This is a genomic window from Streptomyces sp. NBC_00775, from assembly GCF_036347135.1.
In the GTDB taxonomy this organism is placed as follows: domain Bacteria; phylum Actinomycetota; class Actinomycetes; order Streptomycetales; family Streptomycetaceae; genus Streptomyces; species Streptomyces lutosisoli.
Genome location: NZ_CP108938.1, coordinates 682,962 through 738,566, shown reverse-complemented (window position 1 = coordinate 738,566; position 55,605 = coordinate 682,962). Strand labels below are relative to the sequence as shown.

Annotated in this window: 55 protein-coding genes (2 of these 55 running past the window's edge); 29 read left to right on the top strand and 26 right to left on the bottom strand. The window is 70.8% G+C overall.

All coding sequences use genetic code 11. The annotated features are described in order from the left end of the window. A protein-coding gene (locus OIC96_RS03515) for a hypothetical protein (RefSeq protein ID WP_330309355.1) crosses the window boundary here: on the bottom strand, window positions 1–399 show its 5' portion. The gene continues 1,332 nt to the left of window position 1, outside the view; 399 of the gene's 1,731 nt are visible here — the first part of the coding sequence; the start codon lies at window positions 397–399; its stop codon lies off the left edge, out of view. A gap of 25 nt (window positions 400–424) precedes the next feature. Here OIC96_RS03515 and OIC96_RS03510 point away from each other — a divergent pair, with 25 nt between their 5' ends. Next, window positions 425–853, top strand: a complete 429-nt coding sequence (locus OIC96_RS03510) for a hypothetical protein (protein ID WP_330309356.1) — start codon at window positions 425–427, stop codon at window positions 851–853. Window positions 854–888: 35 nt separating this feature from the next. Here the strand turns inward: OIC96_RS03510 and OIC96_RS03505 are convergent, their stop codons facing one another. Next, window positions 889–2,523 carry an amidohydrolase gene (locus tag OIC96_RS03505; RefSeq protein ID WP_330309357.1) on the bottom strand — a complete coding sequence of 545 codons (1,635 nt, stop codon included), beginning with the start codon at window positions 2,521–2,523 and terminating at the stop codon, window positions 889–891. 11 nt (window positions 2,524–2,534) lie between these two features. Continuing rightward, the gene (locus OIC96_RS03500) at window positions 2,535–4,028 is read right to left on the bottom strand and encodes an APC family permease (RefSeq protein WP_330309358.1); all 1,494 of its coding nucleotides are present in this window, start codon (window positions 4,026–4,028) and stop codon (window positions 2,535–2,537) included. A gap of 142 nt (window positions 4,029–4,170) precedes the next feature. Here OIC96_RS03500 and OIC96_RS03495 point away from each other — a divergent pair, with 142 nt between their 5' ends. Beyond that, the gene (locus tag OIC96_RS03495; protein WP_330309359.1) at window positions 4,171–4,905 is read left to right on the top strand and encodes a TetR/AcrR family transcriptional regulator; all 735 of its coding nucleotides are present in this window, start codon (window positions 4,171–4,173) and stop codon (window positions 4,903–4,905) included. 130 nt (window positions 4,906–5,035) lie between these two features. Then, window positions 5,036–5,497: a pyridoxamine 5'-phosphate oxidase family protein gene (locus OIC96_RS03490; protein WP_330309360.1), complete on the top strand. Its 462-nt coding sequence runs from the start codon at window positions 5,036–5,038 to the stop codon at window positions 5,495–5,497. Between the two features lie 37 nt (window positions 5,498–5,534). Here the strand turns inward: OIC96_RS03490 and OIC96_RS03485 are convergent, their stop codons facing one another. Continuing rightward, complete coding sequence (locus OIC96_RS03485) at window positions 5,535–5,858, bottom strand: DUF4235 domain-containing protein (RefSeq protein WP_330309361.1); 324 nt, start codon at window positions 5,856–5,858, stop codon at window positions 5,535–5,537. 634 nt (window positions 5,859–6,492) lie between these two features. On the opposite strand from OIC96_RS03485, the gene OIC96_RS03475 reads away from it, so the two are divergent. Then, complete coding sequence (locus OIC96_RS03475) at window positions 6,493–7,182, top strand: DUF4386 family protein (protein ID WP_330309363.1); 690 nt, start codon at window positions 6,493–6,495, stop codon at window positions 7,180–7,182. 64 nt (window positions 7,183–7,246) lie between these two features. Here the strand turns inward: OIC96_RS03475 and OIC96_RS03470 are convergent, their stop codons facing one another. Further along, window positions 7,247–7,690 carry a nitroreductase family deazaflavin-dependent oxidoreductase gene (locus OIC96_RS03470; protein WP_330309364.1) on the bottom strand — a complete coding sequence of 148 codons (444 nt, stop codon included), beginning with the start codon at window positions 7,688–7,690 and terminating at the stop codon, window positions 7,247–7,249. A gap of 164 nt (window positions 7,691–7,854) precedes the next feature. Here OIC96_RS03470 and OIC96_RS03465 point away from each other — a divergent pair, with 164 nt between their 5' ends. From OIC96_RS03465 to OIC96_RS49800, 3 genes are all read left to right on the top strand, one after another. Continuing rightward, window positions 7,855–8,307: a nuclear transport factor 2 family protein gene (locus tag OIC96_RS03465; protein ID WP_330309365.1), complete on the top strand. Its 453-nt coding sequence runs from the start codon at window positions 7,855–7,857 to the stop codon at window positions 8,305–8,307. A gap of 147 nt (window positions 8,308–8,454) precedes the next feature. After that, window positions 8,455–11,121, top strand: a complete 2,667-nt coding sequence (locus OIC96_RS03460) for an NACHT domain-containing protein (protein ID WP_330309366.1) — start codon at window positions 8,455–8,457, stop codon at window positions 11,119–11,121. Between the two features lie 63 nt (window positions 11,122–11,184). Beyond that, window positions 11,185–11,523, top strand: a complete 339-nt coding sequence (locus tag OIC96_RS49800; protein ID WP_406502301.1) for an IS3 family transposase — start codon at window positions 11,185–11,187, stop codon at window positions 11,521–11,523. Here the strand turns inward: OIC96_RS49800 and OIC96_RS03450 are convergent. Together OIC96_RS03450 and OIC96_RS03445 are read right to left on the bottom strand one after the other, a co-directional pair. Continuing rightward, window positions 11,415–11,876, bottom strand: a complete 462-nt coding sequence (locus OIC96_RS03450; protein WP_330309367.1) for a carboxymuconolactone decarboxylase family protein — start codon at window positions 11,874–11,876, stop codon at window positions 11,415–11,417. The genes OIC96_RS49800 and OIC96_RS03450 overlap by 109 nt on opposite strands. A 133-nt stretch (window positions 11,877–12,009) precedes the next feature. Continuing rightward, a complete protein-coding gene (locus OIC96_RS03445) occupies window positions 12,010–12,642 on the bottom strand; it encodes a LysE family transporter (RefSeq protein WP_330309368.1) in 633 nt (210 codons plus the stop codon). A 403-nt stretch (window positions 12,643–13,045) separates the two neighbouring features. Between OIC96_RS03445 and OIC96_RS03440 the strand changes: the two genes are divergently transcribed. Together OIC96_RS03440 and OIC96_RS03435 are read left to right on the top strand one after the other, a co-directional pair. Continuing rightward, window positions 13,046–14,263 carry a cytochrome P450 gene (locus tag OIC96_RS03440; RefSeq protein WP_330309369.1) on the top strand — a complete coding sequence of 406 codons (1,218 nt, stop codon included), beginning with the start codon at window positions 13,046–13,048 and terminating at the stop codon, window positions 14,261–14,263. A gap of 18 nt (window positions 14,264–14,281) precedes the next feature. Further along, complete coding sequence (locus OIC96_RS03435) at window positions 14,282–14,476, top strand: ferredoxin (RefSeq protein ID WP_330310398.1); 195 nt, start codon at window positions 14,282–14,284, stop codon at window positions 14,474–14,476. 59 nt (window positions 14,477–14,535) lie between these two features. Here OIC96_RS03435 and OIC96_RS03430 read toward each other — a convergent pair whose 3' ends face one another. After that, on the bottom strand, window positions 14,536–15,138 hold the full coding sequence (locus OIC96_RS03430; protein ID WP_330309370.1) for a TetR/AcrR family transcriptional regulator: 603 nt from the start codon (window positions 15,136–15,138) through the stop codon (window positions 14,536–14,538). 105 nt (window positions 15,139–15,243) lie between these two features. On the opposite strand from OIC96_RS03430, the gene OIC96_RS03425 reads away from it, so the two are divergent. Together OIC96_RS03425 and OIC96_RS03420 are read left to right on the top strand one after the other, a co-directional pair. Further along, window positions 15,244–15,702 (top strand): nuclear transport factor 2 family protein, encoded by a 459-nt coding sequence (locus tag OIC96_RS03425; protein ID WP_330309371.1) that lies wholly within the window; start codon window positions 15,244–15,246, stop codon window positions 15,700–15,702. Window positions 15,703–15,731: 29 nt separating this feature from the next. After that, the gene (locus OIC96_RS03420) at window positions 15,732–16,265 is read left to right on the top strand and encodes a flavoprotein (protein ID WP_330309372.1); all 534 of its coding nucleotides are present in this window, start codon (window positions 15,732–15,734) and stop codon (window positions 16,263–16,265) included. 21 nt (window positions 16,266–16,286) lie between these two features. Here OIC96_RS03420 and OIC96_RS03415 read toward each other — a convergent pair whose 3' ends face one another. Continuing rightward, window positions 16,287–18,029 (bottom strand): phospholipid carrier-dependent glycosyltransferase, encoded by a 1,743-nt coding sequence (locus tag OIC96_RS03415; RefSeq protein WP_406502210.1) that lies wholly within the window; start codon window positions 18,027–18,029, stop codon window positions 16,287–16,289. 137 nt (window positions 18,030–18,166) lie between these two features. Beyond that, a complete protein-coding gene (locus tag OIC96_RS03410) occupies window positions 18,167–18,634 on the bottom strand; it encodes a DUF5990 family protein (protein ID WP_330309373.1) in 468 nt (155 codons plus the stop codon). A 219-nt stretch (window positions 18,635–18,853) separates the two neighbouring features. On the opposite strand from OIC96_RS03410, the gene OIC96_RS03405 reads away from it, so the two are divergent. From OIC96_RS03405 to OIC96_RS03390, 4 genes are all read left to right on the top strand, one after another. After that, complete coding sequence (locus OIC96_RS03405) at window positions 18,854–19,789, top strand: ABC transporter ATP-binding protein (RefSeq protein WP_330309374.1); 936 nt, start codon at window positions 18,854–18,856, stop codon at window positions 19,787–19,789. After that, complete coding sequence (locus OIC96_RS03400; protein WP_330309375.1) at window positions 19,786–20,634, top strand: ABC transporter permease; 849 nt, start codon at window positions 19,786–19,788, stop codon at window positions 20,632–20,634. Before OIC96_RS03405 ends, OIC96_RS03400 begins: the two co-directional genes overlap by 4 nt. Before the next feature lie 212 nt (window positions 20,635–20,846). After that, window positions 20,847–22,205: a sensor histidine kinase gene (locus tag OIC96_RS03395; RefSeq protein ID WP_330309376.1), complete on the top strand. Its 1,359-nt coding sequence runs from the start codon at window positions 20,847–20,849 to the stop codon at window positions 22,203–22,205. Next, the gene (locus tag OIC96_RS03390; protein ID WP_330309377.1) at window positions 22,202–22,879 is read left to right on the top strand and encodes a response regulator transcription factor; all 678 of its coding nucleotides are present in this window, start codon (window positions 22,202–22,204) and stop codon (window positions 22,877–22,879) included. The genes OIC96_RS03395 and OIC96_RS03390 overlap by 4 nt, the downstream gene beginning before the upstream one ends. Window positions 22,880–22,918: 39 nt before the next feature. Here the strand turns inward: OIC96_RS03390 and OIC96_RS03385 are convergent, their stop codons facing one another. Continuing rightward, entirely contained in the window at window positions 22,919–23,392 is a 474-nt protein-coding gene (locus tag OIC96_RS03385) for a carboxymuconolactone decarboxylase family protein (RefSeq protein WP_330309378.1), read from the bottom strand. A gap of 178 nt (window positions 23,393–23,570) precedes the next feature. On the opposite strand from OIC96_RS03385, the gene OIC96_RS03380 reads away from it, so the two are divergent. Then, window positions 23,571–24,098 carry a GNAT family N-acetyltransferase gene (locus tag OIC96_RS03380; protein ID WP_330309379.1) on the top strand — a complete coding sequence of 176 codons (528 nt, stop codon included), beginning with the start codon at window positions 23,571–23,573 and terminating at the stop codon, window positions 24,096–24,098. Between the two features lie 155 nt (window positions 24,099–24,253). Here OIC96_RS03380 and OIC96_RS03375 read toward each other — a convergent pair whose 3' ends face one another. Then, entirely contained in the window at window positions 24,254–25,150 is an 897-nt protein-coding gene (locus tag OIC96_RS03375) for an endo alpha-1,4 polygalactosaminidase (protein WP_330309380.1), read from the bottom strand. A gap of 279 nt (window positions 25,151–25,429) precedes the next feature. Here OIC96_RS03375 and OIC96_RS03370 point away from each other — a divergent pair, with 279 nt between their 5' ends. After that, the gene (locus tag OIC96_RS03370) at window positions 25,430–26,341 is read left to right on the top strand and encodes an alpha/beta fold hydrolase (RefSeq protein ID WP_330309381.1); all 912 of its coding nucleotides are present in this window, start codon (window positions 25,430–25,432) and stop codon (window positions 26,339–26,341) included. Window positions 26,342–26,345: 4 nt separating this feature from the next. Here OIC96_RS03370 and OIC96_RS03365 read toward each other — a convergent pair whose 3' ends face one another. Then, the gene (locus tag OIC96_RS03365; RefSeq protein WP_330309382.1) at window positions 26,346–27,161 is read right to left on the bottom strand and encodes a phytanoyl-CoA dioxygenase family protein; all 816 of its coding nucleotides are present in this window, start codon (window positions 27,159–27,161) and stop codon (window positions 26,346–26,348) included. Window positions 27,162–27,224: 63 nt separating this feature from the next. Between OIC96_RS03365 and OIC96_RS03360 the strand changes: the two genes are divergently transcribed. Then, window positions 27,225–28,166 carry a helix-turn-helix domain-containing protein gene (locus OIC96_RS03360; protein ID WP_330309383.1) on the top strand — a complete coding sequence of 314 codons (942 nt, stop codon included), beginning with the start codon at window positions 27,225–27,227 and terminating at the stop codon, window positions 28,164–28,166. Window positions 28,167–28,293: 127 nt separating this feature from the next. On the opposite strand, the gene OIC96_RS03355 is transcribed toward OIC96_RS03360, so the two are convergent. Beyond that, complete coding sequence (locus OIC96_RS03355; RefSeq protein WP_330309384.1) at window positions 28,294–30,669, bottom strand: SpoIIE family protein phosphatase; 2,376 nt, start codon at window positions 30,667–30,669, stop codon at window positions 28,294–28,296. Between the two features lie 256 nt (window positions 30,670–30,925). On the opposite strand from OIC96_RS03355, the gene OIC96_RS03350 reads away from it, so the two are divergent. Further along, entirely contained in the window at window positions 30,926–34,021 is a 3,096-nt protein-coding gene (locus tag OIC96_RS03350; RefSeq protein WP_330309385.1) for a glycoside hydrolase family 2 TIM barrel-domain containing protein, read from the top strand. On the opposite strand, the gene qcrB is transcribed toward OIC96_RS03350, so the two are convergent. Continuing rightward, window positions 33,932–35,479 (bottom strand): cytochrome bc1 complex cytochrome b subunit, encoded by a 1,548-nt coding sequence (gene qcrB, locus OIC96_RS03345; RefSeq protein WP_330309386.1) that lies wholly within the window; start codon window positions 35,477–35,479, stop codon window positions 33,932–33,934. The two genes, OIC96_RS03350 and qcrB, sit on opposite strands and share 90 nt — an antisense overlap. Next, a complete protein-coding gene (gene sigJ, locus OIC96_RS03340) occupies window positions 35,476–36,432 on the bottom strand; it encodes an RNA polymerase sigma factor SigJ (RefSeq protein ID WP_330309387.1) in 957 nt (318 codons plus the stop codon). Before sigJ ends, qcrB begins: the two co-directional genes overlap by 4 nt. A 174-nt stretch (window positions 36,433–36,606) precedes the next feature. Here sigJ and OIC96_RS03335 point away from each other — a divergent pair, with 174 nt between their 5' ends. Together OIC96_RS03335 and OIC96_RS03330 are read left to right on the top strand one after the other, a co-directional pair. Then, window positions 36,607–38,220 carry a DHA2 family efflux MFS transporter permease subunit gene (locus OIC96_RS03335; protein ID WP_330309388.1) on the top strand — a complete coding sequence of 538 codons (1,614 nt, stop codon included), beginning with the start codon at window positions 36,607–36,609 and terminating at the stop codon, window positions 38,218–38,220. Then, a complete protein-coding gene (locus OIC96_RS03330; RefSeq protein ID WP_330309389.1) occupies window positions 38,217–38,825 on the top strand; it encodes a hemerythrin domain-containing protein in 609 nt (202 codons plus the stop codon). Before OIC96_RS03335 ends, OIC96_RS03330 begins: the two co-directional genes overlap by 4 nt. A gap of 15 nt (window positions 38,826–38,840) precedes the next feature. Here the strand turns inward: OIC96_RS03330 and OIC96_RS03325 are convergent, their stop codons facing one another. Together OIC96_RS03325 and OIC96_RS03320 are read right to left on the bottom strand one after the other, a co-directional pair. Beyond that, a complete protein-coding gene (locus OIC96_RS03325) occupies window positions 38,841–39,299 on the bottom strand; it encodes an SRPBCC family protein (RefSeq protein ID WP_327434080.1) in 459 nt (152 codons plus the stop codon). Beyond that, window positions 39,296–39,607, bottom strand: a complete 312-nt coding sequence (locus tag OIC96_RS03320; protein ID WP_330309390.1) for an ArsR/SmtB family transcription factor — start codon at window positions 39,605–39,607, stop codon at window positions 39,296–39,298. Before OIC96_RS03320 ends, OIC96_RS03325 begins: the two co-directional genes overlap by 4 nt. A gap of 128 nt (window positions 39,608–39,735) precedes the next feature. Between OIC96_RS03320 and OIC96_RS03315 the strand changes: the two genes are divergently transcribed. The 6 genes from OIC96_RS03315 (at window position 39,736) to OIC96_RS03290 (ending at window position 45,230) form a co-directional block, all read left to right on the top strand. Beyond that, window positions 39,736–40,152: an SRPBCC family protein gene (locus tag OIC96_RS03315; RefSeq protein ID WP_330309391.1), complete on the top strand. Its 417-nt coding sequence runs from the start codon at window positions 39,736–39,738 to the stop codon at window positions 40,150–40,152. An 89-nt stretch (window positions 40,153–40,241) separates the two neighbouring features. Beyond that, window positions 40,242–40,814, top strand: a complete 573-nt coding sequence (locus OIC96_RS03310) for a TIGR03086 family metal-binding protein (RefSeq protein ID WP_330309392.1) — start codon at window positions 40,242–40,244, stop codon at window positions 40,812–40,814. 182 nt (window positions 40,815–40,996) lie between these two features. Next, complete coding sequence (locus OIC96_RS03305) at window positions 40,997–41,242, top strand: hypothetical protein (protein ID WP_330309393.1); 246 nt, start codon at window positions 40,997–40,999, stop codon at window positions 41,240–41,242. A 3-nt stretch (window positions 41,243–41,245) separates the two neighbouring features. After that, complete coding sequence (locus OIC96_RS03300; protein ID WP_075028158.1) at window positions 41,246–41,623, top strand: toxin Doc; 378 nt, start codon at window positions 41,246–41,248, stop codon at window positions 41,621–41,623. A 159-nt stretch (window positions 41,624–41,782) separates the two neighbouring features. Continuing rightward, on the top strand, window positions 41,783–42,805 hold the full coding sequence (locus OIC96_RS03295; RefSeq protein WP_330309394.1) for a pyridoxal-phosphate dependent enzyme: 1,023 nt from the start codon (window positions 41,783–41,785) through the stop codon (window positions 42,803–42,805). 532 nt (window positions 42,806–43,337) lie between these two features. After that, entirely contained in the window at window positions 43,338–45,230 is a 1,893-nt protein-coding gene (locus OIC96_RS03290; protein WP_330309395.1) for an RICIN domain-containing protein, read from the top strand. Between the two features lie 2 nt (window positions 45,231–45,232). Here the strand turns inward: OIC96_RS03290 and OIC96_RS03285 are convergent, their stop codons facing one another. Both OIC96_RS03285 and OIC96_RS03280 read right to left on the bottom strand, forming a co-directional pair. Then, the gene (locus OIC96_RS03285; protein WP_330309396.1) at window positions 45,233–46,210 is read right to left on the bottom strand and encodes a 2-hydroxyacid dehydrogenase; all 978 of its coding nucleotides are present in this window, start codon (window positions 46,208–46,210) and stop codon (window positions 45,233–45,235) included. After that, window positions 46,207–47,376: a lactate 2-monooxygenase gene (locus OIC96_RS03280; protein WP_330309397.1), complete on the bottom strand. Its 1,170-nt coding sequence runs from the start codon at window positions 47,374–47,376 to the stop codon at window positions 46,207–46,209. Before OIC96_RS03280 ends, OIC96_RS03285 begins: the two co-directional genes overlap by 4 nt. Window positions 47,377–47,489: 113 nt before the next feature. Between OIC96_RS03280 and OIC96_RS03275 the strand changes: the two genes are divergently transcribed. Continuing rightward, entirely contained in the window at window positions 47,490–48,692 is a 1,203-nt protein-coding gene (locus OIC96_RS03275; protein WP_330309398.1) for a PucR family transcriptional regulator, read from the top strand. A 270-nt stretch (window positions 48,693–48,962) separates the two neighbouring features. On the opposite strand, the gene OIC96_RS03270 is transcribed toward OIC96_RS03275, so the two are convergent. The 5 genes from OIC96_RS03270 to OIC96_RS03250 form a co-directional block, all read right to left on the bottom strand. Further along, on the bottom strand, window positions 48,963–49,643 hold the full coding sequence (locus tag OIC96_RS03270) for a cyclase family protein (RefSeq protein ID WP_330309399.1): 681 nt from the start codon (window positions 49,641–49,643) through the stop codon (window positions 48,963–48,965). Beyond that, the gene (locus OIC96_RS03265) at window positions 49,643–51,238 is read right to left on the bottom strand and encodes a purine-cytosine permease family protein (RefSeq protein ID WP_330309400.1); all 1,596 of its coding nucleotides are present in this window, start codon (window positions 51,236–51,238) and stop codon (window positions 49,643–49,645) included. The genes OIC96_RS03270 and OIC96_RS03265 overlap by 1 nt, the downstream gene beginning before the upstream one ends. Window positions 51,239–51,488: 250 nt before the next feature. Beyond that, on the bottom strand, window positions 51,489–51,938 hold the full coding sequence (locus OIC96_RS03260; RefSeq protein WP_330309401.1) for a TIGR03668 family PPOX class F420-dependent oxidoreductase: 450 nt from the start codon (window positions 51,936–51,938) through the stop codon (window positions 51,489–51,491). 33 nt (window positions 51,939–51,971) lie between these two features. Further along, the gene (locus OIC96_RS03255) at window positions 51,972–52,799 is read right to left on the bottom strand and encodes an LLM class F420-dependent oxidoreductase (RefSeq protein WP_330309402.1); all 828 of its coding nucleotides are present in this window, start codon (window positions 52,797–52,799) and stop codon (window positions 51,972–51,974) included. A gap of 53 nt (window positions 52,800–52,852) precedes the next feature. Beyond that, a complete protein-coding gene (locus tag OIC96_RS03250; protein ID WP_330309403.1) occupies window positions 52,853–53,434 on the bottom strand; it encodes a hypothetical protein in 582 nt (193 codons plus the stop codon). Window positions 53,435–53,743: 309 nt separating this feature from the next. Between OIC96_RS03250 and OIC96_RS03245 the strand changes: the two genes are divergently transcribed. Next, the gene (locus tag OIC96_RS03245; RefSeq protein WP_330309404.1) at window positions 53,744–54,178 is read left to right on the top strand and encodes a protease inhibitor; all 435 of its coding nucleotides are present in this window, start codon (window positions 53,744–53,746) and stop codon (window positions 54,176–54,178) included. A gap of 607 nt (window positions 54,179–54,785) precedes the next feature. Here OIC96_RS03245 and OIC96_RS03240 read toward each other — a convergent pair. Next, window positions 54,786–55,605, bottom strand: partial view of a Ppx/GppA phosphatase family protein gene (locus tag OIC96_RS03240; protein ID WP_330309405.1) — the 3' portion only. The gene runs 191 nt beyond the window's last position; the window shows 820 of its 1,011 coding nt (coding positions 192–1,011); its start codon lies beyond the right edge, outside the window — the gene reads right to left on this strand; its stop codon occupies window positions 54,786–54,788.

Genomic DNA, 55,605 nt, shown 5'->3' with positions numbered 1-55,605 from the left:
CCGCCAGGCCCCTTCCAGCATCGTGCAGGTCAGCCGGCAGATCTCGATATCGGTGCTGACCTGGGGGAAGGCTGCTTCGATGACGCGCAGGCCGGCGTCGAGGTGCCTCAGCCTGGCGTATCCCGCCTCGTCGGGCGGGAGGAACGCGGGCTGCGCCAGATGGACGGCTCCCTCCACATGCAGCGTGGTGCCGGCGTGCGGGGATCCGAGTGCGTTCAGCCGCTGTTGAGCGGCGTTCTGGAACCTTCGGTGCTCCTGCGTACTCCCATGGACGCGTTCCACGAAGAGGCGGGCCAGGGCGTTCCCCGCCTCTGTGGGCTGGACCTGGGCGCTTGGCTGCGCCGGGATCAAGCTGTCGGCGGACGCCTTCGAAGCGGCATCTACGACTCGAGATTTCACGCCGGTCTCCCAACAAGCTGTGGTCATGACAATGGAGCGATCGGCCGTGGTTGCTGGCCGGTCGCGTCTTGAAGCCGAGAAAGTGGAGCGGATCGCCTATCTGACCTTCGAGGACGAACCGCCCCGGGCCCGCTCGGTTCCCGAGCGCTGCGAGCCGCTCGTCCATGCCGGATTCATGCTCTCCGGCTCAGCTGTGTTGATCAGGAAGCGCTCGGCCTGTCAGTCGAGGGCCAGGGAGATTCTGGGTGTACTCCAGATGTCTGCTGACGGGCATGTCGAAGGGGAGGTCGAACGTGACGTCCTGAGGCATGCGCTTCCTTCCGGGAGACGGCGAGACAGAATCCCCCCGCCCTGCGAACGGGTGGCCGACATGGCCACCCGTGCACTCGAACTCAGCTTCTATGGCCGAAAATTGAACCGTGAAGCGCTACGAGGCTTCCCAGAGCGTAAATGATCTACGCGTGACCTCACCGTGACGTCCGTTACTGCCTACGCCTCTTGGGCTGCGTATACTCGCGCGCCCCCCACATACGTCTGCGCGACCCGCGTGTCGCCGATCGCCTCAGCCGCCCCGTCGAACGGATCGCGGTCGAGCACCACGAGATCGGCCAGCGCGCCGGCCCGCACCTCGCCCGTGTCGTCGAGGTGGTTCACATACGCCGAGCCCGCCGTGTACGCCACCAACGCCTCGGCCAGTCCGATGCGTTCGGCGGGCAGGAACACCGGCGTGTCGCCGGCGTCGGGGGTGACACGGTTGACCGCGACATGGATGCCCTGCAGCGGATCGGGACTGCTGACCGGCCAGTCGCTGCCCGCCGCGAGCCGTGCCCCGGAGCGCAGCAGCGCACCGAACGGGTACTGCCAGGCGGTGCGTTCGGGCCCGAGGAACGGGATGGTCAGCTCGTCCATCTGCGGCTCGTGCGCGGCCCACAGCGGCTGGATGTTGGCCGTGGCGCCGAGGTGCGCGAAACGGGGCACGTCGTCGGGGTGTACGACCTGGAGGTGCGCCAGGTGCGGACGCGTGTCGCTCGGCCCGTTCGCCTTCCGTGCCGCCTCGACGGCGTCCAGGGCGTCGCGTACGGCCCGGTCGCCCAGCGCGTGGAAGTGGCACTGGAAGCCGAGAGCGTCCAACTCGGTCACATACGCGGGCAGTCGGGCCGGGTCGATGAAGCTGGTGCCCCGATTGGCGGTAGCGCAGCCGCACTTGTCCAAGTAGGGGTCGAGGAGGGAGGCGGTGCCGTTCTCGGCCACTCCGTCCAGCATGAGCTTGACACTGGTGGCCCGGAACCGGCCGTGACTCAACGCGGCGCGTCGCTCCACGAGTTCGGGGATCTGCTCGGCCCCGCGTGCGCGGTCCCACCACAGGGCGCCCACGACCCGCGCGGTCAGCGAACCGTCGCGGGCCGCCGTCAGATACGCCTCGGACGGATCGGGCATGCCCAGGAACGTCCCGACGAGCGCGTCCTGCCAGGCGGTGATGCCGAGCGCGTGCAGATGCCGCTGGGCGTGCAGCAGTGCGGCGAGCCGGTCCGCGGAGGTGGCCGGAGGGGTGATCCGGCCGACGTACTGCATGGCTCCTTCCTGCAGCATGCCGGTGGGCTCGCCCGACGCGTCCCGCTCGAACCGACCGTCGGCCGGGTCGGGTGTGTCCCGGGTGACGCCCGCCAGCTCCAGGGCACGGCTGTTGACCCAGGCGCCGTGGTGGTCGCGGTTGGGCAGATACACCGGCCGGTCCGGTACGACCGCGTCCAGCAGTTCCTTCGTCGGCGTACCGCCCTCGAAGGCCTCCATGGACCAGCCGCCGCCCGTGATCCACTCCCGGTCGGGGTGCGCGTCGGCGTACGCGCGGACGGCGGCGAGTGTGTCCTTGGCCGTCCTGGCCCCGGTCAGGTCGCACTGGGTGAGCTCCAGGCCCGCCGGGACCGGGTGGACGTGCGCGTCCTGGAACCCCGGCAGGAGCAGCCGCCCGGCCAGGTCGACCACTTCGGTCCCGGGGCCGGCCAGGTCGTGGACCTCGGCGTTCCCGACCGCGGTGATCCGGTCGCCGGTGACGGCGACGGCCGTCGCGGTGCGGCCCGCCGGGGTGAGGACCGGGCCGCCGGTGAAGAGGAGGTCTGCGTGCATGTTCTGTTTCCTTAGTTGGGTGTGGCCAGCAACTGGGGCGCGTCGGCGTCGGTGCCGTGTCCCGTACGGAAGTACGGGGACTTGCGGACCCACTTCGCCCACGCGGCGGCCACAAAACCGGAGAAGATCATCAAAGCGGGTGTGAGCAGCAGGAACCACCCGTTGTCCGCGCTGACTTCGAAGTGGTCGGTGGAGGTGTAGAAGGACCAGGCGAGGTAGCCGCCCAGCGCGAGCAGCGACGTGGCGCTCAAGGAGGGGAGGACCACGGCCCGTATCCCTTGCCGCCAGTCCTCGCGGAGCAGCCCCCGGAAGCGGACGGCGGCCGCCAGAGCGGTGAGCGCGTAGGACAGGGCCACGACGATCCCGACCGCGTTGACCGTCGCCATGATCATGTCGGCGAGCCGGGGGATCACCAGAGCGAGGGCGGCCACCACCGTCGCCATCGCGCCGATCAGCAGTGTCCCGATCGCCGGAGTCCCGTACCGGGCGCTGACCCTCGACCACACGGGCCCGAGCGTACGGTCCCGGCTCATCGCGAACATCCCGCGGGCCGTCGGGATCACCCCCGCCTGGAGCGAGGCGACGGCCGAGAACATCAGGGCCACCAGCGGCAGCGCGGCCAGCGGCTGCGAGGCCAGCCGGTCGCCGAAGAACGCCAGACCCTGGGCGCCGTGCCCGGCCAACTCCTCCTCGGACAGCACACGTTGGAAGGCGATGGAGCCGAGCAGGAACAGCCCCAGCATGGTCACCAGCGTGATGGTCCCGGCGCGCGAGGCGTCCCGGGGGTCGCGCACCTCCTCGTTCACGGTGAACGCCGCCTCGAAGCCCCAGTAACAGAACACCGACAGCAGCAGCCCCTGTGCCAGCGCCGACGCCGAGGGGATCGCGAAGGGGTCGAACCAGCTCAGGCTGAAGGGGTGCGGCCCGGTGACGATGCCGTATCCGCAAAAGCCCAGCAGGACGACGTACTCGAAGACCAGCAGCCCGCTCTGCAGCCGTGCGGCGGTCTTGACCCCGGTGATCGCGGTGAGCGTGACGGCGACGAGGACCAGGATGCCCACGGCGGTGGTCTGGGCGGTGGAATCCGGGTCGAGCGCGAGGCCCGCCACCTGGTGCAGCCCCGCCTCACCGGCGAGCTGGATCATCGCCGAACCGGTCACCGCCGTGGTGTACGCGAGGAACGCCACCGTCGCCACGATGCTCACCCAGCCGACCAGGAAACCCAGCCAGGGAGTGAGCGAACGGCCCACCCACACATAGCCGTTGCCCGCGTTCGGCTCCACCCGGTTCAGCCGGGAGTAGGCGCCCGCGATCCCGAGGATCGGCAGAAAGGCCAGCAGCATGATCGCGGGCAGATGCAGCCCGACCACCCCGGCCGTGACCCCGAGACCGATGCCGATGCTGGTGGTCGCCGCCGTGCTCGAAGCGGCGATCGCGACGCCGTCGGCGACGCCGAGGGTCTTGCGCAGGGAAGGGGGATCCACACCGTACGGCTTCTGCGTCATGGCCTGCTCCGATCGCACCCGGGGCCTGATTCCGGCCCGATGACCGGAAATGAAACTGCCCGGGGCCTTAACACGTCAACGCTGTTGTCATAAGGTCTCCCGCACCGGAGGCAGCGCCCCTCAGGAACCGGTGGGAGAGCCCATGACGTCCACGAATGACCGAGTCGTGCCGCCCGCCGCCCGGCGGCGCAGGCGCCCCACCAAGACCGGCGTGGTGCTCTCCGAGGAGCTGATCGTCGAGACGGCGCTGCGGCTGCTCAAGGAGCACGGCGCCGACGCCCTCACCGTGCGCCGCCTCGGCCTCGCCCTCGGCGCCGACCCGAGCGCCCTGTACCGGTATTTCCGCGACACCGACGACCTGCTGCTCGCCATCGCCGACGAACTCATCGGCCGGAACCTGCGCACCTGGCACCCCACCGGGGACTGGCGCGCCGACCTGCGGGACCTGGGGCTGCGGATGCACGCCGGGTCGCTCGCGCACCCACAGGCCGCCGTGCTCAGCTCCTACCGGGTGACGGGCCGGGTCCACGAGATCGAGGCCGTGGAGATGATCATCGGCGTGCTGCGCGGCGCCGGCTTCCCCGACCCCGAGGCCGTCCGGATCTACCACGCGTTCGTCGACCAGGCGCTGGCCTTCGCGGCGCTCGACGCGGCCGGCCTCGCCCTCCCGCAGGCCGCCCGCGAGGCGGAGGCGGGCGTCTGGCGGGCGACATACGCCCGGCTGCCCGCCGACAGGTACCCGAACATCGCGGCGACGGCCCGCCACCTGGTGGCGGACATGCGGCGCAGCGGCTATCCGGTGGCACTGGACATGCTGCTGACCGCGGCGGCGGCCCGGTTGGAGGAGATCCGGGAGCAGGAGAACGTGAGTGCGTAGACGAGATCGCGGAGCAGAGGAACGCGTAGAGGCTCACGCCGAGAACACCCGGCGCGTCACACTGAAGGGCGCTCCTACGTCATCCCTAGTAGACCTGTCCGTACGACGGCCACCAGGAGGCTGCCCGCCGATGAACCCGCCCGCCCGCACCCCGAAGCAGCGCAAGCAGGACACCCTCGACCGGCTGGAGAACGACGAGGACGCCTGGGTGTCCACGGCCGACGGCGACGGGGGACCGCCGTATCTGATCCCGCTGTCCTTCCTCTGGGACGGCACGACCCTGCTGTTCGCCACCCCGGCCGCCAGTCCGACCGGCCGGAACCTGCGGACGACGGGGAGGACACGCCTGGGCATCGGCCCGACCCGCGACGTGGTCATGGTCGAGGGGACCGTCGAGACGCTGGAGGCCGCCGAGCTGGCGGACGGGGTGGGCGACGCCTTCGCCGCGAAGACCGGCTTCGACCCGCGTCAACTCACCACCGCCTACCTCTACTTCCGCGTCATCCCGCGGCGCGTGCAGGCCTGGCGCGAGGCCGACGAGATCTCCGGACGGGACCTCATGCGCGACGGCGAGTGGCTCGTGACCGACTGAGTTTCGCCGTACGGGGGTGCCCGGGAGCGCGGATTCCTCAGTCCCCGCCGTCCCGGGCGCCCTTGTCCGAGATCGGCCACACACCCGTGGAGCGCTCGGCGGCCTTCGCGCTCGTACGGTCCGCCGCGCTGCGGGCGACGGCGAAGATCGCGCCCTGGAGAGCGGCAGCCAGCAGTACCTCGCCCCAGCCGCGGTCCCGGTCGAGCGCGTCCGGCGCGTCCTCCTCGTGACGTATCGCCTTCCATGTCTGCTGGAAGGCGAGTCCGGCGAGGGCACCGCTCGCCCAGCTCAGCGCGAGGCCGAGAGGCTTGTGGGTGAGGGGGAGCTTGAGCTTCTTGCTCTGCTTGTTCTTCTTGGACACCTGGTCTCCTTCGCCTCTCCGGTCAAGGATGTAAGGCTGCCCGCCCAACTGTCCCCGATTCCCGCTGTCTTCACGCCGTGAGACAGGCCAGCACCGCCAGTACCCGCCGATTGTGTTCCTCGCCCGTCGCGAGGCCCAGCTTCGCCATGATCGAGCCGACGTGAGTCTCCACGGTGCGCTCGGTGAGCCACAGCCGCCGGGCAGCAGGCGCGAGCGGTCGACGCTCACATAGGCGTAGGTGTCACTGAGCATGATCAGCGGCGGTACCAGGCCGATGAGCGTGAGCAGGAAGCCGACGGGGTTGGTGGGGCGGCGGCCGGAGACGAACAGGCCCAGCCCGGTGGAGAAGGCCCCCGCCACAGCCGCGCCGACGACCGTGAGAACGTCTCCGACGGCGGGGCCGGGGTCGAGGAACAGCAGCGCGCAGCCCCCTGCGGCCACGATCGCCGTCGACGACGCGGTGACCAGGGAGAGTCGGCGAGGCCAGGCCATGCGCTCACGGTAGGACCGGAGGGCGGGCGTCGGTATCCGTACTGACACGCAGGATCTCCCAGTGCCAGCCCTGATGTGCCACCAACTCCTGGCGCGCGACAGTGCGGTGACGCCCCATCACGTCACACGTCGGGAGACCGCCATGACCGCCCACACCACCACCCCCGAGCGCCCCACGTACACCCTGCCCTCGCCCCGCCTGCGGCCGTTCGCCACGGGCGCCCTCGTCGCGGTCGTCATCGGACAGGTGATGAACTTCCTGCTGACCTGGCTGGCGCCGGGCGGTGATCCCAGCAACGGCAACTCCTACGACAAGGTCGCCGACAACCGTGGCTCCTTCTGGGCGCTCTACGCCTACGGTGGCGTGGGCATCGCCGTGTTCACGGTCGGGCTCGCGATCGCCGTCTGCGTCCTGGTGCGTGAACGCGGCGCCGTACTCGCCCGGATCGGCGCCGCGGTGGCGGTGCTCTCGGGCGCGTTCCTCGCCGCGGGACTCGCCGCGATCGCCGTCGTCTACTCGTACGCGACCGACACCGCGGCCCTGGACGAGACGGCCGGACGCGCTTTCGTGCACTACGTCAACGACCACGACGGCCGTGTCATGGGCCTGGTCGGCCCCGGCGCACTGGCCACCATCCTGGCGACACTGCTCATCGCCGTGGCTTTGCTGCGCTCGCGGGTGATCCCGTGGTGGATCTCCGCCCTGTTCCTCGTCGGCGGACCGCTGGGCTTCGTCTTCGCGTCGGGGACCTCGGGAGCGGTGGCGGCGCTGCCGGGCGCGGTGTCGGCGATCCTCATCGCCGGACAGGCGTGGCGGCAGACGGCCGCCTGACCAGGGGGAGTGGCCCGTACCGGCGCGGGGGGGCCGGTACGGGCCACAGCCGTGTGCGCGCCCGTCAGCCGGTCGGCTCCAGCACGAAGACGGGGATCTCCCGGTCGGTCTTCGTCTGGTAGTCGGCGTACGGGGGATACGCGGCGACCGCGCGCTCCCACCACTGGGCCTTCTCGTCACCGGTGATCTCGCGGGCCGTGAACTCCCGCCGCTCGGGGCCGTCCTGGAGCTCCACGCGGGGATCGGACTTGACGTTGTGGTACCAGACCGGGTGCTTGGGGGCGCCGCCCAGCGAGGCGACCGCCGCATAGCTTCCGTCGTGCTCGACGCGCATCAACGGGGTCTTGCGGATCTTGCCGCTCTTGGCGCCCCGGGTCGTGAGAATGATGACGGGGAGACCCGTGTCCATCAATGTCGTGCCCTTGGTGCCACCGGAGCTCTCGTACAGCTCCACCTGCTCCCGCACCCACTGCGTCGGGCTGGGTTCGTACTCGCCCTGAAGAGGCATGACTTCCGTCCCATCGTCGCGTCGTACCGATGTTGTCCCGGCACGATTCAACACCAGTGCGGACGCGAATCTTCCGCACCATTACCTCGCGTGTAATCGCGTCCGGCCCACGTGTGCGGCACGGTGGAGCCGTTCCCGCACCGAGACGACAAAGGGGCCGCTCCATGTCCGTAGTCACCGACCACGCCTCGACGACACGTGCCGTGGTCGAGGAGTTGTTACGCCGGATGGGGGAGGGCGATCCCCCACGGATCGCCGAGCTGTACGCGGAGCGGGGCGACTGGAAACTGAGCTGGCCGGAGGACGAGCACGGGCGCGCGGACACACCGTGGATCCGCCACCGGTCCACGCGGGCCGACATCGCGGACCACTACCGCGCACTGGCCGAGCATCATGTGCCAGGCCGGGCGGCCACCGAGATCGAACGGATCCTTGTCGACGGCGCCGAGGCGGTCGTACTCGGCGAGATCCGCCAGACGGCCGGGGCGACCGGACGCGCCTATCGCGCCCGGTTCGCCCTGCACCTCACGGTCGAGAACGGCCTGGTCGTACGGCACCACGTGTACGAGGACAGCCTCGCCGTGGCCCGTGCCTTCGAGCCCGATCCCGAGTCCTAGTACTCCAGCAGGGAGGCGGTGAAGGCCTGTTGGAGACGTTGACAGGCCCAGGCGGCCCGCCACCACAGGCTGCAACTTGTCACTCGTACGTGGGGCGAAGCCACTGTTCGGGCGCACTTCCCCTTCCTGCCGCTGGAAAATCCGGCCATGCGGACTGGTTGGCGGACACGACGGGTCGGCGTGCTCTATCTCCTACTGTCGATCGGCGGCATGGCCGGGGCGTTGGGCATGGCCGTCCGTTTCGACCTGCGGGTGGCCGAAACGGTGGCGGCTCTGCTTCCGTCCCTGGGCGGCATGTACTTGTCCTGGGCGACGTTCGGGGCCGATCGGCGGGAGGCGGCCGAGGGTTTCGGCGTGGCAGGGGTCGCCGACCGGCTGGCGGTGGCCGTGCGGCGCCAGTGGGAGTCCGAGGCCCGGGTGCGGCGGCTGAACGACCCCTATCCGCTGCCGGTCTCCTGGCAGGCGGCCGACGCGCGGTTCGGAGAGTCGTGGTCCCTACTGCGGGAGATGGCCAGGCACTGGCCGGACGGACGGTCGGCTCCTCGCTCCGCCGAGGTCACCGAGTCTGCCGGCCTGGCCGGGACCGGCGGGGAGATCGCCGAGGTGTTCCTGGAGCGTGTGCCGACACGCCGCCTCGTGGTCCTGGGCGGACCGGGCAGCGGGAAGACGATGCTGCTGATCCGCCTGTTGCTGGCCCTGGTCGCCGAACGGGCGGAGGGCGGCTCCGTTCCGGTGCTGTTCCCTCTGGCTTCGTGGAATCCTGCGGAACAGACGCTGGAATCCTGGATGGCGGAACAGCTCGCGCGTGACTACAGCGGTCTGGGCGACCCGGGAACGGGGCCCGCCGATCGCACCGGGCGGGTCAGCCACGCCCGGGCACTGCTGGAGCACCGGCTGATCCTGCCGATCCTGGACGGATTCGACGAGATCCCGGCACCGTACCGCGCCGTGGCGCTGGACGCGATCAACGCCGCCCTGCCGCCGGGGCAGCCGCTGGTGCTGTCCAGCCGGGTGACGGAGTACGGGGACACGCTGTCCCCGGCCCACGGGGTACCGGTCAAGCTCAGTGGCGCCGCCGCTGTGGAACTACACCCCTTGAGAGCGCCGGACATCGCCGACTACCTGGAGCGGGACGCCGGCGGCCAGGACGCGGCGGCCGCCCGCTGGGAGCCGGTGATCCGCCTGCTCGGCACCGATGCCCCGGTGGCACGCGCGCTGACCACACCGTTGATGCTCTTCCTGGCCCGGACGGTGTACAACCCCCGGCCGGAAGAACGAGCCGGCGTCCTCCCCAAGCCTGCGGACCTGTGCGATCCGACCCGCTTCCCCGACGCCGCGGCCGTCCGGGCCCATCTCTTCGACGCGTACGTGCCCGCCGCCTACCGGCCCCATCCCCGCTACCCGTGCCGCTGGTCCCCCCAGCAGGCCGAGCGCGCCCTGCGGTATCTGGCGCGACACCTGCAGCACACCCTGGGCGGTACCACCGACCTGGTCTGGTGGCAGTTGCGCCGCGCGTTGCCGTCGCGCGTGGCCCAGGTGGTGACGGGGACTGTCCTCGGTGTCGTGGCCTGGGCCGCCGCCACCGTGGTGGGCAGACTCACGGCACTGCTCGCCGGTCTCGACTCCGGGTGGCTGACCGGCCCGCCCGCAGCCATCGTCGCGGGCCTGGCCGGAGGGATCGCGGGCGGCATCGGCTGTGGCCTTGTCGCAGGCGTGACCGGGGGCATCGCCGAGGGGCTGACCCACGTGTTCACCACCGGGCAGCCGGAATGGCTGGCGACCACGACGGCCAACGGTCTCGCCTACGGCTTCGCCGGCGGAATCGTTGGTGCGCTGTCCAGCAGACTCGCGGTCCGGCAGCCCGGGACGGCCTCGGGGCACCGGCAAGGCTGGGCCTGGGACTGGCGCATGTGCGCCCTCGGTTTCACCACCGGAGCCACCCTCTGGTTCCCGTACCGCCTCAACTACGGCCCGATGGCCGCGGCCGTCGGTGCCCTCGCCAACGGAACGGTCTACGCACTGGCCGGCGGAGCCACCGGCGCCCGGGCAAGCAGCCTGTCCGCACACCGCCCGCGCGCCATCCCGACCGTCCGCACGCGGTGGGCCTGGGACTGGCGGGGTTTCTCGACGGGCCTCGCCAGCGGCTCCGGCATCGGCGTCACCCACTGGGCCGTCCTCAGGATCCAGTCGCTCCTCACCGGCATGCCCTCCTACACCATCGCCACCATGCTCTCCTTCTCATGCGCCATCGGGCTCGCCGTCGGAATCGCCCATGGCCTCACGGGCAAACCGGCCGATCTCGCCACCTCGGTAGGACCGGTCGCCCTCCTGGAGCAGGACCGAAGGATCTTCCGCAGACTGTGGATCGTCGTCGGCCTCGCGATCGGCGCCGCGTTCCTTCTCTGCTACGGCCTCGAATATGGCGCGCAGGGCGGGCTCTCCTACGGTCTGGGCCGCGGGACCACGGACGGGCAGGCGATCTCGATGGGCCCGCCCCACATCCTCGACCGCTCCCTGGCCTACGGACTCACCGTCGGCCTCGCCGCGGCGCTCAGTCACAACGCCTGGTGGTGCTACACCCTCACCCGCCACCACCTGGCGACGCGCCGACAGCTTCCCCGGGACCTGACCGCCTTCCTCATCGACGCCCATGAACGACGCGGCGTATTGCGCCAAGTAGGAGCAGTCCACCAGTTCCGCCACATCGACCTGCAGCACCATCTCGCCGCCGCAGGGCCCTCTCAGGAGTCCGGAGACCCGCTCCCGCGACTGCCCCGGCCACGGATCCCGCTGTCGCCGACACGCAGACGCTGAGCGGATGACGCTTCCGGCCGCGCCGGCCCAGGCCCGGAACCCGGTGGAGGCCGAGCGGCCCGGATACGTCACGTGCACCAGGACTCGGACGGCGCCTACGGCGTCCCGCAGATCACCGCCGAACTCCGCGACGACGGCCGGGCGGTGAACCACCAGCGCGTCGCCCGCGTCGTGCGGACCATCGGGCTCACCGGAGTGCGCCTGCGCCGCAGGCATCGGACGACGGTCCCGGCCCCGTCCGTCAGCCCGAGTTCCAGCCCTGGTCCCGGGCCGACTCCGAGCAGGCGCCCGGCTCACCCCCAGGTGGCCCCCGCCGGCTCCTTGATCGTCGCGTTGAGACGGTTGAAGAAGTTCGTCGTCGCGATCCAGAGGATGAGCGCGGCGAGTTGCTGCTCGTCGTAGTGGTCCGCGACCTCGTCCCACAGCTCGTCGGAGACCGCGTCGCCGGAACGATCGTTCAGCCGGGTCATCTCCTCGGCCAGCGCCAGCGCGGCCCGTTCGGCGTCCGAGTAGTACGGCGCCTCGCGCCAGGCCGCGACGGACCACAGGCGCTCGTCCGTCACACCCGCCTTCTTCCCGCCCCGGCCACCGGCGTCGACACAGGCGCTGCACCCGTTGATCTGGCTGGCCCGCAGATGCACGAGCTCCAGGGTCTGCTGGGGGACACCGCCCTTGGAGGTGGCCTTGTACAGACCCTGGATGGCCTCCATGGCGCCAGGAAGGATCATCGCCGGGTTCTTCATCCGTGCCTGCATGACGTTCTCCTCAAGAGTTCGCTGCGCTTGCTGCGCTGTCATTGCACTGACGGAGCCCGGCGGGGGAATGTGACAGGCCCGGCGAAGAAAGTTCGAGGAAAGATGGCAGGGGGCCTCTCCGCCCTCGTCACCCTCATTGCGGGCCCATCAGCATCCGTACGGCCAGCGCCGTGATCACGACGCTCGACGCGAGCGCCGTCATCAGTCGTCCCCGACGCCCCGTCAGGGTCCGGCCGAGCAGCGCGCCGCCCCCGGCGAGCAGGAGTTGCCAGCTCGCGGACGCGGCGAACGCGGCGAGGACGAACACGCCTTGCTCCAGGGGGCGCACCGCCTCGGCGGTACGGCTGCCGAGCACCAGCGCCGCGAAGTAGATCACCGTGGTGGGGTTGAGCAGGGTGATCCCCAGCAGTGCCAGATAGGCGCGCGCCGGGCGAGGCGGATCCTCGCCGGAGCGGGCGGTGAGCCGTCGCCCGCGGTACTGGCGGCACGCGGTGACCGCGCCGCGGATCGCCAGCGCGGCCAGCACCAGTCCCGACGCCAAGCGCAGCGGGAGCAGTATCGGCTGCAGCACGGCCGCGAGCGCGGAACCGCCGAGCGCGGCGACCAGGGCGTAGAGCCCGTCGGCGGTCGCCACGCCCAGCGCGGCGCATGCGCCGATCCGCAGGGATGTACGAGCGGTGAGGGAGACGAGGTAGGTCGCGACCGCTCCGACGGGCATGGCGATGCCATAGCCCGCGAGAAGCCCCGCGACGAGCGCGGCGGTCACGACCGGCGAAGCGTAGGCCTCCGCGGTCGGCCGGGCTGCTGCTGGACCCGCACCGGACGAGCGGCGGCGGAGGTCGGCGGCAGGAAGGCTTCGATCGTGGACATGGGCAGATCCTGGGGCCACCGGATCTGCCCACGCAAGCCAATTACCCAGGGGCCGCTCCGGAAGAGATCAGGCCATGCGTGCGTCCCCGGGACCGTGACACGGACGGGAAACCCGAGGAGAGCGGCGTCGGTCCCCGCACGCTTCGGCCAGATCACGCGTCCGGCGCATCTGGCCGAACTTCGCGTGGCCGTGTAGATGCCCGGGGCATCTAATGAAGATCGGCAAGAGGGAACCATCGCTTTGCGAGGTCACCATGACAGAACCCCCCATGACAGAACCCCCCATGACAGAACCCGCCATGACAGAGCCCGCCGCGACAGACCATGTCACGACAGGGCCGATCGCCTTCCCCCAGGACCGTACGTGTCCCTACCACCCGCCCACCGCCTACGATCCGTTGCGCGAGGCGCGCCCGCTCTCGCGGATCTCCCTGTTCGACGGGCGCGGCGTGTGGGTGGTCACCGGCCACACCACCGCCCGTGAACTCCTCTCCGACCCGCGGTTGTCGTCGGACCGCACCCGGCCCGCGTTCCCGTCGCCCACGGAGCGGTTCGCCGCGGCCCGCAACCGCCGTGTCGCGCTGCTCGGCCTCGACGACCCCGAGCACCACACCCAACGCCGCATGCTGGTCCCGAGCTTCACCCTCAAACGGACCGCCGCGCTGCGCCCGCGCATCCAGGAGACCGTCGACCGGCTCCTCGACCGGATGGCGGCGCAGGGCCCGCCGGCCGAGCTGGTCAACGCCTTCGCGCTGCCCGTGCCCTCCATGGTGATCTGCGCCCTGCTCGGCGTCCCGTACACCGACCACGACTTCTTCGAGGAACAGTCCCGCAGACTGCTGCGCGGTCCTGCCGCGGCCGACATCGAGAACGCACGCGACCAACTGGACACGTACTTCGAGTCGTTGATCGACCGCAAGCAGAAGGATCCCGGGGACGGACTCCTCGACGAGCTCATCCACGATCAGCTGCGCGAGGGGACGGTGGACCGTCAGGAACTGATCTCGCTGGCGACGATCCTGCTCGTCGCCGGGCACGAGACGACGGCGAACATGATCTCGCTCGGCACCTTCACCCTGCTGAGGCATCCGGAGCAGCTGGCCGAACTGCGGGCCGATCCGACGCTGATGCCCGCCGCCGTCGAGGAGTTGCTGCGCTTCCTCTCCATCGCCGACGGGCTGCTGCGCGTGGCCACCGAGGACATCGAGGTGGCCGGGAAGACCATCCGCGCCGACGAGGGCGTCGTCTTCTCCACCTCCGTCATCAACCGCGACGAGCACACCTTCGCAGAACCGGACGCCCTGGACTGGCACCGCCCGGCCCGCCATCACGTGGCGTTCGGCTTCGGCATCCACCAGTGCCTCGGCCAGAACCTCGCCCGGGCCGAGATGGAGATCGCGCTGCTGTCGCTCTTCGACCGGTTCCCCGGGCTGCGGCTCGCCGCACCGGTGGACGCCATCCCGTTCAAACCCGGCGACACGATCCAGGGGATGCTGGAACTCCCCGTGACCTGGTAAGAGGCTGCGGGCATGAACATCGACATCTCCATCGACAAGGACGTCTGCATCGGCGCGGGCCAGTGTGCCCTCGCCGCCCCGGGCGTCTTCACCCAGGACGACGACGGATTCAGCGAGGTGCTGCCGGGCCGCGAGGACGGCGGCGGCGACGCGATGGTGCGGGAGGCGGCACGGGCCTGTCCGGTCGGCGCCATCACGGTGTCCGGGACCTGAAAGAGGATCACTTCTCGACGACGGCGAGGTCGAGTCGGCGCAGGCGTGCGGGTCGGCGATCACCCTTTACGCCGTGACCCGCTCGTCCTCGCCCTCGACATCAGTACCCGCGCCGCGTCGGCCGCCTGGCCGGCGGTCTCCGTGCTCCGCGTGATGCCCGCGGTGACCATGGCGCCCTCGGCGAGCAGATACAGCTGGTCCGCGAGGGGGGACGGAAGCCCGGCGTCGGCCACGAGGCCTCTCAGGTAGTCCTTGAACGCCTCTTTGTGCGCCGTGACCTGGGCAGTGACGACGGGCGAGGTGGTGCCGAGTTCCCCGTACGAGTTGATCCAGGCGCAGCCCCGGAAGCCGGGCTCCGCGAACCACTGCCCGAGCCAGTCGAAGACCGCCAGGATCCGCTCCTCGGGTTCCCCGTGCCGGTCGACGTGCTCGGCCAGCCGCTGCCGCCACCGGACATCGCGCCGCTCCAGATACGCCTCGACGAGCCGCTCCTTGGCGGGGAACAGCTGGTAGAGCCGTTTGAGCGACACCCCTGACGCGCCGCGGATGTCGTCCATGCCGACGGTCTGGATGCCGCGGCCGTAGAACAGCTCCTCCGCGGCGTCGAGCGCCTGTTCCCGGGCGAGGGTGAGGGCCTGGTCCCGGGCGGTCGTGCTGTCCATGCGGGGGACTCCTTGACGTGAGAACGGTCGTTCTCTACGTTAGCAGTCATGACGGAGAACGCTCGTTCTCTACTGCTTCGAGATCGTCGAGCCCGAGGAATCGCCATGACCGACCGTCCGCCCCTGCCCCCGTTCACCCGTGAGACCGCCGCCCAGAAGGTCCAGGCCGCCGAGGACGCCTGGAACACCCGCGATCCCCACAAGGTCTCGCTCGCCTACTCCGAGGACTCCGTCTGGCGCAACCGGGACACCTTCGTCACCGGCCGCGCCCAGATCGTGGAGCTCCTCACGGCGAAGTGGGCACGCGAGCGGGAGTACGCCCTGCGCAAGGACCTCTGGGCCTTCGACGGCAACCGCATCGCCGTCCGCTTCCAGTACGAGTCGCTCGACGCCGACGGCCAGTGGTGGCGGTCGTACGGCAATGAGCTGTGGGAGTTCGACGAGCACGGTCTGATGACGCGTCGGGAGGCCAGTATCAATGACGTACGGATCGAGGAGAAGGAGCGGCGGATCTTCGGCCCGCGGCCTGAGCCGGAGCGCGGGGACTCCTTCCCGGTGCGGTAGAAGTCCCGTGTGTTCATTAGGGTTTCCGGGTGAGTGAACACGCCGAGAAGCCCTTCCTCTACGTCGTCGTCTGCGCGGCCGGCATCGCTGAGGACATCAGCAAACTGATCACCGCGGCCCAGGAGCGGAACTGGGAGGTCGGTGTCATCGCCACCCCCCAGGGCCTCGGCTTCATCGACGCGACGGCCGTCGAGGCGCAGACCGGACGCCCCATCCGGTCCGCCTGGCGGTCCCCGGGCGACCCGCGCCCCTTCCCGGCCCCCGACGCGGTGGCCGTCGCACCGGCCACCTTCAACACCGTCAACAAATGGGCGGCCGGCATATCCGACACCCTCGCCCTGGGAACGCTGTGCGAGGCGTACGGCCTCGGTGTCCCGATCGCCGTACTGCCCTGCGTGAACGAGGCGTTGGCGACCCACCCCGCCTACCACGCGAGCATCGAGCGGCTGAGCGGGATGGGCGTCCGGTTCGGTGACCCGTACTCCGGGGAGCCGCAACAGGACGGCGGGCGACGGGAGTTCCACTGGGAACGGGTGCTGGACCTGCTCACCCCCGGCACGTGAGGGCAGAAACCCCTCGGGCGGTCACCGACGGTAGATCGTGATCGAGTGGCCGACCTCGTCGATCGGCCGGCTGGTGGCGAGCAGCGCCGCCAGCCGGCCGTCGGCCTTGGCGACCGAGGTGTCGGACACGACGAGCAGCCCGTGCACCTCGCCCGGTGGCGCCTCGCGGGGATCGGCCGCGTCGATCCCGTAGTACGACGGCACACCGGCGCCCTTGTAGACGAGCCAGACCTTCTCGTGCGGGTAACGCCGGTCCAGACGGTCGGCGAGCCGCCCCAGGTCCTGGCCCCAGTCGACGTTCGAGTCGTGCAGCCGCAGATGGGTCTTCGACGGGCCGCCGAACGCCTCGTTGGAGTACGGCAGGTAGTACGGGTACGCGAGCAGCGAACTCACGGCGACGAACAGGACCAGCGCCGCCGTGGCGATGTGCGCCCACCGCCGTCGGAAGGCGACGACACCGGCAGCGGCGACCGAGAGGAACACCGGTATGAACAGCGCGTAGCGCACCCCCAGATCGCGGGAGCCGTTCATGGCCGCGGCCAGCAGCAGAGCCGGGGGGAGCAGGAGGTACGGGGCGGCGGGCCGCAGCCGGGGTATGGAGACCATCGCGACGGCACCGGCGAGCCACAGCGCCGCCATGCCGAGCGGCGTCTTCACCAGCAGCGCGGCCGGCAGGTAGTACCAGAGCCCACCGTGATAGAGCCGGCCGAACAGAAAGCCCTGCCACGTCGCGTTCTCGAAGCCGAACTGGACGCGCATCCCGTCCCGGTACGGCTGCGGGAAGGGCAGCCGGTCGACGAGCAGCCCGCGCAGCCCATGGACGGCCGGGAGGTGTGCGGGAGCCGTCCAGCGCAGCTGGGGGTCGACGGCGAAGTAGGTGGCCCACACCACGGCGAGCGCCACCAGCGCCATACCGGTCGCGCCGGCCGCGGCGAGCCCGAGGAGCCGCGCCTTCGCGGATGCGCCGAGGGCCTGTGCTTCCGCGGACGTGCCGAGGGGCCGTGTCCCCGCGGGCGTGCGGAGGCCCCGCGCATGCCAGACCGACGCCACCGCCAGGAGCAACAGCACCGGAACGGCCGGCAGCGTACTCATCTTCGTGGCCACCGCCGCCCCGAGCGCGGCCCCGGCGAGCGGGAGATGGAGGAGCGGTCGGCGCCGGGCCCGCCACAGCAGCCACACCGACGTCAGCAGGAAACCCGACGCCGGCACGTCGAGCGTGGCCAGCGAGCCGTGTGCGATGACGTCGGGCGAGAACGCGTACAGGGCGAGTGCCACCAACCCGCCCGCGGGGCCGACGAGTTCACGGGCGAACGCGAGGACGACCAGGCCGAACAGCAGCGTCAGCACGATCACCGGCAGCCGTGCCCACCACATCACCCGCCAGGGATCGTTGCCCGACTCGTACAGCACCCGCCGGCCGAGCGCCGTCTGATCACCCTTGAAGCCGGCGTCCAGATGCGGATGGGCGAACACCAGCCCGCTCGCGATGATCAGCTTGCCCAGCGGCGGATGCTCGGGGTTGTAGCGCAGGCTGTGCTGCTGGACGTAGACCACCGCCGTGCCCACGTACACGGGTTCGTCGATCGTCGGCGTCTGCTCCACGGCCGTCGTGACCATCGCGACCGCCATCTCGGCGAGCAGCGCGACCACCGCAACCACGAACAGCCACCGCCGGTGCCGCCGAAGCCACTCGAATCGCCTCGGCGGCTCCGCGCTGCTCACCGGCACGCGGTCCACGTGCCTGCTGGCTATGAAGGTCGGCATGCCCTTTGTTACGTCCGTTCCGTACGAGCCTGCTCAACCGGGTGATACCCGGCTTCGGGCACCGGAATCACGACAGGGGAGCCATGAGTATGCACCGCAGCCACAGGCCCGCGACCGTGAGAGCCGCGACGTCCGCCCTAGTCGCCCGCCTCGGCGGTCCAGGTGATCCGCGGGGGCTCCACCCGCGCGCACAGAGGTGTACCGCCGGTGTCGGTCAGGCCGAGGCGTCCGACCAGCAGGCCGTCGCGGGCGGCCGCGGCGAGTACCTCGGCGGGGATCGTGTCGAGCATCAGCTTGGCGCGGCGGAACATCGTGAAGACGCCCGACTCGTCGACCGTCCCCCACGACAGGTAGATGAACCGGCGGCCCAGACGGTTCTGCACGTAGGGGCCCGTCACGTCGGTGCCGGTCGGCGAGGTGGTCGCGGTGCAGTCCAGGGTCCAGGTCGCGGACTCGGCGTCGCCGGGGTGCGGTTCCAGGACCTCGGCCGGACGGTCGCGGCGTTGTACGGCGACATGGATGTTGCCGTACGTGGCGAAGGCGGCGTCGGCGGGGGCCGGGCAGGTGGAACCGGGCAGGTCTACGGCGTCGATACGGATGCGCATAGCGGCCATCATCCGGTAACGAGCACAAGGCCCGTCGCGTGGTCGGACGGCCTCACGCGGCCGGCGATGTCATCCGACGCGGATGACTCCGTCGTACCGAAGTACTACGGCCCTCCCCTCAGTGACCTCCCGGGTACCACGGATCCCGGTTCGCGGGCCCTTAGCGTGGCGGGTGAGCAGCCAGGCGGGTTCCGGCCCCCCGAGCACGAGGGAAGAGCGATGATCGAGGCACAACAGCTGACGAAGCGGTACGGGGAGAAGACGGCGGTCGACCGGCTCGACTTCGTCGTCAAGCCCGGCACGGTCACCGGCTTTCTCGGCCCCAACGGCGCGGGCAAGTCCACCACCATGCGCATGATCGTCGGACTCGACGCACCGTCCGGCGGCAGCGTGACGGTCAACGGCAAGCACTACGCCCAGCACACCGCGCCGCTCCAGGAGGTCGGTGCGCTGCTGGAGGCCAAGTCGATCCACCCGGGCCGTTCCGCGTTCGACCACCTGATGGCGCAGGCCTACACCCACGGCATTCCGCGCCGCCGGGTGGAGGAGGTCATCGAGCTGACCGGGCTGCAGTCCGTGGCCAAGAAGCGCGCGGGCGCCTTCTCCCTCGGCATGGGCCAGCGCCTTGGCATCGCCGCGGCACTCCTCGGCGACCCGGCCACCATCATGCTCGACGAGCCGGTCAACGGGCTGGACCCCGAGGGCGTCCTGTGGATCCGCAACCTGCTGACCGGGCTCGCCGCGGACGGACGTACGGTCTTCGTCTCCTCCCACCTGATGAGCGAGATGGCGCTGGTCGCCGACCACCTGATCATCGTTGGACGCGGCCGCCTGCTGGCCGACACCACCGTGCAGGATCTGGTCCGGCAGGCCGGCGGAGACACCGTGACCGTGGCGTCCGACCAGTCGGCCCGCCTGCGCGAGGTGCTGGCCGGCCCCGGCGTGGAGATCACCGGTGAGGTCGGCTCCGAGGAACTGCACGTGACGGGTCTGTCCGCGCGGGCCATCGGCCTCAAGGCCGCCGAGCACGGCATCCCCCTGTTCGAGCTCAGCTCCCGGACCGTCTCCCTGGAGCAGGCCTTCATGGACCTGACCCGCGACGCCGTCGAGTACCACGCCACCGCCACCATCGAGGCCCCTGGGAGGGCGGCATGAGCACCGTCACCGTCACCGACAGCCCCGCGCCCGCACCCGTGCGGGCGGCACGTCCGGAGTACAAGGTCACCGGGCGTCGGGTGCTGCGCTCCGAGTGGGCGAAGCTGTGGTCGCTTCGCTCCACCTGGATCACCCTCGGTCTGGGGCTGCTGTTCCTGATCGCGTTCGGCGTGATCGCCGCCGCGCACTACAAGTCCGAGCTCAACTCCGGTCATCCGCTGCGTCCGGACGACGCCTCGGCCACCGCGCTGAGCCTGTCCGTGTTCGGCACGAACTTCGCGCAACTGGCGCTCGGCGTCCTGGGCGTGCTGGTCACCGCCGGTGAGTACTCGACCGGCATGATCCGCTCGACGCTGGCCGCCGTCCCGCGCCGCCTTCCGGTGCTGTGGTCCAAGGCGGGGGTGTTCGGCCTGGTCGCCCTCGTCGTCTCCACCATCGGCGTCTTCGTCGCGTTCCTGATCGCCGGCGGCATCGTCTCCGGTACCCCCGCGGCCCTCTCGCTCTCCCACTCCGGCGTCGTCCGCAGCCTGCTGGGCGCGGGCCTCTACCTGGGTCTGGTCGGCGTGATCGGCACCGCCCTGGGCGCGCTGCTCCGCTCGGTCGCCGGCGGCATCTCGGTCCTGGTCGCCTCGCTGATGCTGATCCCCGGCCTGATCTCGCTGCTGCCCAGCTCGTGGCAGGACAACATCAGCCCGTACCTGCCCAGCAACGCGGGCGAGTCGATGTTCGCGCTGACCCACGACTCGACGGCCCTGTCGCCCACCGCCGGGCTCCTGGTCTTCCTCGGCTGGACCGTGCTCGCGCTGGCGGGCGCCGCCTACCGCCTCGTACGCACCGACGCCTGACGACCGAGGCCTGGCGGCTGAGGCCTGACGCCCGACCCTGACGCCGGCTTCCTCGCGACCGGCGCGGCACCCGACCGGGTCACCGGACCGGGTGCCGCGCCGGTCGGACCGCGTTCCGGGCCACCACGGACACGGGGAGGGACACGCGTACGGGGACGCGGCCGGACACACAATGGACAGGTGACACCCATGAGCGCGAACCAGTGACCCCCATGAGCATCGACGACACCGCCCACCGGACGGCACTCTCCGAGCCGCCCTTCGCGGAGGCGGACCTCCCGTGGAATCATCCCCTGGCCCGTCGGCTGTCCCGGCTCGGCCGACGGCTCAAGCAGGGCGACCGGAACCACCCGTGGATTCTGGACGCGGGGGTGATCGCGGTCGTGGCGCTGATGTTCTGCGTGCCGGACCTGGTGCACGACGGCAACCGCGACCGGCGTGGCTTCGACCTCCAGCTCACCCACCTGCCCTGGCCGGGAACCGTCGCGCTCCAGGCCGGACTGGTACTGCCCCTGCTGTGGCGGCGCAGAAGGCCGTCCCTCGCCTTCGCCGTGATCGCCGTCGTGTTCTTCGTTCAGCTGGCTCTGGGAGTCTGGCTGCGCGCCGACGTCGCCCTGCTGATCGCCCTCTACAGCCTGGTGCTGCACGGACAGCTCCGGCGACTGCCCGTGGCCTGCGCCGTCGTCGCCGCCGCCCTGGGGCTGGCCGCCGTCCGGCTGGCACCCGAAGTGCACGTCCTGGACGCGCTGTTCTTCCTGTTCAGCACCATCATCGCGGCGGTCGCGCTCGGTCTGGCGGTACGGATCCGGCGCGCCCAGCTCGCCGTCCTGCGCGACCGCGCGACCCGCCTGGAGATCGAACGCGACCAGCGCAGCAAGCTGGCCGCCGCCGCCGAACGCACCCGGGTGGCCCGCGAGATGCACGACATCGTCGGCCACAACCTCTCCGTCATCATCACGCTCGCCGACGGTGGCGCGTACGCGAGCGACCACTCCCCGGAACGCGGCAAACAGGCCCTGCTGCTCATCGGTGACACCGGGCGCCAGGCGCTGGGCGAACTGCGCCGCATGCTCGGCGTCCTGCGCGAGCAGACCCAGACCCCCACCGCGCCCCAGCTCAGCCCCCAGCCGGGCATCGAGGACATCGACGCCCTGTGCGCCCGGATCCGGGCCGCCGGCCCCCAGGTCGTCTACCGCACCGGCGGCGAACTGGACACCTTGGACCGCGGTGTCCAGCTGACCGTCTACCGCATCGCCCAGGAGGCCCTCACCAACGCCCTCAAGCACGCGGGCCACGACACCCGCGTCGAACTCGCGGTGAGCGTCAAGGACACGCGGCTGCACATCGACGTCCACGACACCGGCCGGGGCGGCGGTACCGTCCGTCCCGGGCCGCCCCAAGAGGAAGGACACGGACTCGCCGGCATGAGAGAACGCGCAGCCCTCTACAACGGCACCGTCACGGCGGGACCCGCCCCCGGCGGAGGCTGGACAGTGCGGGCCACCCTCGACCTCACCCCCCTGGCCGGGACCGACCTCACCCCACCGGCCGCCACGGGCGGTGCGGTGTGACCACTGTGCTCATCGTGGACGACCAGCCACTGCAACGCCTCGGCTTCCGGATGCTCCTGGAGAGCACCCCCGACACCGAAGTCGTCGGCGAGGCCGCCCAGGGCGGGGACGCCGTCCGCAAGGCCGCCGAACTCCGCCCGGACGTGATCCTCATGGACGTACGGATGCCCGGCATGGACGGCATCGAGGCCACCCGCCGCGTCGTCGCCTCCGGCGGCCGCTCCCGCGTTCTCATCCTGACCACGTTCGACCTGGACGAGTACGCCCACGCGGCACTGCGCGCGGGAGCCAGCGGATTCCTGCTCAAGGACGCCCACCCCGAGGAACTCCTGGCCGGTATCCGCGCGGTCGCGGCGGGCGACGCCGTGATCGCCCCCGCGCTGACCCGCCGCCTCCTCGACACCTACGCCAGGCACCTGCCCCACGAGTCGTCGAGCCGAAAGGCGGCGGACGACCCCCGAGTGCGCGCCCTCACCGAACGGGAGTACGAGATCTTCGTCGCCATCGGCCAGGGCTGGAGCAACAGTGAGATCGCCGAGCGCCTGGTCGTGGCGGAATCCACCGTGAAGACCCACGTCGGCCGCGTCCTGGCGAAGGTGGGAGTCCGCGACCGCGTCCAGGCGGTCATCCTCGCCTACGACCTCGGACTCGCCCACCCGAACCCGCCCGACTAGGCGACAGGGACGCCCGTGCACCCGGCCAGGCGCTCCCGGTCATGCGAACTGGCCGGGCCGGTAGTCGCCGGCGGGCTGCTGGATGATGACGTTCCCGCGGTTGAAGGCGTTGATGAGGGCGATGGTGCACACCAGGGCGGCGAGCTGCTCCTCGTCGTAGTGCTTGGCGGCATTCGCCCAGACCTCGTCCGTGACGCCGCCGGCCGCGTCGGCGATGCGGGTGCCCTGCTCCGTCAGCTCCAGGGCGGCGCGCTCCGCCTCGGTGAACACCGTGGCCTCCCGCCAGGCCGCGACCAGGTTCAGGCGCGTGGACGTCTCCCCCGCGGCCGCGGCGTCCTTCGTGTGCATGTCGGTGCAGAAACCGCAGCCGTTGATCTGGCTGGCGCGGAGCTTCACCAGTTCCTGCGTCGCGGCCGGCAGCGTCGAGTCCGCGAGCACCTTGCCCGCGGCGACGAGGTGCTTCCCGAACTTGGCCGCGACCGGGCTGGCGAAAACGTTCAGCCGAGCTTCCATGGTGCACTCCTGTGTCGTTGTCGGCGGTTACACCTCCTTGGACGGAACAGCTCCCGCGAGTTGTGACATCGGCCAATGTGATGCGCGTCTCCCCATCGCACCGAGACCCGGGTAGCAGAGGCCTGCGTGCGCGATAAATGCGTTGGTCCCTCTCGCGGGCCCTGGCCATACTGCCGCCATGGATCCCGTGACCCTGGAGACCGCCCGCCTCCTGCTCAGGCCGTTCAGCCCCTCCGACGCGGAGGCGGTGCACGCGGCCTGCCAGGACGCCGACATCCAGTACTACACGCCCGCGCCCACACCGTTCCGGCGCGAGGACGCCGAGAAGTACGTCGCGGAGACCGGGCCCCAGGGCTGGGCCACGGACCGTGACTACATCCTGGGTGCCTTCCGCGCGGACAGTGGCGCCCTGGTCGGTTCCTTCTGCCTGACCAAGCTCTCCCAGGGCGTCTACGAACTCGGCTACTGGGCAGCCAAGGAGCAGCGTGGCCGCGGATATTCCGCGGAGGCCGCGCGGACGCTGTGCGACTGGGGGTTCGCCACGCTCGGGGCCCACCGGATCGAGTGGTGGGCGATGGCCGGGAACGCGGCCTCCCGCGCTCTCGCCGAGAAGCTCGGCTTCACCCTCGAAGGAACCCTCCGCAATCGCAGCCTCGTCAACGGCCAACCCCACGACTGGTGGGTGGGCGGGCTCCTGAAGCCCTGATCCGCCCGGTCAGGGTTTCTCGTGTCGGGGCGCTTCCACCGCCGTGCGCGGCGCTCAACAGCAGGGGCCACTGCCACAGGCGGTGAGAAGCGGGACGGAGGCAGCACCGACGAGCAGACCGCGGCGCGCGATCGTGGACGTCATCCGGCCTCCCGTCAGCGGGTCCTGCGGACGTAGTCCGCGCTGCCGGGCGTCGACACCAGCACATCCCGGCGCACGATGCTCAGCCGGCCCCCGAAGGCCGAACGGGCCTTGCGCAGACCGCTGTCGGTGTACTCGATGACGACCACCCGGTCGTGGAACGCCTTCGCGTACGTCCCGCACTCGTCGTACTCGCCGCACTCTTCCGCCACCGCGAAATCGAGCCCGGTGCGGGCCCTGAGCCCCGCCAGCTCCACGGTGTTCTTCTGCCCGATGGCCAGATGCCGGGCGTGCGCGTGCGCCGAGAGCAGGGTGATGAACGCGGTGGCGTCGTCGGCGGTCAGCAGATGCCGCGAGCGCGTGTAGCTGTCGTAGTTGTCCGGCTCGATCGCGTCGAAGCCCTTGTCGGCACAGCCGTCGATCCAGCGGTTGACCCGCGCGGCCACTCGCTTGCGCTTGGCAGGCGTCCGGATGTCCAGCAGCGCCTCGCCCCAGTCCTCGTCGACGACGACCTTGCCGTGCGCGTCCCGCAGCAGCAGATCGGCCGGCCACTGCTTCCGCTCGTCCGGCTGCGTCTGGAAGGCGTTGACGTAACAGATGTTGTAGAGGCCGGGCGCGGGGGACGCCGCACGGTCGCGGCTGACGATGCGGACGCCGGCGGGCGGGGGATAGGCGCCGCCGATCTGGTAGTCGAAGCCCGCGTGGAGCGGGGGGAGTTCGACGGCCGTCGCGGTCGCGCCCGGTTTCGGCGTGGGCTTCGATGAGGTGGCCGGCGCTGTGGAGGACACCGGCGGGTTGTGCGGCGAGGTCCCCGTGTCCTTCCCCGCACCGCAGCCGACCAGCGTCAGGAGACTCGCCAGGACAGCGGCTGTCCCCGGACCTCCGACGCCGGAAACACGCTTGGCCGGCATGTCCGCTCCATCAATCGCGAGTACGTCCCCGCCTCGGACGCTTCCCGCGATCCTGGCGACTTTGGCCGGACTTGAACCTGGTCCGTTACCGGCTGGGCGCACCTCTGCGTGCCGGGTCGCACCACGGCACGGCAGGATCAAATCGTGCGGGCACACCCACGTCAAGGGCCGAAATCGACGATGTGGGCATATAGAGGGAAATCGGTCCTTCGGGAGCCACGTCGGCGCCGACGAACGCGTGGTCCGGCTCGCGGGGCATCTCGGCTCTACTGTCAGGACATGACCGGAGACCGCATCGCACTCGCCGTACACGACCACGGGGGCGACGGACCGCCCCTGCTGCTGCTCCACGGCGCGAGGCGCACCCTCGCCGACTGGGCCGCCGTCGCCCCGCTCCTCGTACCCCGTCACCGGGTACTCGCCGTGGACCTCCGCGGACACGGTCTCTCACCCTCCGGCACCTGGGACTTCCACCACGTGCTCGGCGACATCGAGGCGGTCCTGGAGGAGTACGGCATCCCCGGCGCCCTTCCTGTGGGCCACTCCCTCGGCGGGATGATCGCCGCGCGGTACGCGGTGGAGCACTGGGACGTCACGCCGGGCGCGGTGAACCTCGACGGATTCGGGTGGGGCCGCCCCGACCAGTATGTGGGCCTGGATCCGGTGTACGTCGAGGAACGGCTCACCGGGGTACGGAAGGCGGCGGCGTCGGTGTCGGGCGAGCGGCTTCCCACCGACGGGCTGAGGGAACTGCTCGCCCGGCAGCGTGCGATGTCCGAAGAACTGGGCATCCCCTACGAGCTGTTGGAGGCGGCCGCCCTGCGTTCCGTGCGCGAGGGGCCGGACGGCCGGCTGGAGGTGAGGCCGGAGCGCGAGTTCGCCCTGGAGATGCTGGACGCGGTCGACTCGCTGGACCTCTTCGCGCTCTTCCGCCAGGTGCCCGTACCGCTGCTGCTGGGGCGCGCGCTGCGGCCGGAGCGGTCGGTCCCGGGCATGGAGTGGTTCGACGAACTGATGACGGCGTACGCGAAGGGGCTGGCCCGGGATCTCGCCGAACTGGCCGAGCAGCGTGCCGATGTGACGGTCGCCGGGATCGACGGCACCCACGCGATGCTGCTGGAGAACCCCAGGGCGGTCGCCGACGCGATCCTCGCGTTCACCTCCGAGACGATCCCCGGGTTCCCCACATGACCGGTCAGTGGGGACTACTCGCCGCGAACTCCGTGCCGCACGGCCCCGCGCCCGCACTCTCGGGCAGGGCGACGGGTTCGCCGCTCATCGTCAGCGTCCGGTAGAAGCCGCCGATGCGCTGTGTGGAGCGGCCGACGTAGTGGCCGATGAAGGAGCGGCGGAAGCGGCCGGTACTGCGGTTGGGGCCGGAGCCGTGCACCAGGCTGCCGTTGAAGAAGAGGACGTCGCCCGGTGCCATGTCGACGGGTACGGCGGCGAGGCCGGGCGGCGGCGGGACGTACTCGCGCGCGAAGGACAGCGCCGCGTCCGCCTCCTCCGGGCAGAACAGGTCCATGCGGTGCGTGCCCGGCACGACCTCCAGGCCGCCGTTCTCGCGGTCGATCGCGTCGCAGGCGATCCAGGCGGCCACGCACGTGCCCGGTTCGACCCGCAGATAGAAGTTGTCCTGGTGCAGCGCCTGGCCGCGGGCCCCGGGCGGCTTGAAGTAGAACATGCTCTGCGCGGCCAGGACGTCCTCGCCCAGCAGGACTTCCAGGACGTCCCGCAGCCGGGGATCGAGAAGGAGGCGCAGGAACAGGGCGTTGATGCGGTGCGGATGCATGACGCGGGGGTGGGCGTGCAGTGGATCGGCCGGGCCGCCGGTCTCCGTGGCGCGGGGTTCGAAGTGCCCCGGGACCGGACCGGCGGCGCGCAGCGCCGTGAACTGAGCGCACAGCTCGTCGATCTCGGCGGCGGCGAACAGGCCGCGCACCACCACGAAGCCGTTCTCCTCGAACTCGCCCCCGAGGTTCCTCGGCCCGCTCCTGTCCGTCACTGTCATGCGACCACCCCTTCTCACCGGTGTCCAGGTGCCTCACGCTAGGCCGATGCGCCTTTCGGGAGGATGCCTGTGCGTGCTGAGGAGTTGTCCGAGCCTGCTGATCCGTCCCCGCCGCCAGGCCTGGTGACCATCGGCCGCTTCGACCAACGGCCCGGTTACCGCGTCAACCGGCCGCGCGGGGCGGACAGCTGGCTGTTCACGTGGACCACGGGCGGACAGGGACGGATCACGCAAGGAGCGACACGGACGGTGGCCGACGCGGGCGACCTGGTGGTCCTCGGGCCCGGTGTGCCGCACCGCTACTCCGTCGAACCGGGCGCAGGGCACTGGGCGTTCTGGTGGGTGCACTGCCAGGCACGGGCGGCCTGGTCGGCGTGGCTGCGGCCGTACGCTCTCGATGACGGGGTGTACGCCGTCGGACCGGAGCGGAGCAAGGAACGTACCGCCCGGAGCCAGGAACGTACCGAGGCCGCCTTCCGCCGTATGCTGGCCGACGCCCGCTGGACCGCGGACGGCCCGCCGCCCGCCCCCGAAGAGCCCGTCGGCGGCGAGGTCGCGGTCGCGCACGGTACCGCCGCGAGGGAGCTGACCCTCTGCTCCCTGGAGGAGATCGTGCTGCTCGCCACCGCCCGGGCCGAGCGGCCCCGGACCGGCCTCGACGCGCGCATCCGACGGGCCGAGTCCCTGATCGCCGCCGACCCTGCCGCGCCGCACACCGTACGGTCGCTCGCCGAGGCCGTCTCCCTCTCACCGTCCCGCTTCGCCCACCTCTTCACCGAGCAGCTCGGCCGCTCCCCGATGCGCGCCCTGCGAGACGCCCGGCTGCTGCACGCGGCCCGGCTCCTGGAAGCCACCGAACTCCCGGTGGAGCGGGTGGCCGCCGCGTCCGGCTTCGCCAGTGCCTTCCACTTCAACCGGGTCTTCCGCCGGCGGTACGGCACACCGCCGGGCGCGTACCGGACCAGAACCGCTGACGGTGCGGGGGAGACGGCGGCAAGGCCGTGATGTCCGGTGCCGCTTCGGGCCAGCCCAGCAGCACCGGGCAGGGCACGTGGGCCACGTGAGCAGCGCGGGCGGACTGCTGCCGTGGGGGAGCATCAGACGTCGCGCCGGCCGCCCCCCCCCGAGGCCGTCAGTCCTCCCCGATCAGCGTCAGCTCCGCCCAGATCGTCTTGCCGTCGGGCGTGTGCCGGCTGCCCCAGCGCTGGGTGAGCTGGGCGACGAGGAGCAGCCCGCGGCCGCCCTCGTCATAGATCTTCGCCCGGCGTAGATGCGGGGCGGTGTGGCTGCTGTCGGAGACCTCGCAGATGAGGGTGGCGTCGTCGTGGATGAGGCGCAGCCGGATGGGTGCCTCGCCGTACCGGATGGCGTTGGTGACCAGTTCGCTCACGACGAGTTCGGCCGTGAACGTCGCCTCGCTCAGACCCCAGTTGTCCAGCTGCTCGTCCACCTGCTTGCGTATCGGCGCGACGAGGGCGGGGTCGGCGGGAATGTCCCAGGTGGCCACCTGGGAGCGGGGCAGGCCGTGGGTGCGGGCGAGCAGCAGGGCCACATCGTCCTGGGCGCCGCCCACCGGAAGCAGCGCCTGCAGGATCGCATGACACGCCCATTCCAGGGAATGGGACGACTGCTCCAGGGCTCGGGACAGCAGTTGGTGGCCGACGTCGAGCTCCCGCCCGCGGCTCTCGATCAGCCCGTTGGTGTACAGGGCCAGCACCGTGCCCTCGCGCAGCTCGAGTTCCACCGACTCGAACGGTAGTCCGCCCAGGCCGAGCGGCGGTCCGGCCGGGAGCTCGAGCTGCCGGGGCGGACCGTCCGGAGGGGCGATGAAGGGAGGCGGATGCCCTGCGCGCGCGAGGGTGCAGCGCCGGGAGAGAGGGTCGTACACCGCGTACAGGCAGGTGGCGCCGACCTCACCGGTGGTGCCTCCGGCCCCGGCCTCCTCCGACAGCCGCACGACGAGGTCGTCGAGGTGGGTGAGCAGCTCGTCCGGGGCCAGGTCGATGTCGGCGAGGGTGCGGACGGCGGTGCGCAGCCGCCCCATGGTCGCCGAGGCCTGGATGCCGTGGCCGACGACGTCGCCGACGACCATGGCGACCCGCAGCCCGGACAGCGGGATCACGTCGAACCAGTCGCCGCCCACCCCGGCCCGCGCCGCGGGAAGATACCGCGAGGCCGCGTCCACGGCCGCCGTCCGGGGCAGCGACTGGGGGAGCAGACTGCGCTGCAGGGCCAGTGCGGTCTGGCGCTCGCGGGAGAAGCGGCGGGCGTTGTCGATGCAGACGGCAGCCCGGGCGGTGACCTCCTCGGCGAGCAGGACGTCGTCGGGGGTGAAGGGGCCGGGCTGTCGGAACCGGGTGAGCACCGCCACGCCCAGAGTCTGGCCCCGGGCCCGGATGGGCACCGACATGGTGGCGTGGATGCCGAGCTTCGCGACGCGCTCGCGTCGGCGTTCGTCCCAGGTCAGCCACTCCTCCATCGTGTTGTTCGCGTCCGGCACCACGATCGTCCGACCGGCGATCAGGGAATCGCCCTGCGGTGAGGCGGCGGGGTAGACGTCGACCTCGCCGAGTATGACGACCGCTTCGGGGGAGCCCGGATTCACCGATCGATGGGCTGCGCGGCGGAGTGTGACCGGGGCGGTCGGCAGCTCGGAGTCCGGCTCGCCCCCGTGCTCCGGCGGATCGAGCAGGTCGACGCTGACGAAATCGGCGACTGCGGGCACGAAGACGTCTGCGAGCTCCTGCGCCGTCCGGGTGACGTCGAGGGTGCTGCCGATGCGGACGCTGGCCTCGTTGACCAGTTGCAGCCGCTCCCGGGCCCGGTACTGCTCGGTGAAGTCGTGCGCGGCCAGGCACACGCCCCGCACCCGTCCGTCGGCGTCGGTCAGCGGGGCGATCCGTGACATCCAGGCGTGCGCGCGGTCCTCGCCGCCTGTGCGCGTGTACGTCTCCACGTCGCGCCCCTCGCCGGAGACGAGCACGCCGCGCATGTGCTCCTCAAGCTCTTCGCTCGTCCGCTTGCCGCCGATCTCGGAGATCCGCAGGCCCCGGATACGGTCCTCGGGGAGACCGATGACCTCGGCCATCGCGTCGTTGATCCCGTACAGCCGCAGCCGTTCGTCGTAGATGGCCATCGCGCAGGGTGACTGGGTGAGCACCGCCCTGATCAGCGGGTCGTCCGGTGGGCGTGGTTCCTCTCCCTCCAGCGGGGTGACCACGAGCCATCCGCCTTCCGATTGTCTGCGATGGGCGAGCAGCCACACGGACAGGACGCGTCCGTCACGGTGGCGCAGGGGGAGCACTCCGTCCCAGCGGTTACCGGTGGGCCCGGTCGGCGCCGTGGCGCCCGCGCGGTCCAGCAGGTCAGCGGCGGGGCGGCCCTCGACCTCCTGCGGCGCGTACCCCAGCAGTCGGTGGGCCCCCTCGCTCCAGCGGACCAGGGTGCCGTTCTCGTCGATGACTGCCCGTGCCGTGGCGGCCTCTTCGACGGGGTGGACCGGGCTCATCGTCGCCACTCCATTGCGCACAGTCACCGTGAACAAACCGCTTCACTCTGGTTCCAGCCTAGTGCGTGGGCGCCCTCCGCACCCCGGAACACGGACGGCCGACGCGGCACATCCGTGCGGTGGGCTTCCGGCCGATGTGTCGTGCGGGGCGGAAGTGGGTGCCGACCCCTTGACGGCCCTGTGTGCCACCCCGTCAGAATCTGTTTGTTCACGATCAGTTGTGATGACTTATGGGCCCTGATGAGGGAGAGCCGCCATGACGGTCAGTCGAAGATCGGTATTGATCGCAGGAACGGCCGTACCCGCGGCCGGTGCACTCCCGGGCGCCGCCGACGCCTGGGCGGCGTCGCCCGGTCGAGCCCCAGGGCGACGCACGGTCGAGCTGCGCGACGGCTGGCGCTTCGCGCTGGTCAACATGGGCGGCGTCACCGACCCCACGGGCGCGTACGAGGGCGCCGCACAGCCCGGCTACGACGACTCGGCGTGGCGTGAGGTCGCCGTACCGCACGACTGGAGCATCGAGCAGACCCCCACCACGGAGCACGGCACCACCAGCGGCACCGGCTTCTTCCCCGGCGGCCTCGGCTGGTACCGCACCACGTTCACGCTGCCGCCCGCCCTCGCCGGCAAGCGGATCTCCGTGGAGTTCGACGGCGTGTACATGGACTCGTACGTCTACTGCAACGGCACGGAAGCCGGCCGCCACCCTTACGGCTACACCGGGTTCGCCTTCGACCTCACCGACCTGCTGCATACGGACGGCACCACGGACAACGTCATCGCCGTCAAGGTCCAGAACCGACTCCCCAGCAGCCGCTGGTACTCGGGCAGCGGCATCTACCGCGAGGCCCGCCTGGTCGTCACTGAAACGATCCATGTCGGACGCTGGGGAACCTACGTCACCACTCCGGACGTCGGCGACGACCGGGCCGTCGTACGGGCGCGTACCACCGTCGTCAACGCATCCGGAGCCTCGGCCGATGTCCAGGTGATCTCAACGGTCCTCGACCCCGACGGCCGCACCGCCGCCCGTACGGTCACCACGGTCACGGTCGGCGAGCAGGCGGACGAGACCCATGAACTCACCGTCGACAAGCCGAAGTTGTGGGACTTCGCGACCCCGGAGCACCGCTACACCCTGGTGACCGAGCTGCGCGTCGGCGGCGAGACCGTCGACACCTGCCGCACCACCTTCGGTATCCGATCGTTCCGCTTCGACCCGGACGAGGGCTTCCACCTCAACGGCACCCACGCCAAGATCAAGGGCGTTGACCTGCACCACGACCAGGGCGCGCTCGGCGCGGCGATCAGCATCGACGCCGTACGCAGACAGATGACCATCATGAAGTCGATGGGTGTCAACGCCTTCCGCACGTCGCACAATCCGCCCTCGCCGCAGATCATCCAGGTCTGCGAGGAGCTGGGCATCGTGATGATGGTGGAGGCGTTCGACTGCTGGCGGACCGGCAAGACGACGTACGACTACGGCCGGTTCTTCGACGAGTGGTGCGAGAAGGACGCGACCGAGATGGTCCTCGCGGCCCGCAACTCGCCCGCCGTGGTCCTGTGGTCCATAGGCAACGAGGTCCCCGACTCCACCTCCACCGCCGGGCTCGCCATGGCGGACCGGATCATCGGCGCCATCAAGGCCGCGGACGACACCCGCCCGCTGGTCATCGGCTCCGACAAATACCGCCGCGTCCCCACGAAGGGCTCCGCCGCCGACCTCATGCTCGCCAAGCTGGACGGGCTCGGTCTCAACTACAACACCGCCAAGTCGGTGGACGGCCTGCACGCCGCCTACCCGCACCTCTTCCTCTTCGAGTCGGAGTCGTCGTCCGAGACCTCGACCCGCTCCGCCTATCAGGAACCGGAGCACCTCAACACCGGCGAGAACCACACCCCCGGCAGGCGCGCGGTCTCCTCGTACGACAACAACCTCGCCTCCTGGACGATGAGCGGCGAGTACGGGCACAAGAAGGACCGGGACCGGAAGTGGTTCGCCGGGCAGTTCCTGTGGTCGGGCATCGACTACATCGGCGAGCCCACGCCGTACGACGTCTTCCCGGTGAAGGCCTCCTTCTTCGGCGCGGTCGACACGGCCGGCTTCCCCAAGGACATGTACCACCTGTTCAAGAGCCAGTGGACGGGTGAGCCCATGGTCCATCTGCTGCCCATGAGCTGGAACCACGAAGCGGGGGACACGGTCGAGGTCTGGGCCTACGCGAACGTCGACACCGTCGAGCTGTTCCTCAACGGAAAGTCCCTGGGCACAAGGGAGTTCGACACCAAGAAGACCACCGACGGCCGTACGTACCTGGAGACCACGGAGGCGCCCGGTGACGACAAGACCTTCACCGACGGCCCCTACCCCGGGAGTTACACCAGCCCGAACGGCAGCGCGGGCAAGCTGCACCTCGGCTGGAAAGTGCCGTACGAACCGGGTGAGCTGAAGGCGGTCGCCCGCCGTGCCGGCAGGACGGTGGCGACGGACGTGCTGCGGACCGCCGGGAAGCCCCACGCGATCCGTCTCACAGCGGACCGCAAGACGCTCGCGGCGGACGGCCGTTCACTGTTCTTCGTGACCGCCGAGGTGATCGACGCCCATGGTGTCGTGGTGCCCGACGCCGAGCACCTGCTCGCGTTCGACGTGGCGGGTGGCTCCCTCGCGGGTCTCGACAACGGCCGGGAGGAGAGCGCCGAGCGCTACCAGGCGAGCACCAGAACCGCCTTCCACGGCAAGGCACTCGCGATCGTCCGGTCCGGTACGAAGGCGGGCCCGGTGAAGGTGACCGCCCGCGCCGAAGGCCTGCGTACGGACTCCACGACCGTCCGCACCACCCCTGCCGGGCCGAAGGCGACCACTGCGGCGACGGCGTTCGAGCCCGACTATCCAGCGGCCCCGAACTACCCCTTCGCGGACGCCAGTTACTCGGGCCGCACCGACACCCTCCCCGCCGCCATGCTCGACGGCGACGCGGCCACCGGCTGGTCCAACGCCTTCTACAAGTCGGCGACGGCCCTGCTGCCCGCGTTCAGCGGGGCCCGCCCCGAGGACTGGGTCTCGGTCACCTGGGCGCGCCCCCGCACCGTCGACCGCGTCGAGGTCTCCTTCACCGTCGACGCGACCCACGCCCTGCCCGCGTCGGTCGCGGTCTCGGTCTGGGATGGCGAGGACTATGTGGCGGTGCGGGGTGCGGCCGTCGACTGGGCCACCACGTCCGACGCGCCGACGGTGATCACCTTCGATGCCGTACGCGGTTCACGGCTGCGTCTCGTCATGGCCGGCGGCCACCCGGGGGCCGCCGACGGCGGGCTGCGGATCAGCCGCCTGGAGGTCCCGGTGGTCTGAGCGCCCCCGGTGCTCGTGCTCGGTGAGAGCGTGCAGTTCGGCCGGGCCGAGCGGGCGGTGCACCTCGACGTACTCGCCGTGCGGCAGGCGCTTGATGATGCCTGTCGCACGGCCGTGCGCCACCAGCTCGCGGTCCCGCTGCCGCAGGCCCAGGCAGATGCGGCGGGTCACGACGAAGACCAGGAAGGGGACCAGGAACAGGGCGATCCGTACCGTCCAGGTCACGGTGTTGATCGACAGATGGAAGCGGGTCGCCACGATGTCGTTGCCGCCACCCGCGAGCAGGATCAGATAGACGCTGATCCACGCCGCCCCGATCGACGTACGGACCGGCCGGTTGCGCGGGCGGTCCAGCAGATGGTGTTCGCGATGGTCCTTGGTGACCCAGGCCTCCACGAACGGATAGACGCCGATCAGGACCAGCAGCGTGGGGAAGACGAGGATGGGGATGAGCACGCCCAGCACGAGCGTGTGGCCCGCCACGGTGATCTCCCAGCCCGGCATGACACGGACCAGCCCCTCGGCGAAGCCCAGGTACCAGTCCGGCTGGGCGCCCGTCGACACCTGGTCGGCGCGGTAAGGGCCGTACGCCCAGACCGGGTTGATCGTCGCGACCGCCGAAATGAGCGCGATGACACCGAACACCAGGAAGAAGAAACCGCCCGCCTTCGCCATGTACACCGGCATGAACGGCGTGCCCACGACGTTGCGTTCGGTCTTTCCCGGACCCGCGAACTGGGTGTGCTTGTGGTAGACGACCAGGATCAGATGCGCCACGACGAGGGCCGCCATGATCCCCGGTATCAGCAGGATGTGGAGGGAGTAGAAGCGGGCCACGATGTCATGGCCCGGGAACTCCCCGCCGAAGAGGAACATCGAGAGGTACGTCCCGACGATCGGCACCGACAGGAGCGCCCCGTCCACGAACCGCAGCCCGGTCCCGGACAGCAGGTCGTCCGGCAGCGAGTAGCCGAACAGGCCCTCGAACAGGCCGAGGAGCAGAAGCGTCCAGCCGAACACCCAGTTGACCTCGCGGGGCCTGCGGAACGAGCCCGTGAAGAAGTGCCGCATCATGTGCGTCAGCATCGCGGCGAGGAAGATCAGCGCGGCCCAGTGGTGGATCTGCCGGATCAGCAGTCCGCCGCGTACCTCGAAGCTGATGTCCAGCGTCGAGGCGTACGCCTCCGACATGCGGATGCCGTTCAGCGGGACGTAACTGCCGTGGTAGACCACCTCGTTCATCGAGGGATGGAAGAACAGCGTGAGATAGACGCCGGTGAGGACGAGGACGACGAAGCTGTAGAGGCAGATCTCGCCGAGGAGGAAGGACCAGTGGTCCGGGAAGACCTTGCGCAGATACCGCCTGCCGAGGGAGTAGATGCCGAGCCGGCCGTCGAACCAGTCGGCGACGCGCTCCCCGGACGACGTTTTCTCCGCGGGCCGTTCGGTGGTGGTCACGCGCGCTCCCCTTCCTCGGCCGGGGTCTCCTCGTTGTTCCGTCGTACGTGCGTGAGCTTCTCGGGATTGGTGACGATGTAGACGTCGGACACCTGCTCGCCGTCCGGGGTGAGGTCCATGACCATGACGGCGTACGGCGACTCGCCCATGAAGATCACCGCGGAGTCGTCGCCGTTGACCCGGCGGTAGCTGATGTCGAGGTCGGTCCCGCGGCGCCTGGCGTAACCGGCGAACAGACGCGCCGCCTTGTCCCGTCCGTGCACCGGCCGCAGCCCGGCCGAGCGGGCCTTGCCGCCGCCGTCCGTCCACACCGTGACGTCCGGCGCGAGGATCTCCATCAGCGCGGCGATGTCACCGCCGAGTGCGGCCGCCACGAACCGTTCGGTCGCCTGCCGCCGTACACGGGGATGGGCCCGGTACAGCGGACGGCGGGCGTGCACGTGTTCCCGGGCGCGGTGCGCGAGCTGGCGCACCGCCGCCGGGCTGCGGTCGATGACCTTCGCGATCTCGGTGTGCGGGTAGCCGAACACCTCGTTGAGGACGAACACCGCCCGCTCCAGCGGGCTCAGCGACTCCAGGACCACGAGCATCGCCAGCGACACCGACTCGGCCCGCAGGGTGCGCTCGTCGGCGGAGTCGTCGGCGGCGGGTTCGTCGAGCACGGGATCCGGCAGCCAGGGCCCCACATAGGTCTCGCGGCGGCGGGTGATGGCGGCGCGTCGTGCCAGGGCGTGGTTCACGGCGATGCGGACGAGGTAGGCGCGCGGGTTGTCGATCCCGTCGAGCGGGGAGCGGTGGGTTCGGCTGCTCCAGGACAGCCAGGTCTCCTGGAGTACGTCCTCGGTGTCGGCGACGCTGCCGAGCATGTTGTAGACGATCGCGAAGAGCAGCTCGCGGTGGTCGACGAACACCCGCGTCGCGCCGTCGGTACCGGCCCCGGAGCTTTCTGACATGCGTTGCCTCCCTTGATGCGCTCACTACTGCGACGGGAGGAGGGAGTCCGAATGTGACATCCGACGGCCGAAATGTGACGTACGTCTCAGGCAGCTGTCCTCGTGTCACACCGGCCGTCAGGACCGCCCTCTTGAACGCGAGTACGACGCTTTCGGCACAAGGAGACACACATCGTGTTCAAGAAATGGCGCGGCAACCCATGGGCGATCCTCATCACACTCTCCCTGGGGTTCTTCATGACGCTCCTCGACCTGACGATCGTGAACATCGCGATCCCCGACATGGGCCAGGACCTGGACGCCTCCCTCGACGAGATCCTGTGGGTCGTCAACGCCTACACCCTCGCCCTCGCCGTCCTGCTGATCACCGCGGGCCGCCTCGGTGACCTGCGGGGCAAACGGAACCTGTTCATCGCGGGCGTCGCCCTCTTCACGCTCGCCAGCCTGGCCTGCGGCCTCGCGCGGGACCCGGCCCAGCTGATCGCCTTCCGGGCGGTCCAGGGCCTGGGCGCGGCGCTGCTCATGCCGCAGACCCTGTCGATCATCGCGGAGGTGTTCCCGGCCGACCGGCGGGGCGTCGCGATGGGCGTGTGGGGCGCGGTCGCGGGGATCTCCGGAGCCCTCGGCCCGATCATCGGGGGCGCGCTGATCACCCATCTCGACTGGCGGTGGATCTTCTACGTCAATCTGCCGCTCGGAGTGCTGGTGCTGGGTCTCGCCGTGGCGATCATCCCGGGTTCGCGGCGCACGGTCCGCCACCGCTTCGACACCTTCGGCGTACTGCTCGCCTCAAGTGCCCTGTTCTGCCTGGCATTCGGTCTGACGGAAGGGCAGCGCTACGACTGGAACGGCTGGATCCTGGCGCTGTTCGGCGCGGCGGCCGTGCTCTTCGCCGGCTTCCTGGCACACGAGCGCGGCCAGCAGACGAAGGACCCGCTCGTCCCGTTCTCGCTCTTCAAGGATCGCAACTTCACCCTCATCAACTTCGTGGGCATCACCGTGTCCTTCGGCGTCATCGGGATGTTCCTGCCGCTGACGATCTACCTTCAGTCCGTCCTGGGCTTCAGCGCGCTCAAGTCCGGGCTGGTGCTGCTGCCCCTGGCGCTCGGCTCGTTCGTGATGGCGGGACCCGCGGGCGTCCTCGCGGACAGGATCGGCGGCAAGTTCATCCTGATGACCGGGCTGCTCGCCTGGGCGGCCGCGCTGGTGTGGATCGTGGCAGCGGCCGACGTCGGTTCGAGCTGGACGGCGGTCGCCTTCCCGCTCTTCCTCGCGGGTCTGGGCGCGGGCTGCACCTTCGCGCCGATGGCCACCGAGGTCATGCGCCACGTACCCGCGCGGCTGTCCGGTGCGGCCTCGGGTGTCAACAACGCGCTGCGGCAGGTCGGTTCGGTCCTCGCGGGCGCCGTCGTCGGAGCCGTGCTCCAGGCTCAGCTCGCCCACTCCCTCACCGACCAGGCACGGCAGCGCGCCGGGCAGCTCCCCGCCGCGTACCGCGACGGCTTCGTCGCCGCCTTCTCCAAGGCGGAGTCTGATGTGAACGCCCGGCAGACGGCCGCTGCCCCGTCCGGAGTGCCGCACGATGTCGCCGACCGGATGCGGGAGCTCGGCGGCCAGGTCTTCGGCCACGGCTTCGTGGACGCGATGGGCCCCGCCGTCCTGGTCTCCGCCGCGGTCGTGCTGACCGGCGCGCTCGCCTGTCTCGCCGTACGCCGTCACCGCGGCCCGTCCGCCAACCCGCACGCCCTGCCCGTGTCCGAGCCCGCACTGGAGGAAGCCACCTCATGAGCATCGACCTCACCGTCATGTACGCCGCCCACGACGCGTTCCGGCGCGACCTGGTACGCCTCGGAAAGGCCGCCGCGGACGGCACCGCCTTCACCCCCCAAGTCCGCGCCGGCTGGGACAACTTCACGCACCAGCTGCACATCCACCACACCGCCGAGGACAGCGACCTGTGGCCCCGGGTGCGGCGCGAGGTACAGGGCCGTCCCCAGGACATCGCCCTCCTCGCGGAGATGGAGGCGGAGCACGGCCTCCTCGACCCGCAGCTCAGCGCCGTCGACGCGGCCCTGAAGGACCGGTCGGTCGAACTCCCCGAGCTGGTCCACGCGTTGGCCTCGACCCTCGACGACCACCTCGCGCACGAGGAGGCGAGCGCCCTGCCGCTCATCCAGGAGGTGCTGACGCCCGCGGACTGGGGCGCCTTCACGGGACGTATCCGTCAGACGCAGGGCCTGCGCGGAGCCGCCGTCTTCGTGCCGTGGATCGTCGACGGCATCCCGCCCGCCGACCGCGCCGCGTTCCTCGGCGCGCTGCCCCCGCCCGCCCGTGTCCTCAACCGCCTGTTCTGGGAGGCGGGTTACCGCAGGCGCGGACTGTGGGGGAGCTGACCTGGCGGCGGGAGCTCAGGCGGGGCCCTGCTGCATCCAGCGGTCCGGGCCGGGGTCGCCGCCGGGCGCCCGTACGGCGAGCCGGTCGAGGTAGTGCTCCCAGCCCTCCTGGTGCGGCTCGCGGGCCGGCTCGGGCAGACCGGAGTGGGTGAGCGTGAGCAGGGTGCCGTCCGGCTCGGGGGAGAAGGTCACCTCGATACGGCTGCTGCCGGGCGGCACCGGGTCGCCCTCGTTCTCCCAGCCCCAGGTGAGGACGATCCGGGTGTACGGCTCGACCTCCTCGAAGTGCCCGGCGGCGGTGGCGTCACCGACGACCCGCATCCGGTACGCGCCGCCGGGCGTCGGGTCGAGCACGCCCTCGATGCCCTGCCAGGACAGCCAGCGCTCGCTGTCGGTGAAGAAGGAGAACACGGTCTCCGGGCGGGCCTTGATGTGCCGCTGTACGACGACGGAGCCGTCGGGGGTGATGGTCACTTCTGCTCCTCCTCCCGCTCGGCCTGTTCGGCGAGCGCGGCCAGGGCGTCCAGGGAGTCGCCCCACATGGACTCCAGGTAGGCGGCCAGCGGTCCCATCCCAGCACGGTCCGCGCGGTAGTACCGCTTGGTGCCGTCCTTCCGGACGACGACCAGGGCCGCCTCGCGGAGCACCTTCAGATGCTGGGAGACCGCGCCGAAGGTGACGTCGAAGCGCTCGGCGATCTCTCCGGCGGACAGCTCCTCATGCCATACGAGCTGGAGAATCGCCCGCCGTCGCGGCTCGCTGATCGCCTTCACCTGGTCCACGCTGCTTATTTTAGTCATGGCTTTAACTTGCGCCGCACTGGTTCTTATTTTAGTGTCGACTAAAGAACGAGGTTCGGGGCAATACCGGACACTCGCGACATATCCAGACGATCCCGAGAGGACATCCGATGGCCGACATCGCGATGCAGCTGACCATCGAGGCCGAGGCGGACACCGTCCGTGAAGCCCTCACCACCGAGACCGGCGTACGCGGCTGGTTCACGGCGGACGCCGAGATAGGGGAGGGCGTCGGCGCGGAGCACACGCTGAGCTTCCCCGGCGTACCGGAGTCCTGGCGGCTGCGGATCACCGAGTCCGGCGACCGACGCCTGGTCCTCGCGGGCGAGAACGGGCCGTGGGCCGGCACCACGCAGACGTACGAGATCCTCGACGTTCCCGAGGGCGGGGTCCTGCTGCGCTTCACGCACGCCGGGTTCCCGGCCCAGGACGACGCCTATCGCAACTTCACCTACGGCTGGGCGACCAAGTTCACGGCCCTCAAGGCGTACGCGGAGACCGGCAAGCCCGCTCCCTTTTTCGACTGAGTCGAGTCAGTACCTGCTGAAGCACCTTCCGTCCCCGACCGGCCGCATCCCCTCCCGGGTGCGCGACCCCTCTTGAATCGGAGCACATCATGAACACCACCCCCGCAGAGCTCGCCGACCAGCTGGCCCGCGCCGCCCGCAACCTCCAGGCGTACACCCAGCAGCCCGCCCTCACCGGCAAGCGTGAACTCCCCACGCCCTGCCCCGACTTCGATGTCCATCGGCTCAGCGAGCACCTGCTCGGCGCACTCGTGACGGGCGCGTACGCCGCCGCGAAGAAGCCGCTCCCCGCCGACGCCCCGATGACCCTGACCGAGGCACCCTGGGTGGCCTTCCCGCCGCTCGTCGAGCGGCTCGCCGCCGCGTGGGCCGAGCCGGGAGCCTGGGAGGGCGAGACACCCTTCGCGTCGCGCACCTTCCCCGCGCAGCTCGCCGGGTTGATCACCATCATGGAACTGACCGTGCACGGCTGGGACCTGGCCACCGCCACCGGGCAGCCGTTCACGGCCGACGACGACGTGATCGCCACCGTGACGGACGTTGTCGGACAGATCGCCGACGGCGCCCGGGCGAACGGATCCTTCGGGCCGGCTGTCGAGCCCGCCGCCGACGCCACGCCGCTGGAGCGTCTGCTGGCCTTCACCGGGCGGAAGGCCGTCTGATGGCCGACGACGCCGACCAGCTGTTCGCCCGGCTCGCCGAGGACCTCCAGCCGCGCGGGGCGAAGCTCTCGCTGACCGAGGCCGCGCGCGCCCAGCCGCGTTGAACCGGTCCAGGTACCGCAGTGCGTGGGTGCTGACCTGCTGGTATTTACGAGTAAGTACCCGAGCGGTACCGTGAGGTCATGCCAGCTCTCAACGTGGAGTTCAGTGACCGCGAGCTAGAGGACCTGCGGCAGATAGCCAAGGAGCGCGGTACGTCGATGAAAGCCCTGGTGCGGGAGGCCGCCGCGGCCGACATCGTGCGGCACCGGGCGCTGCAGGAAGGCGCGGAGGTGTTCCGCCGGTTCTTCGCCGCGCACGCGGACGAATTCGCCGCCGCCTTCCCCGAGGACGAACCATCCGCGAAGGGCGAGGGGCGGGTCGCCTGACCGATGGCTCCCGTCATCCATATCGACGTGCCCTGGCTGCTCCAGCGCCACGAAGAAGTACTGCCCGACCAGCCCACGGTCAACGACTTCTCGGCACTGGTCGCGGCCGTGGCCCGCCACCGCGTCGACCCGCCCCGCCTCGGCGTCGACTCCGACCCGGCCTGGCGCGCCGCCGCGCTGCTGCACACCCTTGCCCTGCTGAAGCCCTTACCGGCCGCCAACGCCCGCTTCGCCTGCTCGGCGGCGGTCGCGTACATGTTCGTCAGCGGCGTCGGCATCGACCCGCCGTACGGAGCCCTGGTCGACCTCGCCCGCGATCTGATCTCCGGCAAGACGGATGTCTACGGAGCGGCCGACCGACTGCGATCCTGGCAGATCTGAACCCGGCGGACGGGAATCTCGGGGGTGGCGGGGCCGTTGCGCGGTGGCGGCGCTCGGGCATCCATACGCCGGAATCTCAGGCCGGCGCCCGGGAATCCGTACACCTGAATCTCAGGCCGGCGCACGGGATCCGCGGCCGACGGGCGGCACTATGGCCGTATGCCGCTGATCATGAGGCCCGCCGCGCGGGACTGGACCTGTGAGCCCGCTCCCGACGAAGTGCGCGCCTTCCACGCCGCTTTGCCCGGCCACGCCCCCACTCCGCTCACCGAACTGCCCGCCCTCGCCGTCGAGTTGGGAGTCGCTCGCGTCTTCGTCAAGGACGAGTCGGCGCGGCTCGGACTGCCCGCCTTCAAGGTGCTCGGAGCGTCCTGGGCGATCCACCGGATCCTCGCTGCGGCCGACGGTCCGCTCACTCTCGTCACCGCCACCGACGGCAACCACGGCCGGGCCGTGGCCCGTACGGCACGTCTCCTCAAGCAGCGTGCCCATGTCCTCGTGCCGCACGGGGTGGGGCCGGGCGCCGTGGACGCCATCGCCGCCGAAGGGGCACGGGTGACGCGGGTCGAGGGCCCGTACGACGAGGCGGTGTGCCGGGCCGCCGCGGTCGCGGACGCGCCCGGCGCCGTACTGGTGCAGGACACCGCCTGGCCCGGCTACGAGGAGATCCCGGGCTGGATAGTCGAGGGCTACTCCACCCTGTTCGCCGAGATCGACTCCCAACTCGCCGCCGAGGAAGTCGAGTTGCCCGATCTCGTGGCCGTCCCCGCCGGTGTGGGATCCCTCGCGCAGGCGGCCGTCACGCACTACCGCAGCCGCCGTACACCCGGCCCCTGTCTGCTGTCCGTGGAACCCGAAGCGGCGTCCTGCGTTCTGGCGAGTCTCACCCACGGCCGGCCGATGAGCGTGACCACCGGCGACACCATCATGGCGGGGCTCAATTGCGGTACCCCGTCCAGTCTCGCCTGGCCCTTCCTCCGCGACGGGCTGGACGCCGCCGTCGCCGTCACCGACGCCGACAGCGCTCGCGCGGTCCACGACCTCGCCGCCCTCGGTGTCTCCTCCGGCCCCTGCGGTGCGGCATCGCTGGCGGGGATCCGGGCGGCCGTCGAGCAGGGGCTCGCCCTCGAACCCGACTCGACCGTCGTCCTGCTCAGCACGGAAGGGCCCACAGCCACCTGACCGAGGGCCCGCAACGGACCCGCCCTCGGGGCCGCCGACCGAGGGCGGGAGGATCGGGGCCGGCGGCCGGTTTCGCGCGGGAGAGCCGCCGTCCTGCGCGGGGCCTCCGAGAAGGGCCGGTTCCAGTGGACTACGGAGTTCTGCGCGCCGGGAGCGTGCGCGGGCCGCCGGCGCGTGCGCGCGGTTCACACGGGGCGCATGGAATATCGAAAGCTGGTGCGAGTCACGTGAGTTGCCCCTGCTTCTGACTTTCTTTCAATAGGGCTGATGTTGCTCAAGTGCCTTGTTGGTCACGAGCGTGTTGTGCGAGGGTGAACGTCATGCGCTGGGTCAATGGCCGGGTCTGAATCGCCGTTCACTATTCCGGTCTGTCGACGAGCTGATAAGGCTCCTGGCCGACGGTCGCCGTACGGCCTTCGCGCCCCGGCCGTTTTCCCGACGTTCCGTCAAAAAGGTACGCACCAATCAGGGCTCCTTTTCGGCGGACAAGAACTTCTGTGTGCCACCTTGCACCTTGGAAGGAACCCGCTCTGTGCACACCCCCCACCCCCCTCGTCCCCCTTATCCGCCCGGTGGCGTTCCCGGTGAATCCGACGAGAGTCTCGCCGCCGGGCTGAGAGGCAGGCCGGAGAGCGATGCCGCCCATCCCGTCGCCCTGCTGATGGCCCGGCACTGGCAGCCGGCCTACGACTATGCGGTCATCTGCCTCGCTTCTTCGGCGAACGTCGCCTCCATGGTCACCGCGACCTCCTTCCACCAGATGCTCGACCGCCTCATGCAAGGCGACTCCGGTCTCGCGCTCCGGCCGCACCTCCTCGTGACCGTGAGGGACACCGTCAAGGACTGGTCCGCGGACGATCGGATATCCGGTGTTCTGCCGGACTTGAGGAAACCCGCGGGCGGTCGCGGTATGCGCGTGGCCAAGTCCATGACGGCCGAAAATCGGAAGCTCGCCGAGCGCTCTTTCCACGCCCTCCCGGGACTCGCCCGGTGTCTGCTGTGGCACACCGAGGTCGAGGCCGAGCCCATATCCGTACCGGCTGGTCTGTCGGGCATGGATACCGACAGCGCGTCGGCCGCTCTGGAGCAGGCCCGCGAACAATTCCGGGAGGGCTGTGTACGCGCCCACCGGGAACTCGCGCCGACCAAGGAATGCGGCTTCTACAACCGGTTGCTGGACGTACCGATTCGCCGCGGCGGCGCCTTGCTGCCCGATGTCCAACAGCATCTGATGGAGTGCCCCTACTGCCGCCACGCGGCCGAGCAACTCAGCCATTTCGAGGGCGGGTTGGGCGTACTGCTCGCCGAAGCGGTACTCGGCTGGGGCGCACGGCGGTATCTCGACTCACGCCCGGGGCGCGCGGGGCAAGCGGTGCGCCCCCGGGTCGGATCCCCCTTCGGCGGCAGGCGGCAGGGAAACGACGGAACTCCCGGCAGCGGTGGACGTCCGGGAAGCGGTGGCCGTCATCGCCTGCTGTCCCGGATTCCCACCCAGGACCGCCGCACGGCCCAGCCGGGAGAACGGCCCCCGAAGGCCCTGCTCACGGGGGCGGGCGTCTCGGCCGTCCTCCTCGTCACCGTGCTCGCCACCAGCCTGTGGTCGAACGACGACGGCGGCGCCGACCCCACGGCCTCCACCGGCGCGAGCAGCAACCGCACCCTGTCGCCCACACCCGGCTCCCAGGCCCCGCCCGCCATGTCCTCGCCGCCCGACTCGGCCGGGCTCCCCACGACCACCGAGCAGACCCGGCTGCGCAACCTCGCCGCCGACCTGTGCCTCGACATCCGGGGCGGCAAGGCGAAGGCCGGCGCCTCGACCAAGCTGGCGGTGTGCTCGTCCGCCTGGACCCAGCAGTGGTCGTACGAGGAAGACGGTCTGCTGCGCAGCATCGCCAACCCCGAGCTGTGCCTCGACTCGCACGCTGACAACGGTGTCGTGTTCCTGGACCGCTGTGCCGCCAAGAGCGCGGCGGGCGGCGAGGACGAGCGCTACGACCTCACCGTGCGGGGCGAGTTGCTGCCCCGCTGGAACGACGGCCTCGCCGTCGCGCCCGCCTCCACCGATCCAGACGCCGACATCGTCGTCAAGGTGCGCGACGGCTCCGACGTCCAGCGGTGGCGCACCGACGCGTCGTCGGCCGGCCCCGAGTCGCTGTCGATCGCGGGCACGACCAGCCCCTCGACGCAGCCCACAAGTGCCCCGCCGTCGGTCGTCGGCACGCCCGAGGTGCCGAGCGAACCGCCGAACGAACAGCCGACAGGAGTGCCGGTCGAGCCGGAGGCCACTCCGTCGGAGACCTACCAGGAACCGCGCGCCGTGGCCGTCAGCGACGGCGACGACAACGGCAGCGCGAGCGCGGCGCCCGCGCTGCCGCTGCCGCTGCCCCTCCAACTTCCCGACGTCATCACGGGGGTTGGACTGTGACGCTACGAGACGACATCCCGCAGCGGCTTGCCGGCCACGAACTCGACGGCGTTCTGGACCGCCGCCAGCGCGATCCGGACGAGCGTCTCGCGCGTGACCCCCGCGACATGGGGTGACAGCACCACGTTCGGGGCCTTGAGCAACCGCAGGGCCGGAGTGGGCGGTTCGGGGTCGAAGACGTCGATGCCGGCTCCGGCCAGGGTGCCCGCCTCCAGCGCGTCCGCGAGGGCGTCCTGGTCGATCAGGGCGCCCCGCGCGGTGTTGATCACGAACGCGGTCGGCTTGAGGAGCGCCAGCCGTTCGGCGTTGAGCAGATGCCGGGTCGCGTCGGTCAGCGGCGCGTGCAGCGTGATGTAGTCCGAGGTGCGCAGGAGTTCGTCGAGTTCGACATGGCGGGCGCCGCCGAGCCGGGCCTCGGTCTCCGCGCCGACGGGCTGCGGACCGGCGTACACGATGCTCATGTCGAACGCGACCGCGCGCTGGGCGACCTCCTCGCCGATGTGTCCGAGCCCGACGATGCCGAGGGTCTTGCCGGACAGTTCGGTGATGGACCGCTGGAGCCGCGGCAGCGCCCAGTCGGCGTCGACCAACGCTGTGTGCGCCGGGACCAGTTGCTTGGCGAGAGCCAGCATGAGGGCGAAGGTCTGCTCGGCCACGTTCTGCTTCTCGGCGCCACTGGAGCCGATGTTGCACACGGGCACGCCCTTGGCGCGCGCCGTGTCCAGGTCGACGTAGTCGAAGCCGTGGCTGGCACACTGGATGAGTTCCAACTCCGGTGCCGCGGCGATGTGTTCGGCGGTCACCGGGCCGAGTCCCGTGATGATGACATGCGCCTCGCGCAGCGCGGCGGGGTCCTCGTCGGTCGCCTCCACGACGGTGACGTGGGCCTCGCCCGGGAATACGGTGGCGAGCGCCGCGCCTGCCGTACGGCCCCCGACATGCGGCGAGACGACGGCCAGAACGTTCTTCGTGACGGTCATGCGGTTTCCTCGATCAGGTCGTCGGGGCCGAGGGTGGCGGGGCGGGCGTGCCCGGACAGGGCCAGCGTCAGGTCGAACTCGGCGAGCAGACAGCGGATGACGTGCTCGACGCCCGCCTGTCCGTCGAGGCCGAGCCCATAGGCGTACGGGCGTCCGACGAGCACCGCCTCGGCGCCGAGCGCGAGCGCCTTGAAGATGTCGTCGCCCGTGCGGATCCCGCTGTCGAAGAGAACGGTCAGCCGGTCACCGGCCGCCTCGACCACGCGGGGCAGCGCGTCGGCGGCCGCCACCGACCCCGCCACCTGCCGCCCGCCGTGGTTGGAGACGACCACGCCGTCCATCCCGGCATCGGCGGCACGGCGGGCGTCGTCCGGGTGCAGGACGCCCTTGAGGACGATCGGCCCGTCCCAGTTCTCCCGCAGGAAGGCCAGGTCCGGCCAGGTCTTGCCGGGATCCGCGAACATCCCCACGAAGTGCATCACCGCCGCGTTCGGATCCTCGTGCACCGGCTTGGCCAGGCCCGCCTGGAACGCCGGGTCCGAGAAGTAGTTGGCGGTGCCCACACCGTGCAGGAACGGCAGATACGCCTGGTCCAGGTCGCGCGGCCGCCACGCCAGCAGGGGAGTGTCGAGAGTGACGAGCAGCGCCGTGTACCCCGCCGCCTTCGCCCGGTCCAGGAAGGACCGGGTGACCTCGCGGTCCTTCGCCCAGTACAACTGGAACCAGCGCTCCGCGTCGCCCATCGCCTCCGCGACCTGCTCCATGGGGGTGCTGGACGCCGAGGACAGGATGTACGGCACACCCTGCGCCGCGGCGGCCCGCGCGGCGGCGGACTCCGCGTCCGGGTGCATGATCGACAGCACGCCCACAGGAGCGAGCGCCACCGGTGCGGGCAGCGGACGCCCCAACACCTCGACGGACAGATCGCGTTGCTGCACATCGCGCAGCATGCGCGGCACGATCCGCCGCCGGTCGAGGGCCTCCCGGTTGGCCCGCGCGGTGCTGCCGTTGCCCGCGCTGCCCGCCACATAGCCGACCGGACCGGGGCCGAGCCGCTGCTCGGTGAGCTCCTCCAGCCGGGTCAGATCGGTGGGCAGCCGCGGTACGGCGCCCGTCATTCCGTTCAGATAGATCTCGTACTGGAAGTCGGCCCAATGCTTCGCCATCCGTACGTCCCGCCTCTCGTCCCTGAGACCGCGCTGTACGACGTCGATCCTGGCGACTGTGACAAGGTCCGTCCACTGTGGTGCGCACATCGTGCGGCTGGGATTATCACCTTGTGAGTAACAAGACCGTGGAGGTCGCGGCACAGAACCCCGCAGACATCAGAGAGCGCATCCGGCAGGAGATGGTCGCCGACCCGCGTGTCGTGGAGGCGATCGTCGCGGCCGTGCACGAACAGGTTCCGGTGTACGCGGCGCTCGACGACAGCCGCCTGCCGGAGGTACGGGCCATCGCCGCCTGGGGGCTGGAGCGGCTGCTCCACCTCTGGGCGACCGACGGCACGCTGGGGCCGGCCGACCTCAGGCGGTTCCGGGGCATCGCGGCGGCCCGCGCGGCGGACGGGCGGCCCGTGCAGGCCGTGCTGCGCGCCTACCGCGTGGCGGGGACCGTCCTCACCGACGAGATCGCGGCCCGCGCGCCCTGGCTCACCGCCGCGGACGCCTTCGCGCTCGCCCGGATGCTGCTGACCACCCTCGACACGCTCTCCGAGGAGATGGCCACGGCGTACGCCGCCACCGACGAGGATCTCGCCGGGGACCACGACAGGGCACTGCGGCTGCTGCTCGACGACCTGATCGCCGGGCGGCACGCCTCCGTGGGCGCCCTGACTGACCGGTCGGCCCGCCTGGGCATCCAACTCCCGGACCCGTACTGCCTGTTGGTGGCGGAGCCGGTCGGCGGGGACCGTCCCGACATGGCGCACGACGCGGCGACGGGACTGCTCGACGCGCTGGCCGTTCCGGGCGACGAGGTCACTTCGCTCGCGACGGTACGCGGCTCACGTGCCGTTCTGCTGCTGCCGGCCGGTGTCTCCGCGAGGGTCGCAGCGGTGCTGGGCGGGCGGTCCTGGCGAGGCTGTGCGATCACCGGCGAGAGTCTGGACCGGGTGGCCGTCGCGTACCGCCTCGCGGCCGATGCCCTCGACACGGCGCCCGGCCACGCCCACCGGCCCGGGCGTGTTCTCACGGACGCGGACGCCCATGTCCTCGCGCTGCTCGCCGGGCATCCGGTCGCCGCGCCGGACCATATCGCGCGTCTGGTGCTCGGGCCGCTCATCGATGCGGGGCAGCGGCACCTGCTGGAGGCGCTCACCGCGTACATCGACACGGGTTCGGCGAATGCCGCCGCCCGTGCGTTGCATCTCCATGCGCAGTCGCTGCGCTACCGTCTGCGGCGCATCCACGAACTGACGTCCCGTGATCCCCGAGATCCCTGGCAGCGGCTCACTCTGGACATCGCCCGCACGATCAGGCCGTAGAACGGGGTTCTCGCCCCCGCCGCCCCTACCCGTCCCATCCCTGGGGGCTGCGCCCCCAGACCCCCCTAAAAGATTGCCCAGTTCCCCGCGCCCCTTAAAGACAGTCGGCTCCGGGTGGGTGGGGGATCGCGGGGCGCAGCCCCGCGCCTTAGGGGCGCGGGGAACTGCGCGAACGGCCCCCACCGGCCCGCAGTCGACACTCAACCGAACGGGGTCTGGGGCGGAGCCCCAGAAGGATGGGACGGGTAGGGGCGGCGGGGGCGGAATCGGCTATGACGCGTGGCTGGGTGGTGTCACGCGGGCGGTGGCGCGGACAGGGGCGCCGTCCGAGGCGGGGAGGCGGAGTGGGAAGAGGAAGACCTCGATCGAGTGGCCGGCGGCGTGTGCCTCGGCCACTTGGTCGAGGTGGGTGAGGTTTTCGGCGATCACGCCTCCCGTGCCGCACAGGACACGGTGCGCGGGCAGGCCGTCCCCACCGGTGGGGTCCACGCTCAGCGCGTCGACGGCCACGGTGCGGACGCCCGCGTCGACGACCGCCTGGGCGGCCTCCGGAGTGAGCCAGGGATGCGCGAGGTAGTGGTCCGTCCCCCAGTACGCCGACCAGCCCGTGGCGAGCAGAAGGATCGCACCGGGCTGGAGCCGCAGCCGGCCCAGCGCGGGCGCGAGCAGGTCAGGACCGATCGGCGCCCGCGCCGGGAGCCCGCGGACGTCGGCGACGACCGCGGGTCCCGCGAAACGCTCCAGCGGCAGGTCGTCCAGCGTGGGCCACGCCTCGTCCACGTGGTACGGCGCGTCGACATGCGTCCCGGACTGCGACCCCATGTGCAGCCGCAGGACGTTGACGCCGTGCTCGGCGACCCGCAGCGCCCTGGACACCTCCACCCGCGGGTCACCGGGATAGACGGGCATCCCGGTGACCACGGGCACGGACAGGTCGAGCCAGGACTCCATCAGCTGCCTTCGACGGCGAGGACCGGCGGGGTGTCGTCGGGCTCGTTGTCCGATGCCGTGCCGGGGCCGGTGATCGGCGGCACCGGGGAGTCGACCGTACGGGCCAGTCGTGCTCCCTCCGGTCCGTACACAGCCCGGGGTTCGGGGAACAGCCGCAGCAGCGACAGGAACAGCACGGCGGCGACGGCCAGCGACAGCGGCAGGCTGATGTCGATGCCGTTCGCCAGGTCGCCCAGCGGACCGACGAACTGGCCCGGGATGTTGGTGAAGAGGACACCGATCACGGCGCCCACCCACCATGCCGTCATGCCACGCCAGTTCCAGCCGTGCGCGAACCAGTAACGGCCGCCGCGCTGACGGCGGTTGAAGACCTGGAGCGCGTCCGGGTCGTACCAGCCGCGCCGGGTGTAGAAGCCGAGGATCATCACGACCATCCACGGCGTGGTGCAGGTGATGATCATCGTGGCGAACGTCGAGATCGACTGCACCAGGTCGAAGCCGAAGCGGCCGACGAAGATGAACGCGATCGACAACACGCCGACCAGGAACGTCGCCTGGACCCGAGAGAGGCGGGGGAACACCGACGAGAAGTCGAGCCCCGTGCCGTACAGCGACGTCGTACCCGTCGACATGCCGCCGATCAGCGCGAGCAGACACACCGGGAGGAAGAACCAGCTCGGCGAGATGGCCAGCAGCCCGCCCACGAAGTCGGGGGCCGCCGGGTCGACGTACTTCGGCGCCTTCGTCGCGATGATGCTCGCGGTCGCGAGGCCGAAGACGAACGGCAGCAGGGTCGCTATCTGGGAGAGGAACGCGGCGCCCACGACCTTGCGGCGCGGAGCGTTCGCCGGGATGTAGCGCGACCAGTCGCCGAGGAAGGCGCCGAAGGACACCGGGTTCGACAGCACGATCAGCGCCGAACCGATGAAGGAGGGCCAGAACAGTGCCTGGGTCGCCGAGTCGGCCGAGGCCGTGAAGACACCGGCGTACGACGGGTCGAAGTCACCGGCGAAGGCGATCGCACCGAGCAGGAACAGCACGGTCGCCGAGGTCACCGCGATCTTGTTGACGAACAGCATGAACCGGAACCCGTACACGCACACCGCGAGCACCAGAGCGCCGAACAGCGCGTACGCGACGACGTACGACAGCGTGCTGCGCTCCAGGCCGAACAGCCGGTGCGCGCCGCCGACCAGGGCGTCGCCCGAGCTCCACACCGAGATGGAGAAGAACGCGACGGCCGTCAGAAGGGAGAGGAACGAGCCGACCACCCGGCCGTGCACACCCAGGTGCGCGGAGGAGGCGACCGCGTTGTTCGTGCCGTTGACCGGGCCGAACAACGCCATCGGGCACAGGATCAGCGCGCCGACGACGACTCCGAGGAGCGTTGCCGCGAGCCCCTGCCAGAAGGAGAGGCGGAAGAGGATGGGGAAGGCGCCGAGGACGCAGGTGGAGAAGGTGTTCGCACCGCCGAACGCGACCCGGAACAGGTCGAGCGGCGACGCGGTGCGGTCCGCGTCGGGGATGCGCTCGACACCGTGGGTCTCGACCTCGGTGAGCGACGGGGGAGGGGTGGTCGGGGAGTTGACGGACAAGAGTGCTCCAGCGAAGTGCCTGTACCCGGACGGGCGGTGGAGCGCGTTGTGGCGCGGAGGGGAGGAGGGATGGCCGGTGGCCGCCGCTGGGGTGCGCGGCGTGAGCGGATGCCGTCCTTGAGGGGTCTGCCGAAGCTAAGGCCGGGCATGCGGTCGCCGCCAGAAGGCAAATCATCCATCTTTCACGCCGGAGGTGGAGTATTCGTCCATCACCGACGGCGCTCCGGCGTTCAGCCCGCTGCTCCCGGATTCAGCCGGTCGGGCCGCGGTCCGGTGCGGCGCGCCAGCCGTGCCACCGGTGGACGGTGATCGCGATCACCGGGCCGTCCGGTGGCTGCTGCCGGTACGGCGCGTACTTCTCCCGCAGCAGGGCGATCGCCGCGGTGTACGCGTCCTGGGTGCCGGGCGGCAGGACGCGGGCGTCACCGTCCGCCCGTACCCACCACAGCCGGTCCCAGTCCTCGTCGTCGTACACGTCCACGAGCAGGCTGACGGCGGGGTGGGCCACGATGTTGCGCAGCCGCTTCAGCCGCTGTGATCTCTTGGGCTTGCGGTCGACGGCGGTGACGATCTCACCGCCGTGCGCGGCGAACACGACCGGCACCACGTGGGGGCGTCCCGCGGCGTCCACCGTCGCCAGGTGTGCGACCCGAGCCGTCATGAACCGGCGGCGCGCCTCGTTCTCGTCCATGTCCGGCACGGTGAGCTCCGAATCCCCGGCAGCCGGGCGTCGTCACCGGTAGGCGGACGCGGCCTCGGCCAGGTCGTCCAGCGTGTGCAGGGTCTGGTCCTCGGGCCGGGTCGGCAGATAGAGCAGGGCGCGTTCGACGCCGAGTTCCGCGTAGATGTCGAGGGACTCCCGGTCGTGCCGGGCCGCGTAGACCACCACGGCCGGCCGGTCGCCGGCCGTCTCCCGCATGCGGTCGATCCGCGCGCCCAGCTCCTTGGGCGATACGCCGCTGGGCATCCACGCCGACCCGTACTCGGCGACGCGGGCGAAGGTGCGCTCGCTGTTGCCGCCGATCCAGAGGGGCGGATGCGGGCGCTGGACGGGCTTGGGCCAGCTGTGGACCGGGTCGAAGTCGACGAGGTCGCCGTGGAACTCGGCCTCGTCCTTGGTCCACAGCTCGATGATCGCCCGGATCCGCTCGTCCATCAGCCGCCCGCGTCCGGCCGGATCCGTCCCGTGGTTGCGCATCTCCTCCCGGTTCCAGCCGGCGCCGACACCGAAGACCGCGCGGCCGCCGGAGACCAGATCGAGGGTGGCCACTTCCTTCGCGGTGATGATCGGATCACGCTCGACCACCAACGCGATCCCGGTGCCCAGCAGCAGATCGCCGGTCACGGAGGCGACCGCGGCGAGCGCCACGAACGGATCGAGCGTGCGGTAGTACATGCGCGGCAGATCGCCACCGGCCGGGTACGGCGTCTCCCGGTTCACCAGAATGTGCGTGTGCTCGGCCAGCAGCAGTGCGTCGAACCCGCGCTCCTCCAGGGCCGGCCCCAGTGCCGCGGGGCCGATGCCCTCGTCGGTGAGAAACGTCGACACTCCGAACTTCATCCGCGACCACCTCGTCTCATCGGCAGCTACTGCTGCCAGTGTGGCGCGGTCCCTCACTCCTCGTCGGCCGAGGCGTCCTGTGGTGCGGTGTCCTGTGGTGCGGTGTCCTGCGGTGCCGCGTCGGGACCCTGCGCCCGGACCCGCTGCACGTGCTCCAGCGAGTCGCGCAGCTCGGTGAGCCAGTCGTCGGTGTGGCGCTGCACGAGGCGTACGCACCAGGCGAGGGCGTCGCTGCGGCTGCGGGCGACACCGGCGGCGATGAGGGTGTCGAGGACCTGGCGTTCGGGCTGGCGCAGCCGGGTCATGACGGGTGCGGCGATGTGCGTGAACAGGGCGCGCTCGCCGCCGCACTCCACACCCCAGGAGACCTTCTTGCGGAACCGGTGCTCCGCCTCGCGCGCCACCGCGACCCGGTCCTCGCGGGTGCGCTCCCGGAATTCCTGGATACGTGACTGGACGGCCGCCTCCTTCTCGGCGTCCGAGGCACCTTCGGCGAGCCGGGGCTCGGGGATGCGGCCGATGACGGTGATCTCCTCGCGGTCGACCGTCACCTCCGCGAGGCTCTCGAAGAGATCGTCGGGCAAGCGGCCGGCGAACCAGCCGCGCAGCTTCTCGCGTTGCTCCGTTGTAATCATGTAATGACGATTACTCCATTGCTCGACGAAAGCAAGGGGGTCAGCCATGGGCTGAAGCGGAATGTTTCAGGCCTATTGCTGAGCCATGGCAATCTGGCCAGGAGGGGACTCCTGGCGATCAACAACCGCTCAGTTCCGGGGCTTGCACGTTCGAATTCTGTAACTTCACGCCACTGCTTCAACACTCAAAGTTACCGAAACGCATGGGGTCGATGTGTGTTTCCGGTGTGGACTCGGCAGACTCGCGCTCGCCGAACCGGCACACAACCGAGCCGGTATGGCATTCAATCGAGCGGAAGGATGCACACAATGCCGACCACCGCGCGCTGGGCAGCGACTCTCACCCTGACGGCGACCGCCGTCTTCGGACCCGTGGCCGGGTCCGCCCTCGCGGCCCCCGCCCTCGGCCCGTCCGGGCTCTACGCCCCCTCGGCCCTGGTGCTCACCGTGGGCCACGGCAACAGCGCGGCCACCGTCACCCCGGAACGAGCGGTCACTCTGAACTGCGCCCCGACCGCCTCCGGCACCCACCCCGCCGCCCGCCAGGCCTGCGCCGAACTCCGGGTAGCCGGCGGTGACTTCGACGCCCTGGCGGTCAGAGACGACGTCGCCTGTACGAAGCAGTTCGACCCCGTGGTCGTCACGGTCGACGGCGTCTGGCAGGGCAAGCGCGTCTCGTACGAGCGCACCTTCGCCAACGAGTGCGTGAAGAACTCCTACGGGATGACCGTCTTCACGTTCTGAGGGACCGGGATCGCGCGGTCCTCGTGAATGACGTTCGAGGTCCGTTGCTGGGGAGTGCGGGCCCCGTCGCGGGGTGCCACGCGATTTCGCACCGAGGGTCGGCCGGACAGAGTGGGGCTGTCGGCCGGCCCTCGGCATTTGTGTGTGTGCCCTGTGGGGTGGTCCGGGAAGCGTGTGTTTCAGGGCGGTTCCGGCAGCGGTGGGAAGCGGCCGAGCAGGCCCGAGGCGCGCGGCAGGCGGTGGATGCGAGGCTGGTCGGACACGACGCGGAGACGTCCGCCGGGCTCCCGCACCCGGCTCTCCGCCCGGCACGATCGCGGGACTCCGGCGGCACAGTGGCTCCACCTCGGCGGGGGAGAGGCTGTTCGATCCCGGTAGCTGCCCGGCGCGGCCGGAAACATCCATACGGCGCCGTCCTCAAGATCCAGTTCACTCGGCCAGGTGAATCAGGGTTGAGGTATCGACGTGCGAAGGCGGCCCCGCCTCAACGTGGCCTGTTCCAGCGGATGTTGTCGGTGGAAGCGCCCGGCGGCAGCCGGCCGTGACGGCGGCCGGCGGCAGGCACGGGTGCCGGCGGGGCCGGGACGGGTGCCTGCGAGGCGCCCGCTCAGCGCACCGGGGTCGCTATGCGCAGATGTGCCCCACCGGTCGGCGGCGCGGCCTCGTCGCTCTGCCGGGTGATGTCCGCCCACCACGAAGCGCCCTCCTCCATGTGCCGCAGCAGGATGCCCTCGCGGATCGCCCAGGGGCAGATGGAGACCTTCTTGAGGCCCGTCAGCTTCATCGCCGTGTGTCCCACCACCGCACCGGCCAGGCTCTGGGCGGCCCGCGGTGCGGAGATGCCCGGGAGCAGCGCGCGCTCCGCGGCCGTGAGCAGGGCGAGGCGGTCGAGTGAGTCGCGTAAGTCCGCCCGCCGCAACTCCCGTTCCGTGAAAGGGCCGTGGCGTCCGGGCGGCGCCCCGCACAGCCGGGCCAGCTGCTGGAAGGTCCGCGAGGTCGCCACGGCGGTGCGCGGTCCCTCCCAGCGGATCCGTGCGGCCACGTCCCGCAGCTGGTGGCGCACGTTGCGGCGCAGCTCCTTGACGCTGTCCGCCGACGGCGGATCCTGGCCCTCGAAGTACTCGCGGGTCAGCCGGCCCGCGCCGAGCGGCAGCGAGGCCACGAAGTCCGGCAGCCGGCCCCGCCCGAAGGCCACCTCCAGCGAGCCGCCGCCGATGTCGAGGAGCGCGAGCGGCCCCGAGCGCCAGCCCATCCAGCGGCGCGCCCCGAGGAACGTGAGCTCGGCCTCCACCTCGCCCGGCAGGGTGCACAGCCGCACGCCGGTCCCCGCGCGTACGGCCCTCAGCACCTCCTGACGGTTCGGGGCGTTGCGCACCACGGCGGTCGCGAAGGACAACGGGCCCGCCGCGCCCCATCGCTGGGCCGTA

Excerpts from the sequence above, each read along its gene's own strand:
- OIC96_RS03510 (WP_330309356.1), top strand. The coding sequence starts at position 425 with ATGACAATGGAGCGATCGGCCGTGGTTGCTGGCCGGTCGCGTCTTGAA.
- OIC96_RS03505 (WP_330309357.1), bottom strand. The coding sequence starts at position 2,523 with ATGCACGCAGACCTCCTCTTCACCGGCGGCCCGGTCCTCACCCCGGCG.
- OIC96_RS03500 (WP_330309358.1), bottom strand. The coding sequence starts at position 4,028 with ATGACGCAGAAGCCGTACGGTGTGGATCCCCCTTCCCTGCGCAAGACC.
- OIC96_RS03495 (WP_330309359.1), top strand. The coding sequence starts at position 4,171 with ATGACGTCCACGAATGACCGAGTCGTGCCGCCCGCCGCCCGGCGGCGC.
- OIC96_RS03490 (WP_330309360.1), top strand. The coding sequence starts at position 5,036 with ATGAACCCGCCCGCCCGCACCCCGAAGCAGCGCAAGCAGGACACCCTC.
- OIC96_RS03475 (WP_330309363.1), top strand. The coding sequence starts at position 6,493 with ATGACCGCCCACACCACCACCCCCGAGCGCCCCACGTACACCCTGCCC.
- OIC96_RS03470 (WP_330309364.1), bottom strand. The coding sequence starts at position 7,690 with ATGCCTCTTCAGGGCGAGTACGAACCCAGCCCGACGCAGTGGGTGCGG.
- OIC96_RS03465 (WP_330309365.1), top strand. The coding sequence starts at position 7,855 with ATGTCCGTAGTCACCGACCACGCCTCGACGACACGTGCCGTGGTCGAG.
- OIC96_RS03460 (WP_330309366.1), top strand. The coding sequence starts at position 8,455 with ATGCGGACTGGTTGGCGGACACGACGGGTCGGCGTGCTCTATCTCCTA.
- OIC96_RS03450 (WP_330309367.1), bottom strand. The coding sequence starts at position 11,876 with ATGCAGGCACGGATGAAGAACCCGGCGATGATCCTTCCTGGCGCCATG.
- OIC96_RS03440 (WP_330309369.1), top strand. The coding sequence starts at position 13,046 with ATGACAGAGCCCGCCGCGACAGACCATGTCACGACAGGGCCGATCGCC.
- OIC96_RS03430 (WP_330309370.1), bottom strand. The coding sequence starts at position 15,138 with ATGGACAGCACGACCGCCCGGGACCAGGCCCTCACCCTCGCCCGGGAA.
- OIC96_RS03425 (WP_330309371.1), top strand. The coding sequence starts at position 15,244 with ATGACCGACCGTCCGCCCCTGCCCCCGTTCACCCGTGAGACCGCCGCC.
- OIC96_RS03415 (WP_406502210.1), bottom strand. The coding sequence starts at position 18,029 with ATGCCGACCTTCATAGCCAGCAGGCACGTGGACCGCGTGCCGGTGAGC.
- OIC96_RS03410 (WP_330309373.1), bottom strand. The coding sequence starts at position 18,634 with ATGCGCATCCGTATCGACGCCGTAGACCTGCCCGGTTCCACCTGCCCG.
- OIC96_RS03405 (WP_330309374.1), top strand. The coding sequence starts at position 18,854 with ATGATCGAGGCACAACAGCTGACGAAGCGGTACGGGGAGAAGACGGCG.
- OIC96_RS03400 (WP_330309375.1), top strand. The coding sequence starts at position 19,786 with ATGAGCACCGTCACCGTCACCGACAGCCCCGCGCCCGCACCCGTGCGG.
- OIC96_RS03395 (WP_330309376.1), top strand. The coding sequence starts at position 20,847 with ATGAGCATCGACGACACCGCCCACCGGACGGCACTCTCCGAGCCGCCC.
- OIC96_RS03385 (WP_330309378.1), bottom strand. The coding sequence starts at position 23,392 with ATGGAAGCTCGGCTGAACGTTTTCGCCAGCCCGGTCGCGGCCAAGTTC.
- OIC96_RS03380 (WP_330309379.1), top strand. The coding sequence starts at position 23,571 with ATGGATCCCGTGACCCTGGAGACCGCCCGCCTCCTGCTCAGGCCGTTC.
- OIC96_RS03375 (WP_330309380.1), bottom strand. The coding sequence starts at position 25,150 with ATGCCGGCCAAGCGTGTTTCCGGCGTCGGAGGTCCGGGGACAGCCGCT.
- OIC96_RS03370 (WP_330309381.1), top strand. The coding sequence starts at position 25,430 with ATGACCGGAGACCGCATCGCACTCGCCGTACACGACCACGGGGGCGAC.
- OIC96_RS03365 (WP_330309382.1), bottom strand. The coding sequence starts at position 27,161 with ATGACAGTGACGGACAGGAGCGGGCCGAGGAACCTCGGGGGCGAGTTC.
- OIC96_RS03360 (WP_330309383.1), top strand. The coding sequence starts at position 27,225 with ATGCCTGTGCGTGCTGAGGAGTTGTCCGAGCCTGCTGATCCGTCCCCG.
- OIC96_RS03355 (WP_330309384.1), bottom strand. The coding sequence starts at position 30,669 with ATGAGCCCGGTCCACCCCGTCGAAGAGGCCGCCACGGCACGGGCAGTC.
- OIC96_RS03350 (WP_330309385.1), top strand. The coding sequence starts at position 30,926 with ATGACGGTCAGTCGAAGATCGGTATTGATCGCAGGAACGGCCGTACCC.
- sigJ (WP_330309387.1), bottom strand. The coding sequence starts at position 36,432 with ATGTCAGAAAGCTCCGGGGCCGGTACCGACGGCGCGACGCGGGTGTTC.
- OIC96_RS03330 (WP_330309389.1), top strand. The coding sequence starts at position 38,217 with ATGAGCATCGACCTCACCGTCATGTACGCCGCCCACGACGCGTTCCGG.
- OIC96_RS03315 (WP_330309391.1), top strand. The coding sequence starts at position 39,736 with ATGGCCGACATCGCGATGCAGCTGACCATCGAGGCCGAGGCGGACACC.
- OIC96_RS03310 (WP_330309392.1), top strand. The coding sequence starts at position 40,242 with ATGAACACCACCCCCGCAGAGCTCGCCGACCAGCTGGCCCGCGCCGCC.
- OIC96_RS03305 (WP_330309393.1), top strand. The coding sequence starts at position 40,997 with ATGCCAGCTCTCAACGTGGAGTTCAGTGACCGCGAGCTAGAGGACCTG.
- OIC96_RS03300 (WP_075028158.1), top strand. The coding sequence starts at position 41,246 with ATGGCTCCCGTCATCCATATCGACGTGCCCTGGCTGCTCCAGCGCCAC.
- OIC96_RS03295 (WP_330309394.1), top strand. The coding sequence starts at position 41,783 with ATGCCGCTGATCATGAGGCCCGCCGCGCGGGACTGGACCTGTGAGCCC.
- OIC96_RS03285 (WP_330309396.1), bottom strand. The coding sequence starts at position 46,210 with ATGACCGTCACGAAGAACGTTCTGGCCGTCGTCTCGCCGCATGTCGGG.
- OIC96_RS03280 (WP_330309397.1), bottom strand. The coding sequence starts at position 47,376 with ATGGCGAAGCATTGGGCCGACTTCCAGTACGAGATCTATCTGAACGGA.
- OIC96_RS03270 (WP_330309399.1), bottom strand. The coding sequence starts at position 49,643 with ATGGAGTCCTGGCTCGACCTGTCCGTGCCCGTGGTCACCGGGATGCCC.
- OIC96_RS03255 (WP_330309402.1), bottom strand. The coding sequence starts at position 52,799 with ATGAAGTTCGGAGTGTCGACGTTTCTCACCGACGAGGGCATCGGCCCC.
- OIC96_RS03250 (WP_330309403.1), bottom strand. The coding sequence starts at position 53,434 with ATGATTACAACGGAGCAACGCGAGAAGCTGCGCGGCTGGTTCGCCGGC.
- OIC96_RS03245 (WP_330309404.1), top strand. The coding sequence starts at position 53,744 with ATGCCGACCACCGCGCGCTGGGCAGCGACTCTCACCCTGACGGCGACC.